Origin of the sequence: Butyricicoccus faecihominis, assembly GCF_014648015.1 — a bacterium.
Taxonomy (GTDB): domain Bacteria; phylum Bacillota; class Clostridia; order Oscillospirales; family Butyricicoccaceae; genus Agathobaculum; species Agathobaculum butyriciproducens.
The window spans coordinates 1-47,966 of sequence record NZ_BMQH01000015.1 but is presented as its reverse complement, the minus strand read 5'-3'; the positions used below and the strand labels follow the sequence as shown (position 1 = coordinate 47,966).

Genomic DNA, 47,966 nt, shown 5'->3' with positions numbered 1-47,966 from the left:
TTTCGGTGTCAGTTCGCCAGTTCTCCCCGGTGTCGTTCCTCCCCTGAATCTCACAGCGGCGTATCGCTCCCTTTGGTACGCTCGTTTCGGTCAGGGTTCCTCCACATCCCTGCCAAAAGTCATGGCACTACATCGCCGGGGAAGCATATCCCACACAGGCTGGTCATTCGATTGGAATAATCCATCGATGAACTACCTGTATCATAGAACATTTTTGTGCCCTGTGCCGTATGTCCACAAAGTAGGAATTAGGGGTAAAAATCAGAAATTTCCACGATTGCGGAAAGTGTGATATAATCCAGATAAGCGGCAGCAATGAAACCATTGGAAAGGAGCGTGCGCCCATGAAAGGAGCAACAAGCATACAGGAACGCCTTTGGGAACTCCGCAAGGACAAAGGCTTAAATCTGGAAGAACTATCAAAGCTGACAGGCATTTCCAAATCAGCTCTTGGAAGTTATGAAAAAGAGGATTTTAAGGAAATCAATCATGGCAACCTTATCACGCTGGCAGACTTCTATGGGGTCTCTGTTGATTATCTACTGTGCCGGACAGAGAACAGGGAGCAGATCAACACACCATTGACGGAGCTGCATTTGAATGATGAGATGGTGGCACTGCTGAAAAGCGGTCGGATTAACAACCGTCTGCTCTGTGAGCTTGCTACACATAAAGATTTCATCAAGTTTCTTGCAGACATTGAGATTTATGTGGACGGGATTGCTACCATGCAGATTCAAAACCTCAATGCACTTGTCGATACCGTCCGGCATGAAATCATTGAACGGTATCGCCCAGGCGAAGATGACCCGCATTTGAAAGTGCTGCAAGCCGCCCATATCAGTGATGATGAGTATTTCAGTCACATGGTTCTGGATGACCTCAACCTGATTATCCGGGATATTCGGGAAGCCCACAAAAAGGACAGTGAGAGTGCGCCCCAGACCACCGTTGCCGATGAATTGAAAGAAAATCTCGAAGCAGTCGAAAATTTCAAGGGCAGCCGGGATGAAAAGCTGGTTGTCCTTTACTGCAAGCAGCTCGGTATCAACTATAAAAATCTGTCAGACGAAGAATTTCGCTGGCTGATTCGGATTCTCAAAAAATCAAAGAAAATGGGAACGCCTATCAGCCAGAGGAAAAAACGGTAAAAAAAACCGCTGTTGCATGGTTGGGGTGCCTTCCATGTAGCAGCGGTTCTTGCTGTGGTTATTATTTCATTCGTTTTCTTAATATCCGGCGATAATTTGTTTCTCCCTTTGGTGCGTCCTGTATAATTTCCAACACACCATCTTCAAGCATTTTATCAATGCGATTAGAAATCCATACATCACTAATTCCAAGTTGATATTTTCCTAAAACATTACCTATAACAATAGCCATTTTGAATTGCTCTGGCTGTTCCGCAATTTCACGAAGAATGAAACTATCATATATATCTTCTGAAACACTTTGCAATTTACCATTTAGCATTGCACGCAAAGGTGCATTTTCATTTTGAAGTTGATTCCATTTCATAGCACAAGCTGAAAGAAATACAGGCTTAGCTTTTTCTTGTAGAGTTATATATTTTCCCCATTCGCCAGGAGAAACCTCACCCCATGCTATTTTGGATGTCATAGTATTTTCTTTTCCATATTCCCAGGCAGGTAACTTAACCAAATAAATTGTTGTCTGACAGTTTAATGGTCGAAGTTGTTTCATAAGCCAGTACATACCGCAAAATTCATCCGGATTATAGCTATACCAAATACGAACTTCTTCCCCAGCTACATATCGTTCAATAACCGAAGACAATGTAGTTTTAATTTTCTGTATTTTTTCTTCAACCTGATAGTCTAAATCCTCTACAAACCAGACAGACAGCATTTTCTTGAGAACATTTTTCCGCTGTTCGCCAATTCCATTATCAGAAATATCTCCCACACTAAGAGCCATATCAAAACAATAAACATCACTGCTCTTGCCTCCCAATGGAATAGCATTCTCCCAAGCAATATGTTCTTGTTCCTGTGCTTGAATTTGTGCTTCTTTCATTTCATCTGAAGATGGAACACTCCCATCTTCGTGCCTCATAAAGACCGAAACTGCACTTCCTCTATACTTTCCCTTACCGTAAGTTTGGGCAATTTTCAAACTTCCACAGGCACTTTCACCAAATACAATTTCAATCATCTTATATACCTCCGATTTAATTACTCCCGTATGAATAAATTATATCATGCAAAACAATTTCTTCTGCCCGGTTGTGAATGTTATTACAACGCTGCACCCATTCCATTTGTTGAGTTCGCTTCAATTCCTCTGTCACGCCCTCGGTGGCTTTCATCTGCTCCATGATAGTGTCTAACCGTTCCTGTGCCTGTTCGTTCAGGTCTGCAAGATATGTCCACAATTCTCCGGTCAGTATCAATGTATTCAATCTGGCTGGGTGGACTTCCCTTAAATATTCCCGGTGCATCCGTCCGTACTTTCCGATAGGGCGGTGTTCCTCCGGCAGTTTCAAGTCCGGGATGTAGTAATCTCCGACAAGGATATAATCAATTCCGTTTTCCGTTATTCTTGGTTTCAATTCTCTCATGTTCCTTACCTCCTGTGGAAGCAGGCTCGTCTGGTACTAACTCAATCACATCGGTAATCTCACAATTCAGCGTTTCACAGATACGGGCTAATGTGTCCATGCTGATGTGCTTTCCCTCTTTGCTCATGTTGGCAATCATATTCGTTGTCATACCAGCGGCAAGCCTTAAATCCTCTTTCCTCATATCACGCTCTAACAGTGTGTGCCAGAGTGGTTTATAGCTGATGTGCATATTGTTTTCCTGCCTTTCTATCCATACCACCGGGGCGGCTGCCCCGGCAGGAACTTTTCTCTTATTATAGCACCAATCTTGTGAAATCACAATTTATTCTTGTATCCTGCCGCTGATACCGTCTGGATTGGTTTTCCTTTCTTTTTTGTTCCCTTTAATTAGCCATGAACTGCTTCATGCCCTGGGACTTTGCGCCGGGGTTATCGTTGCCGTAGCCCTCAAGCAGATTGATTGCACCCCAGATGCCAAGACCTGCGCCCAGAGCGATAACGAGAGTCTGAAGAACGGTTACTGCGCTATTGAAAAATGCCATAATATTTTCCTCCTAAAATTTGAAATTGTTTTGAGAATAGAAAAAGCCCTCCGTACTACCGGCATCAAAACCGGACGGAAGGCTTAGTTTACGAGAATCTTTTCAAGGAACTCCTCGACGGTTATCACGCCAAGTTTCTGTTCCATTCTGCTTCTTGCATATTCAGTTTCACAATCATATATATCACCACCACCTTTCATAAGAAACAGCCAATACATTGACTGCAACAAATCTTCACGAGAAGCACAGATTGTCGGTGAAAAAACGACAGGTGAAACCTTCAGAACCTCTGCGAGTTTCGCTGTGGTTTCTGCATTAGGGGTTCGAGCGTTTTTCTCATACTGAGCAATACGGACATCCGCTGTTTTCTCGGAATACCCCATCAGGAGTCCAAGCTCTTTCTGGGTAAGGCGGCGAAATCGTCTAACGAACTTCAATCGCTGCCCAATAGAGGTATCCGTGATCCACCAAGTCATTTTTTTTACACCTCGCTTTCTGCAAATTCTCGATATACAACCTCATTTTTTGCTCTGCGCTTGCCTACGGCTTCACTGGGAGCAAGGTCAGGGTAGGTTGCCTGCACTTTCTGTCTGCTTCTGCGGACAGTTTCAAACCCCGGAAAGCTGCGTCTATCCAGTTCCTTCAAAAACACAGGAACCGTCATGGCATGAATGTCGATGCCACGCAGACCGGAATAGTGTTCCAGTACCATCAGGTACAAATGATTGTCGGTATTTCTTGCCTTGTGGTCGTGTTCCAAGATGTTCTTAACCAGGGCAGATACCGTTTTCAGATTTTCCAAACAGAAACCTCCTTAATCCGCATCGACTACCACAAACTCATCACCTGCCTTGAGCTTCAACCTTCGACTCAGAAACTGCTCAATGTTGAACTCATTTCTCTTATCAAAGTCTGATGTGTACTTATAATTGGGGTGCTGCGTCAGATCGTACTTGTCAGAAAGAAACGGTCTGACACCACGCAACTGCAAAATACACTTGCTGCCATCCAGAACCGCAAGCTCATCTACGCTCGCAAGGTCTTTGCCTAACTTCTGATAATTCAAGCCGTAAGACGGGCTGTTACCTCTGGTGTTGGAGGTGTTGTAGGTGTCGATAGTTTCTTTTCCCAATGCCTGATTCAGTTCTTTGAGCGTGGTTGGCTCAGAACCACCCAGGAAAATTCGGGAATCCATGTTGCCGATGATGGTATCGGCATTGTCTTTATAAATGGCTTTCAGCTGTGATTGTGCCTGGAGAACAAGGCAAGCCGATATTTCACGGCTTCGGATTGTCGCTACCAGTTTTTCCAGATTGGGAATCTGACCGATGTTTGCCATCTCATCAATCAAGCAGCGCACATGAACCGGCAGTCTGCCGCCGTACACATCATCTGCTTTCTCGCACAACAAGTTGAACAGCTGTGTGTAAATCATGGAGATCAAAAAATTAAACGTCGCATCCGTATCTGACATAATCAGAAAGAGCGCCGTTTTCTTATCTCCGAGAGTATCCAACTGCAACTCGTCATAGGCAGTCACATCTCTGACCTCCTGAATATCAAAAGGAGCCAGACGAGCGCCGCAGGAAATCAAAATCGACTTAGCGGTCTTGCCGGCAGCCAGCTTGTATTTTTTATACTGACGGACTGCAAAGTGATTCGGCTTTTTCTTTTCCAGGGCTTCAAACATCAGATCCACCGGGTTCTGGAACTCCTCATCATCTTCCCGCACCTCCATTGCGTTCAGGAACTCAATCAGGGTGGAGAAATTCTGTTCCTCAACCGGAGCTTCATAGTGGATATATCCGATCAAGGCACAGTAGAGCAGCGTTTCCGCCTTCGTCCAGAACTCATCACCGGCTTTTCCATCACCCTTTGTGTTGGCAATCAGCGTTGTCACCAGTTTCAGAATGTCTTTTTCTGAATGGATATAGGCAAATGGGTTATAGTGCATCGACTTCTGAAAGTTGATGGTGTTGAAAATCTTGATGGTGTAGCCATGCTTCAAAAGGGCGTTGCCGCACTCAATCACGATGCTGCCTTTCGGGTCAGTGACCACATAGGAACTGTGCATCTGGAGAAGGTTTGGCTTCAACCAAAAGCGAGTTTTACCGGAACCCGAACCGCCGATAATCAGAACATTCTTATTTCGGGCATTGGCAGGATTCTTCGGGCGATTGCTCATCATCAGCCGCTCCGTTTTCGTCAGGATCACATTGTCCTCGAACTTTGGTGCAATAAACGGCTCAATATCTTTTGCCGTTCCCCAACGAGCAGAACCGTACTCAACATTGTGTCGGTACTTCTTTGCGTTTTTGCCTTTTAGATAGACAGCCAGCCGAAGTCCTGCGCCGCAGAGAATACCAATCAGCAAATCCAACGGGTGAAAGCTGGGAAACGGATTGTTCAGGGCTATCGGAAGGGCATGAAAAAAGCTGAGGATTTTCGCAGATGAATCTGCCCCCTCAGCCAATCTCCATGCTTCTCCTAAATTCGTAGCGAACAACCCTACCAGAAAATACGGTAAATTCAGAATCAGGAGCTTTTTCATTTTTCTCTTATCCATCACAGATCACGCTCCTGTTTCTTCTCTCGAACCTTCTTCGGAATCGCTGCGACAATTTCCTTGAACTTCTTCAGCTGCGCCAGAACGCTCGGCTTTTCATTCTTGGTTAATGCCCTTGCCTGATGTTCCTTGCAGATTGCATCCAAAGCATCTGCATCTTTAGAACGGACAAAAACAAGAAACCGGGGAGGATCAACGGACTTATCTTTTCTTACGGCAAAGTCCACGCCATACTTCTTGGCGAGCTTTTCAAAATCACGGATACTCTCTTTGTCGATCTCAACATTCGTAGCACCCTGATTCTGTCCCAAAAGCTGTTTCACGGATTGCTTTCCATGAACGGCAGGGTCTCGTGCCTTTTTCATCTTCACTTTTTCCCGGTGCTGCAAATACTTGCGGATACCGGCAATGATAGTGCGCCCCGTCAGCTTGGTTGTGCTGATCGCCAGGTTTACTGTTCTGTTTTCAACTTCTTCCTGCATGATTCATCACCTCCTGCAAGCAGTAGAGTGAACAGATTATCGTGCCATATCTCTGTGGTCGTAATACAGATTGCCCTTGGCAACTGCGGCATGGCTGATAATCTTGATATTGCCAGCTTTCTGGTTATCCAGAGCCTTCTGATAACCCACATCGCTCAAATACAGGCGATTTCTTTCGCCTTTCCAACCGACAGGCGATTCATCGGTCAGCACATCGAAAATAATCATGTGCTTGGTGGCGTCATCAAATCGTGCCAAGTCCATATAGGTATGTCCCTGGTACTCCTTGGCACCATCCTGAATCCGCTTTCGCTCCATCAGCTCTCCAATCGTCGAATTTCTTTGCATAAGAACCTCCTTACAGAACATCTCGGTCAGGGTTACTTTTGTGGGGAACCGAATCAGCTTTGACAGGTGCATCTTCTTTCTTCACCATGTCATCCGGCAGGGGAAGCGCCATAATGCTGCGCCCCATGCGTACAAAAGTCTCAGGCTGATGAAAGTGTTCCTCAAACTGCTTCATCAGTTCCGGGGACAGAGAACAAAAATCATCCTCGCCCAATCCCACAACCAGAAAATCACCGGCGATAATGTCATAAATATCGCCGTCATCATCACGCAGCGCACGGTTCAGTTCTTTGCCTACGAGTTTACCTTCGTCGTGCATCACCAGTGCAACCGGCTCATTGAACGGATAAGTTGCCTCAATATCGCCACCTACGGCTTTCTGCAAATCCTCCAGCTCACAGCCGATCTGCACAGCCTGCGGATACATGAACGGCTTTACCAGCAACACATTCATGGTATCTGCCTGTTCTTTCTGAACCTCCCGTTCCTCGGTCGTGCCGAACGCAACACCGGTAAAGTTTTCGGAGTCCAGAATGTACTCCGAATTGTAATAAGCGGCTCTAACCTGTTCCTCTGCCGCATCGTGAGATTCTGCTTGCACCGTAACCGTTTTCTCCAAGGTTTCGGTGATCTTCACATCGTATTCTTTCAAGTTTCGATACCTCCGTTTCTTTGAAAATAAGAAAAGCGACCATCCATGAACCTGTTACAGTTCATAAATAGTCGCATCCACATCGGCTAAAAGCTCGAACAAGCAAATATCGTCCAGTTCGCAAATCAGGGAACCCATGTCGAAGAAAATATCGTCCTCGCATTCCACCGTAGTAACCACGCTGCGGTGTTCGTTAAGACAAATGGCTTCTTCCTTGTCCATCGTGATCGTAGACATACAGGACACCACATAGAATGTCATATCTTCTGCTAACCACAGCTCCTTGCTCTGAATCGTGCGAACTTTTTCATCGCCGCTCATATCTTCTACATAGGACAGAAGCCGCACGGCTCTGCTGTTCAGAAGTACCTTTCCCTGATAGTCGATACCCTCACCAGCAGAGGACAATACTCGATACTCGCTAATCATCTCGGCATTTTTCTGAAACGACTTTGCCAGAAGCGCAGGAGAAATATCATCGAACTCCTCACTGTAGTTTACGAGCATATCTACCATATAATCAGGATCGCAAAGGTCGTAGAGTTCTTCCAAAGCGCCCTGAATGTTTTTGGGTGTAAACATTTTTTACCTTACCTTTCCATTGATTTTTCTCTTTTTTTCTGCCATTGCTCCAAAAGCTGAATGATTTTATCCTCCATCTGCTTGTTGGTATAGGACTTCGGGAAGTATTTTCGCAACGAATCCGTTTTGAAGGTTACTCTGTCCAGCTCTCCCTTCTTGATTTCATTCATAATCTCGCACATCGCATCCAGCGTACACTCGCCCTCCTGTGCGAGCTTTTTAATTCGCTGTGCTTGCGAAAGGGAAGGAGCTGCTTGAGCATAATCCATTGCAGAAAGAAAATCCTTCTGTTCTTCACTTGCCAGATAGGAAAGCTCCACCGCAGGATTGAATTTGATCTGACCCGTATCTACCATATCCAGCAGTTCCGGAATCAGTTCGGTCAGACGGATATAACGGTGTACCTGATTTCTGCTTTCTCCTGCCTCCTGACCGACTATATCCATTGCCTGCAACTTCATCCCAACTTGGGATGAAGTTAAATCGGTGCGTTGACCTTGATGTTTAATCGCATCCAGCTTCATCTTATAAGCAAATGCTCTTTCACTCGGCAGGATACTCTCCCTCTGCAAATTCGCATCAACCATCAAAATAATGGCTGCATCATCGTCCAGGTCACGAACAATCGCAGGCATGGTTTCCTTACCCGCAAGCTCCGATGCCCGGTGCCGCCTGTGACCAGAAACGATTTCATAACCACCGTCGGGGTCAGGACGGACAATCGCAGGAGTGAGAACTCCGAAATCTCGGACGCTCTCTGCCGTTTTCATCATTTCTTCATCATCAACCACACGGAAGGGGTGTCCCTCAAAGGGGTGTAGCTCAGAAAGCGGAATTTCCTGCACACGCTCCTGCTGGGCTTCAGCTCTGGATTGATCGGTGGAGAAAATATCATCGTACCCCTTCAAGCTGATGTTTGCGCCTTTTTTCTGCATTGTTTAACACCTCCTTCGTCAGAATTTTATAGGCTTCGGCAACTTTGCCTTTGGGATCATGCTTGAAGATACTGGTTCCCTCTGCGCTGATTTCCTCTGCACGGACAGAGCGGGGAATGTCGGTCTTGTAAACCTTCAGCTTTCCGCCGTAGCTCTCCCGAATCAGATTGCTGATGTCTTTGGAGTAGTTGGTGCGGCTGTCCACCATCGTCAGAAGAATCCCTTCAATCCTCAGTTTCGGGTTGATTTGCCTCTTGACCTTGTTGATGGTTCCAAGCAGCTGTTCCAGACCCTTTGCAGGAAGGTATGCTGCCTGAACCGGTATCAGCACATTGTCGGCAGCTGCCAACGCATTGACGGTCAGCATACCCAAAGACGGCATACAGTCAAGAAGAATGTAATCATAATTCTGTTTGACTGTATCCAGGTATTGCCGGAGAATGGTTTCCCGGCTCATGGCATTGACCAGTGCTACCTCCATACCTGAGAGTTCGATGTTGGACGGCACCAAATCAACGCCCTCCGGATGATGAAGAATCCCTTCATCGGGAGTAATAGGGTTTTCCATCATAATCTTTCCCATCAGATCGGAAAGTGTCGGAGACAGATCATCCGGGCAGGGATTGCCCAAACTGACCGTCAGGGAAGCCTGGGGATCGGTGTCTACCAGAAGCACCTTTTTTCCTTCAAGAGCCAAGCCAACGCCCAGATTCTCGGTGGTGGTGGTCTTTCCAGTGCCTCCTTTCTGATTGACCACCGCAATGATGGTTGCTTTTTTCGACATTTATCGTCACTCTCCTTCCTCTCGCTTCATTTTCAATTTCTTAAATCCTCCTTCCAAATATCCGTGTGACATATCGTGCCGAACAAGAGCATCGTAGTAGGTGTCTATTGTCGTCGGCGCATTGTATATCGTAGTCAGCATATACTGACGGATATTTCTAATCTTTGTGGTGTTCTCCTTGAAGCAGTCCATAACATATCGAATGTGTTCGGCATTCAGTTTCATAAACCGACTGCGGACAATTTCTGCCGGACGCTCCTCTGCACCAATGCGAATCAACGGTCGCTTCGTGCAAACTGTTTCAACGATCAACTCCAGAATGTTATCCAGCATTTCGGAATCGTAAGGGTAATCCTTCTTCAACAAATCCATACTGAGCTGATCCGAGAAATAATCAAAGTATTCTTGATACCGGTCATTCTCGTCCATCATTCCACCATTTCCGGAAGGAAAGATAGAATCAGTATCACTAAATTCAGTATTTTTAATATCAGTATTATTACATTGTGATTTCGGAAGTTCTTGAGTTGTGATTTCCATTGTTCCAGAATTGTGATTTTCACAATTCAAGAGTTGTGAATCCACAGCAGAGATAAAGTTCTTCACATAGATCAGGTTGGGCTTTCCCAAACCCTGGCGCTTACGTTCAATCAATCCTGCTTTCTTCTCAAGTTCACTGAGCAGCTTGATAGCCTTTTGTTCAGCACAGTTCAGAGCCATCTTCGCTTCGTCGATTGTAAAAATGATATACACTCTACCGTTTTTATCTATCCAACCATTCTTGGCAGACAGGCTCATGCGGTCAAGCAAAATGCCATACAGCATCTTGGCATCGGCAGAAATATTCCAGAACCTCTCGTTCGTGAACAACACCTTCGGAACTCGATAGAATGTGAATAGATCGGATTGCTGACCGTAAAAATAATCAAAACTCACACGGCTTCACCACCTTCTTTCTGCGGAAAACTTTCTGTTGTCAGCGGAATGCTGCGGAAAGTCGTATCCGTCTTTTCGTAAGGACATCGGGCAAAATAGTAGAAGCGGTATTCCTGTTCATACACATCCATATCAACGAAGCCCCACTTCACGCATAACCTTCTTCGTACACCAACCAATGCACGGGTGATCTCGCCCATAGGGACAGCCATCACATTCCGACTTGGGTTTCGGCGGCAAAGAGATTAAGTAGTAGCAATTATTTCTACCCAGACGGCAGCCCTTTCTGCCATTCGTCCAGAAGTAGCAGTAATGACAGTCGCTCGGCTTGTCTGCGGTATAAACAGGCTTGCTCAAATAAAACACCTCCAATCTCTTGTATTTGCCCATGGGTTTGGGCATAAAAAAAGAGCGCCTATCCATCCCCAATGCGGGGCAAATAGACGCTCTATGTACATAACGATATTTAATTTTATCTGCTATAACTGCATGGTATTCAAAACATCCGCCTTTTTTGATTAGCTGGATTTTTGGCACGATTTTGGGGCTGATTAGCAGGAAGGGCATTTTCATTAGCAAGAACAGCCCGTTTTCTGCTAAAAATTAGCTGGCGATTTTGTCTTATAACAACCGTTCGATTCTGGAGGGGTTGTCAAAAATCAAATTTTGGAGTAGAATTTTATCTCATACAGTGAAAGAGCTTTTTCGTAGCTTTTTATATAAGAAAAGCCGAAAACCCTTGAAAACAAAGGCTTTCGGCGTTGTTCACTGGCGTCCATAAGAGGATTTGAACCTCCGACCCCACGCTTAGGAGGCGTGTGCTCTATCCAGCTGAGCTATATGGACGTGTCTGATATATGATTATAGCCCGATCAAAGTCGAACTGCAATCCCTTATTTAGTTTTTTTTGAGGTGGCCGTTGTAACGCAACCTTAGGAGGCGAACCCTCTATCCAACTGAGGTACTGAGACAAATGAAAAAATATGAAGTTTTCACAGGAAAAAGAACAAGAAGCATCCGATAATTAGGAGGCATGTGCTCTATCCAACTGAGCTACTGAGACATAAAAACAAAAGTTTTTGCGAGCGGCTCCTTCGCGCAAAGTCGCAGCATGCGATATATTTATATTACTGCATTGAGAGCAAAAAGTCAATTCCGAATGCGGTGAAAAAAGTAAAGTGCAGCTGTGCAAAATTAAAGAATCATATTCTTGCAAGCGGGTGCAGAAAGTGATATGATACAATTACATATATGGGATTAATGAGGGGAATCACGAAACCCATTTATTTCCCGAAGGAGGGGGCATACTTGTGAAACAAATGCACATCACCGAAACGGTGCTGCGTGACGCGCAGCAGTCGCTGATTGCGACGCGAATGCCGTTTGAGGATTTCGAGGGCATTCTCGATGAGATGGATCGGGCCGGCTATCACTCGATTGAGTGCTGGGGCGGTGCGACCTTCGATTCCTGCCTGCGCTATCTGCATGAGGACCCGTGGGAGCGTCTGCGCAAGATCAAATCTCACATGAAGAACACCAAGCTGCAGATGCTGCTGCGCGGTCAGAACCTGCTCGGCTATCACCATTATTCGGATGATACCGTGCGCCGTTTTGTCCGCAAGTGCATCGAGAACGGCATGGATATCATCCGTATTTTCGATGCGCTGAACGATCTGCGCAACATCGAGACCGCCGTAGACGAATGCCTCAAGGCAGGCGGCCATGCACAGGGCTGTATCTGTTACACACTGAGTCCGATCCACAATCTGGAGATGTTCGTTTCGCTCGGCAGGCAGATCGAAGCCATGGGCTGCAACTCGCTGTGCATTAAGGATATGGCGGGCATCATGTCTCCGCAGGAGTGCTATGACCTGGTTACCGCACTCAAGCAGAACATCAAAATCCCGGTTTATGTGCATACACACGCGACCACCGGTCTGGGTTATATGACTTATCTAAAGGCAGCGGAAGCCGGTGCGGACGGCATCGACTGTGCAACCTCGTGCATGTCGGGCGGCACCAGCCAGCCGGCAACCGAGTCCATGGTCTATGCGCTCCAGCAGATGGGCTATGACTGCGGCGTGGATTCCAAAACGCTGCATGAGATCAACGAATTTTTCGTGCCGGTCAAGGACAAGTTCGCGGCGAGCGGTATGTTCGACCCGTATGTCCTGTCCACCAAGACCGATGCGCTCATCTACCAGATCCCGGGCGGCATGCTGTCCAATCTGGTGGCACAGCTGAAGGCGCAGAACGCAATCGACCGTCTCGATGAGGTACTCGCCGAAACGCCGCGCGTGCGTGCCGATATGGGTTATCCGCCGCTGGTAACGCCGCTTTCGCAGATGGTCGGCGTACAGGCAACGGTCAACGTTCTCCTCGGCGGCCGCTATAAGTCGATCGGCAAGGAGATCAAGAGCTACATCCGCGGCGAATACGGCAAGGCACCGGGCGAAGTCAATCCCGAACTCGCCAAGCAGGTGCTCGGTGACGAGCAGCCGATGACCGGCCGCTTTGCCGATACGCTTGAGCCGGAATTTCCGGCTGCACGCGAGCATCTCGGCACGCATGCCCGCAGTGAAGAGGACGTCCTGTCCTATATCGCATTCCCGCAGCAGGCAGAGCAGTTCTTTGAGCGCCGGGAGCAGACCTTCACCGCAAGCTATTCGTTCAAGGAGGTTAAGTGAGCATGGTACACGATCCGATCAGCGTACTGGACGCGCTCATGATCGCCCTGTCCGGTATCGTTATTGTATTTTTGATGCTGGCACTTCTCTGGGGTGTCATCGCTGTTATTTCCCGTGTGATGGGCGCGCTCGAAAAGCACACTGCGCATCCGGCTTCGGTCAGTGCAGCGGCTCCGGCGGCGGCGGCTCCGGCAGCAGCACCGGCACCTGCTCCGGCTCCGCAGGTCAAGCTGGAAGGCGTCAGCGAGGTGGAGGCGGCCTGCGTTATGGCTATCGTCAGCCACGAAACGGGCATTCCGCTCGATCAGCTTGTATTTAAGTCCATCAAGGCGGTTTAAGGGGAGAAAGAAACATGAAATATCAGGTATCGCTTAACGGCAAGCAGTTTGAAGTAGAAGTAGAAAAGGGGTCGGTAAGCGCAGTTCCGACCGGCGCGGCTCCCGCACCGGCACCGGCTGCAGCAGCGCCGGCACCCGCGGCAGCGCCGGCTCCGGCAGCAGCACCCGCACCCGCAGCAGCGCCTGCAGGCGGCGAGACCGTTGCAGCGCCCATGCCGGGCACCATTCTGGATATCCGATGCACGGCCGGTCAGGCCGTTAAGGGCGGCGATGTGCTGTTTATGTGCACCGCATGACGGCACGGTCGGCTCTGTCTGCGTACAGAAGGGCGCTTCCGTACAGACCGGCGCAGCACTCTGCACGATGTAACGGGAGGCGCGTACTATGCAATTTTCGTTTTTCGGTGCATTAGGCAGCATTCTGGCAAGCTCGGGCTTCGCGTCCTTCGCGGAGGACCCGCGCAGCCTGATCATGATCATCATTGCATGCGTGCTGCTGTACATGGGTATCGGCAAGAAGTTTGAGCCGCTGCTGCTCGTTCCGATCGCATTCGGCATGCTGCTGGCCAATCTGCCGCTGACCGGCCTGCTCAATGCACCGGTTGACGGTTCCAGTCCCGGTATGCTGTGGGTGTTCTATCAGGGCGTCCAGCATGCGATTTATCCGTCCATCATCTTCCTCGGTATCGGTGCTATGACCGACTTCGGCCCGCTGATCGCGCGCCCGTCCTCGCTGCTGCTGGGTGCAGCGGCACAGCTCGGCATCTTTTCTGCATTCCTGCTGGCGCTGGTGCTCGGCTTCCCGGGCGCAGTAGCGGCAGCCATCGCCATCATCGGCGGTGCGGACGGTCCGACCTCCATTCTGGTCGCTTCCCGTCTGGCGCCGGATTACCTGCCCGCCATCGCTATTGCGGCGTACTCGTATATGGCGCTCATACCGCTTATCCAGCCGCCGATCATGCGCCTGCTGACCACCAAGAAGGAGCGCGAGGTCAAGATGGAGCAGCTGCGTCAGGTCTCCAAGACCGAGAAGATCGTATTCCCGATCGCAGTTGCCATCATTGTTATCCTGCTGATTCCGGATACCGCTCCGCTGATCGGCATGCTCATGCTGGGCAACCTGCTGCGTGAGTGCGGCGTAACCGACCGCCTGAGCGACACCGCGCAGAACGCGCTGTGCAACATCGTCACCATCTTCCTCGGTCTGTCGGTAGGCTGCAAGGCGATTGCGTCCACCTTCCTGACCTGGGAGACCATCAAGATCATCATCCTTGGCCTGATCGCGTTCACGTTCTCGACCGTCGGCGGCCTGCTGTTCGGCAAGGTTATGTATAAGCTGACCGGTGGTAAGGTAAACCCGCTGATCGGCTCGGCCGGTGTATCTGCCGTTCCTATGGCAGCCCGCGTTTCGCAGGTTGAGGGCCAGAAGGCCAATCCGGCAAACTTCCTGCTCATGCACGCGATGGGCCCGAACGTAGCCGGTGTCATCGGCTCCGCTGTTGCCGCAGGCTTTATCCTCAAGGTATTCGGCGCGTAAGTACAAAGCAAAAGAACCCGAATTATCGGGTTCTTTTTTGTGCTCTTTTGGTTGAGAAGAATTGAAAATCAATTTGTAACGGTATGCACACGATATCCCGTAGGGGGAGCACATTGTGCTCTCACGCAAAGGTAAAACATCACGCGAATTCTCCATCTTCCATTCTCAATTTTTTATGCTTTCTTGACAATTTATGTCGCCCTGTTTTATAATAAATGTAAGAAATGAACGGGTGGTCCTTATTGTGCAGGTACTAAAAGACGAACTTCGACACAAAATTCTGCTTGAATCCGAGCATTTATTCCTGCAGCGCGGCTATGACCGCACCTCGCTGCAGATGATCGCGGACAAGGTAAATATCAGCAAGAGCAATCTCTACCACTACTTCAAAAACAAGGAGGAGCTGTTCTACGAGTTGACCGACAGCGCTGCAGACGGCCTGAAGCGCATGATTCTGCGCTTCCGCAGCATGCGGTTTGACCTGAATATGGACGCGCAGGAATTCCGCATGCTGCTCACCGAGGAGGTACTCTCGCTGCTGCTGGCGGAGAAATACGGCCTTCTTCTTATCATGGAGCAGGCCAACGGCACCCGATATGAAAACCTGCGGCCGGTAATGATTGAGCTGATTGCGTCCAAGATCGTGCCCATGCTGGCCGACGAGGAGAACAGCCCGATGATGGCGCAGATCATGGCACGCAATCTGGTGGACGGGACGGTACATATCCTCAAGAACCGCGTTCGCCCGAGCGAGGTCCGTGCCGGACTGAATCAGCTGATCACCTATCACACACAGGGAATGCACGCGCTGCAGTAAGCAGCGCGTGAGGCTGTCGAAAAACTCCGTTTTTCGAGCAGCCTCTCGATTGAAACCACGCTTTCAATCGAATCTTGACGAAAAGCCGCGCCCTGCGGGCACAATTTTTCGTCCCTTGTATAATTCCCGAGGTACACGCCCCCGGGAATTATGAATTTGCTTCGCAAATTCTATTTTATGCGTGCTACCGCACGAAGCGTAAAAATTAAAATAATACTTTTTTGACAGACTGACGCGCTGCAGTAAGCAGCGCGTTTTCTTTTGCCCTCAAACGGATACAAATGCGTTCTAACTGTCCCCGAACCAACATACACTGTCACAGATGAAACCTCATCAGGCAGGAGGGAAACAGCGGTGAAGGGCTTACCGGAGGAGCGCACGATCCGTCTGGCGCAGTACATGATTGAGCAGAAGGCCACCGTGCGGCAGACTGCGGCACGGTTCGGAATATCCAAGTCAACCGTACATAAGGATATCACAACGCGCCTGCAAAAGCTGAATACCGAGCTGTATGAGCGCGTACAGACCGTTCTGCAGGTGAACAAGCAGGAGCGGCACATACGCGGCGGCAGAGCAACACAGGCGAAATACCGCGCCGAAGCGGCGCAGCGACGCGGTGAAAAATAAAAAAACCGACTTTCCAAGCGGAAAGTCGGCAAACAGAAGCAGCGTGACAGTGTTGCTATGTAAAGGTTTAAAGCAGACCGAGCTCATGTGCGCAATCGCTGCAGACATTCTTACCCTTGAAGTGGATAATGTCCTTTGCGTTACCGCAGAATACGCAGGACGGCTCGTACTTCTTGAGGACGATATGATCGCCGTCAACGTAGATTTCCAGAGCGTCCTTCACTTCGATGCCCATAGTGCGGCGCAGCTCAATCGGGAGCACGATGCGACCAAGTTCATCAACCTTACGAACAATACCGGTGGATTTCATTTTCAACACACTCCATTTCTTCATCATAAAAAATGTATTACCAAATCCCACTCACTTGGGATGTTGGACAGAAGGGGGGAACACGATATGCTGTCCGTTATCTGGACGGTGTTCCTTTGTATGGCGCTGCTATGCGGTGCGGTCACGGGCAGGCTGGCAGAGGTTACGGCAGCGGTACCCACAGGGGCTTCGGAAGCGATCACGCTGGCGATCAGTATCACCGGGCTGATGTGCTTCTGGAGCGGTGTGATGGAGCTGCTGCAGGCTTCCGGACTGGCAGAGCGGCTGTCCCGTCTGATGGCACCTGTTCTGCGTCCCTTGTTCGGAAGCGCATCGCAGGATAAACAGGCGATGGAAGCGGTAAGCGCCAATGTAACGGCAAATTTGCTGGGGTTATCCAACGCGGCAACGCCGTTGGGATTGCGTGCGTCAGAGCGGCTGTATGTTCTTGCAGGGCGACGCGGAGCGCCGGATACCGTGCTGACGCTGATCGTGCTGAACGCAACCTCAATTCAGCTGATTCCGTCTACGGTGGCGGCGGTTCGTGCGGCTTGCGGAGCACACGCGCCATTTGATATTATGCTGCCGGTGTGGGGAGCTTCTGCGGCTTCCGTTGCGGCGGTGCTGCTCAGCAGTAAACTGCTGCGTCCATTTTTTCCGGATGGGGAATAGCGGGACAGGTAAGTGCGCCTTACAAGTAGTATTATCACACATGAAAAGCAAGAAATTTGTCGAATAAGCAAACGATCAACAAAAAATTTCCAAGCGAGGGAAATAATACAAGGAGGGAGATGATTGCAGGTTTTGCAGAACGCGCTCATTCCGGCACTTTTGGCAGGAATCAGCCTGTATGCGCTGTGCAAAGGCGTGGACGTATTTCCAACTTTTCTGCGCGGTGCAGCCGTCGGTTTGAAAACCGCGGTGCAGATACTGCCTGTTATGGTCGGGATGCTGACAGTCGTGTTCATGCTGCGCGCCTCAGGTGCCGTTGATATTGCGGCAAGCGTGCTCGCGCCCGCACTGCGTATACTGGGCATACCGAAAGAATGCACAGTCCTGACCCTGCTGAAGCCGATCAGCGGAGGAGGGGGACTGGCAATGGGCAGTGAAATTATACGACGCTGCGGACCGGACAGCTATGCCGGACGCGTGGCCGCAGTGATGTTGGGAGCCTCGGAAACCAGTCTGTACACGATCAGCGTGTACAGCGGGCACCTTGGTTTGAACCGAACCAGATATGCTGTTCTTGCGGCATTGTGCGGTGATCTGGCAGCATTTACCGCCTCTGCGGTACTGGTTAGATTATATTTCCCATACAGTTAATATTATATCGTGTATGTTAAAAAATTACCATAGCTTATGACAAAAATTGGCGAATTAAATAAACATTACTTGCACTATTTGTGCAATGTGTGAAAAAATTTACAGACTGAGAATATAAAAAAGCATCTATGCCGAAGCACAGATGCTTTTCATATTGCAAAGCGATTACTTCTTCACGATCTCCTTGCCGAAAGGACCATCATAGTCGAAGAAGCCCTTGCCGGTCTTAACGCCCAGCCAGCCGGCACGAACCATCTGACGCATCAGCGGATGCGGACGGTACTTCGGGTCGCCGGTCTCGCGGTACAGCGTCTCCATGATTGCGAGGTTTACGTCGTGGCCAACAAGGTCAGCGGTGTGCAGCGGGCCGGACTTCATGCCTGCGCCAAGCTGCATGGCAATGTCGACATCAGCAGGGGAAGCGATGCCGTCAGCAACGATACCCATTGCCTCGTTCATCATCGGAATCAGGATGCGGTTTACAACGAAACCAGGACCTTCCTTAACGGCAACCGGGGTCTTGCCCAGGGATGCCATCAGGTCAAATGCGGTCTGGAAGGTTTCGTCCGAAGTCTGGATCGCGCGGGTAACCTCAACCAGCTTCATGATCTGAGCCGGGTTGAAGAAGTGGCAGCCGATGAACTTATCCGAACGGTGCGGGATGCAGGCAGCCATCTCGGTGATGGACAGACCGGAAGTGTTGGAAGCGAAGATGGTGTGAGCGGGGCAGATCTTGTCCAGATCCTCCAGCAGGTCCTTCTTCAGATCCATGCGCTCCAGAATAACTTCCATGATGAAGTCAGCATCGGCAGCGTCCTTGCGGTCAACCGAGGTCTTGAGGGAAGCGAGCAGCTCGTCCTTGCGCTCTGCGGTCATCTTGCCCTTGCTTACGAGGAACTCGTAATCGTGTGTGATAACGGTCTTGCCGCGCTCGGTGAACTCCGGCTTGATGTCGATCATGGTAACGTCATGACCTGCGTTCAGAAATACCTCAGTGATGCGTGCGCCCATGTTGCCAGCGCCGAATACACAAACTTTCATGCTAAATTAACCTCTCTCTCACTCTTTGCGGATGGATGAACAGGTATTGCGAATATTGATTAGTCAAGACCGCACAATCTGGTTTTGAATTGTGCGGTCCGACTGTCTCAATGCTTACTTATTCTTGAATTCCTTAGCCGGCTTGTCGCGGTTCTTGTCCAGGAAGTAAGCCATGCCGTACTTCTGATCCTCGGTAGCGAAGCACTGTGCGAAGCAGTTGCCCTCGAACTTCAGAGCGGAGTTCAGGTCGGTCTGCATGCCAACGTTTACAGCTTCCTTAACCAGAGAAACAGCGATCGGAGCCTGAGCAGCGATCTCCTCAGCCAGCTTTACAGCCTCATCGAGCAGGTTCTCCAGCGGATATACGTAGTTAACCAGGCCCATGTCCAGAGCGTCCTGAGCGGTGTAGTTAGCGCGAGCGGTGTACAGCATTTCCTTAGCCTTGCCTGCGCCTACGAAGCGAGCCAGACGCTGGGTGCCGCCGCAGCCCGGGGTGATGCCCAGACCAACTTCAGGCTGACCGAAGGAAGCGTTCTCGGAAGCGAGACGGATGTCGCAGGACATAGCCAGCTCGCAGCCGCCGCCGAGGCAGAAACCGTTGATGGCAGCAATAACCGGACGCTTGAAGTTCTCGATCTTCCAGCAAACGCGGTTGGACTCGTTGCCGAACAGCTTGCCTTCTGCACAGGTCTTGGTAGCCATCTCGGAGATGTCAGCGCCTGCAACGAAGGAGTTAACGGTCTTGCCCTTCTTGTTAACGGTGGAAGAACCGGTCAGAACTACTGCATAAACGTCGTCCAGATCCTTAGCCAGCTCGTCGAATGCCTCTTCCAGCTGTGCGTACATGTCGGTGGACAGAGCGTTCATAGCCTTCATGTGCTCGATCTTAACGATCGCAACATGACCCTTTTTTTCGATTACTACGTCAGTCATTTTTAAGACTTCCTTTCAGAATATGTGCTATGAGCGTAAAACGCTCAAAAGCAATCTCCGTTCGGAGATTACCAAACATCCAAAGGATGTTTGCAGTTAAAATAGAACAGAAGCGAGCTTCTGTTCGTAAAAACCGGGGGCGTGTACCTCGGTTTTTACACCCCGACTCAGCCGCCTTGGGCGGCGTCATTCGGGTATCACAAGGTAGTTTCGTCAGGAACTACCTTGTGTATCTAGGGGACTTGCGCTCATCAAATCGCCGCACGGCGGCGGAATAAGGATAGTGGCCTACGGGCTGAAGTCCCCTAGAGTGCAAGGCGCAAGTTACTTGCAGAGCTCGTCGCGCTCAACGATGATAGCTTCGCCCATACCGCCGCCGATGCACATGGTAGCCAGACCGATGGTCAGGTCGCGCTTGATCATTTCGTGGATCAGGGTGGTGGTGATGCGGCAGCCGGCTGCACCGATCGGGTGACCCAGAGCGATTGCGCCGCCGTTTACGTTAACCTTGTCCATATCAAAGCCAAGCTCACGGTTAACAGCAGCAGCCTGTGCAGCAAATGCCTCGTTGGACTCGATCAGGTCGAGGTCAGCAACGGTCAGACCTGCGCGGGACAGAGCCTGACGGGTGGACTCGATCGGACCTACGCCCATGATGGACGGATCGCAGCCTACAGAGCCCCAGGCACGAACCTTAGCCAGCGGCTTGAGGCCGTTTGCCTTAACGAACTCCTCGGAAGCGATGATCATTGCAGCGCCTGCATCGTTGATGCCGGAAGCGTTGCCTGCGGTTACGGTGCCGCCGTCCTTCTTGAATGCCGGGCGCAGCTTGCCGAGGATCTCCAGAGTGGTGTTCGGCTTTACATGCTCGTCGGTATCAAAGATAACGGTTTCCTTCTTCTTCTTAACTTCGATCGGAACGATCTCGTCCTTGAAGCGGCCGTTAGCGATGGCAGCAGCTGCCTTCTGCTGGGAAGCGAGAGCGATCTCGTCCTGCATTTCGCGGGTGATGCCGTACTTTTCAGCTACGTTTTCTGCAGTGATGCCCATGTGGTACTGGTTGAATACATCAAATACGCCGTCGTATACCATCATATCGACCAGCTTCTTGTCGCCCATGCGAGCACCCCAGCGGGTATCGCGGGAGATGTACGGAGCACCAGACATAGACTCGCAGCCGCCTACCAGCATCATCTTGTTCTCACCGGAACGGATGATCTGGGTGCCGAGGGAGATGGCACGCATGGAGGAAGCGCAAACCTTGTTCAGGGTCATAGCCGGGGTGGTGATCGGCAGACCAGACTTCAGGCAAACCTGACGTGCTACGTTCTGGCCTACGCCGCCCTGCAGTACCTGACCGAACAGAACCTCGTCGATTGCTTCCTTGTCAACGCCTGCACGCTCGATAGCTGCCTTTGCAGCAGCGGTGCCAAGCTCGGAGGAGTGTACATCGCGGAGGGTGCCGCCGTAAGTGCCGATTGCAGTACGGGCAGCGGAACAGATGTAAACGTTCATTTAGCTGTTTCTCCTTTTCTACTGATGCGGCGAAAAAACTATGCCGCCGCATGGTGATGGAAACTCGATTTTCTTGAGTTCGTTAATATTTTATCAAACCATTCGGCAGAATGCAAGGGAAACTGGTCGATTCTGTAAAATTATATGAAAAGGCCGGTTTCCGTTTGCATAATCTGCACAAATAGAATTGATTAGTCGTTAGCCAGACCCATCAGCTCGTCACGGAAGATGCGAGCGTCCATGGTCTTGATCTCGTCAGCCATCTTCGGAACGAATTCCATCTGGTCGAGGATCTGGGTCTGCAGGTCGATGCCCGGAGCGATCTCGGTCAGGGTAACGCCTTCCGGACGCAGCTCAAATACGCAGCGCTCGGTGATGTACAGAACCGGCTGATGTACCTCGTTAGCGTAATCGCCGGAGAAGGTGATGTGCTCAACCTGCTTAACGAACTTCTTCTTAGCGCCTTCCTGGGTGATAACGAGCTTGCCGTCCTTGCACTCAGTCTTGAGGCCCTTTGCAGTGAAGGTGCCGCAGTAAACAACCTTCTTGGCGTTCTGGGTGATGTCGATGAAGCCGCCTGCACCTGCCAGACGGGTGCCGAACTTGGATACGTTCAGATCGCCGTTCGGAGCAGTCTCAGCCAGGCCGAGGAATGCAACGTCAAGGCCGCCGCCCTGATAGAAGTCGAACTGTACGTTGTGCGGGATGATGCACTGTGCGTTAGCAGCAGCGCCGAACTGGGTGCCGCCGTACGGTACACCTGCGATGGAGCCTGCCTCAACGGTCAGGGTCATCTTGTCGGAGATGCCTTCTTCAGCAGCTACGTTAGCGATCTTCTCCGGTGCGCCGGTGCCGAGGTTTACGATAGCATCCTGCGGCAGCTCCATAGCAGCACGGCGGGCGATGATCTTCTTAGCGTCCATCGGGATCGGCGGGATAGCGTCAACCGGGATGCGGAATTCGCCGGTCAGCGCGCCGTCGTACGGCATGCCGAGGCACTGCATGTTCTCCTCATCGGTGCCGACTACAACAGAGTCAACATAGATGCCCGGGATAGCAACCAGCTTCGGGTCCAGAGAACCGCCCTGTACGATCTTCTCAACCTGAACGATTACCTTGCCGCCGGAGTTCTTGCAGGCCTGAGCCATAGCAGTTACGTCCAGAGGACCGATCTCACGATGTACGGTGCAGTTGCCGTACTCATCGCAGTAGGAAGCACGCAGGAATACAACGTTGATCGGGAAGCCCTTGTACAGCAGGCGCTCCTGACCCTCGATGTTAACGATCTTTACCAGATCTTCCTTGGTAACGTCGTTCAGCTTGCCGCCGCCGTTGCGCGGGTCAGCGAAGGTCTTCAGGCCAACGTGGGTGATGGTGCCGATGTTGTGAGCAGCGATATCGCGGTACATGTGCGAGATAACGCCCTGCGGCAGGTTGTAAGCCTCGATCTTGTTGTTCAGAGCCAGCTCGCCGAGCTTCGGAGCACGGTCCCAGTGGCCGCCGATAACGCGCTTAACCATGCCTTCATGGCCGTAATGGTCACCGCCGGTGCCATCGCGGTGGCCCTGACCGGCTGCAAAGAACAGGGTCAGGTTCTGCGGGTGGCCGGTCTCAAGAAAACGCTTCTCGAGAGCCTTGGAAAGGGTCTCCGGGCAAGCACAGGATACGAAACCGCCGGTAGCAATGGTATCGCCGTCCTGAACCTTCAGAGCAGCTTCCTCCGCGGTGATGATGCTTACTTTCTTCATGTTTATCAATCCTCCTGATAATAGTGCGACCGGTTTTACAGTGGTCACGCCTGCGACGTGAAAGACCTGATTCTATCTATCGCCTGCGGAATCTCATCCGCTGCGGCAACAACAACACGGTGCGTGGCTTCGATCTCCTCATAGAGATACGGACAGCCGGTGCAGCCGCGCAGGATCAGCAGTACGTCATATGGAACACCGTCCTCCGGATAGGAGAATGAGGCGGTATCCAGAAGGGCAGCGCAAATCGCCTTGTAGGCATCGCCGCGCTCATAGCGCGGATTGCAGCCGCCGCAGAATTTTACTGTGCAGCGAAGCAAGGCGCACAACCCCTTTCTATGTAGCATTTCCGAATGTTACCATAGGGAAACAATGGGTAATAACACAAACACAGGCACTCACGGGTGCTCCATGAGTGCCTATAGTTTGCTCAGAGATTACTTGATGCGAGCAATCTTCTTTGCCAGTTCCTTCTTCATTTCAAGGTTGGACTGACGGGCAATCATGATGCGCTGAGCCTGCGGCGAGCCTGCACCGTGCATGGACTCCGGCAGATAGCCGACAGCTGCAGTACCCATGGTCATGTTCTCGATCAGGCGCAGCAGACGCATACGGTCCTCAGTCGGAACGGAAGCAACGCCCTTGAGGTACTTCTCGATGTACGGCTTGAGCTCCGGGTTGCGGTAATCAGCCTCGGACGGCTGGGTTACCATCAGGCCACCTGCCAGATCCTGTGCCAGACGAGCGATCTCGTACGGGAAGCGGGTAACGTTCTGCTTGCAGACGTTAGCCAGCAGCAGGTCGATCAGATAGTTGCCTGCCTTGGTCTTGGTGCCCTGAGAGGAGCAAGCGATACCGCAGCAGTACAGGGTCTCGTTCAGGTGGGTCATCTCGATCAGCTTGTCCTTAACGTGGGAAGCCTTGGAGGAGCCAGCCATATCGCCAGCCAGAGCGGTAGCGCCGATCAGAACGTCGCCTACGCCGACCTTGCAGCCGCCGTAAGACTGACGGTGATAGCCTGCGAAACGCTCTACGATCATGCCGGCAAACTTAACTTCGCCGTTGAGGAAGATGCGGTCGTTCGGAACGAATACGCGGTCGAAGATAACGAGAACTTCGTGGCCGCCGTATACCTTGTTGCCAACGTCGATGTCGTTGTACTCTTCCATCTTGCGGGTGTCGCAGGACTGACGGCCGTAGATCAGGGTGATGCCCTTGGAATCGGTCGGAACTGCGAAGGAGATCGCGTAGTCCTCGTCGCCCTCACGCATGGAGATGGTCGGCATTACCAGAACCTCGTGAGAGTTTACGAAGCCGGTCTGGTGAGCCTTAGCGCCGGTAACGTAAACGCCGTCAGCGGTGCGCTCTACAACGTGCAGGAACAGATCCGGGTCAGCCTGCTTGGACGGAGCGAGGGAACGGTCGCCCTTAACGTCGGTCATAGCGCCGTCAACTGCGAGATCCTCGTCCTGTACGCGGGTCAGGAACTTGAGGAAGTTCTCGTGGTACTTGGTGCCGCAAGCCTCGTCGATCTCGTAGGTGGAGGAGAATACAGCGTTCATAGCGTCCATGCCTACGCAGCGCTGGAAGCAGGCTGCGGTCTTCTGACCGAGCAGACGCTGCATCTTAACCTTCTTGATCAGGTCGTCGGTGGACTGATGCATGTGGGTGAAGCGGTTGATCTTCTTGCCGGAGATGTGGGAGGTAGCAGTCATCAGATCCTGATACTGCGGGTCCTCGGCCAGCTCGTAGGTAGCGGCGAAGGAGTTCAGGGAAGGACGGATAACCGGGTCGTCAACCGGGTTCTCTACCTTCTTGCCGAACATATACAGGTTGAGGTTCAGCTTGCGCAGGGACTCAATGTACTGGTCTTTGGTCATCATAAGTGATCAAGTATCCTTTCTCATTACAATTTGGTACACATAACATGAATAAAGAAAATAGGGCGGGGAGACGGGACTCCCCGCCCTATTCAGGCGTTACATGCGGAAATTAGAAGCACTCTTTGTATACGCGCTCGCTGAGCTCGATGCTCCACGGACGGTAAGAGTTGGTGATCAGACGCTGCTGGTTTGCATCAACAGACAGTGCAAATGCCTTAACGTCCTCTTCCTTGAAGCCGTACTCATGCAGCGGCTTCAGGTGCAGAACCTTCTCCAGGGTTACGTTCAGGGTGCGCAGAGCGTCTTCCTTGGTGCAGCCCAGGCAGCGAGCAACGATTTCCTTGAACTTGCCCAGCTCGCCAGCCGGCTCGTACTCGTCGTACATCTCGAGGATCTTGCCGAACAGAGCGTAGTTGGACTCGCCGTGCGGAACATGGTAGGTGCCGCCGAGCGGGAAGGACATGCCGTGTACGGTTGCACAGCCGGCCTTCAGGAATGCGATGCCTGCGAACAGGGAAGCATGAACGAACTCGCCGAGGTAATCCATACGAGCGTCCGGGCCTTCCAGAGCGATGCGGCGGAAGCCCTCGAGGATCATCTCCATAGCCTTAACGGAGAACATCTCGGAGGTAACGGTCTTGCGGTGCGGGGACAGGAAAGACTCGGTAGCGTGGATCAGAGCATCGATAGCGGATGCTGCGAACGGCTTGTACGGCAGGGTCTTAAGCAGATCCGGAACCAGGCAAACCTTGTTCGGGATGATGTCGTCGGAAACCAGGCCGAGCTTGGTATCGCCGCCGGTCAGCTTGCCGTCCTTCTCGTCCTTAACGATAGCAACAGAAATGTTGGTAACCTCAGAACCGGTACCGCAGGTGGTCGGGATAGCGATAACTTCCTTCTCATGTACAACAGGCTCGCGCTTGAAGTACAGCTCATGTACGGAGGTCGGGCGCTTGCAGCCGAGCAGCTTGCAAAGGTCCATGATAGCACCGCCGCCTACTGCGATTACGCGGTCGTAGGAATCGTACGGAATAGCCTCGTACATGGTCTCGATCATAGCCTCGGAAGGCTCGCCTGCACCGAACTTCTCCTGGAATACGAACTTGCTCTTGAGGCCAAGCTCTTCCATGAAGGGCTTGTAGATGAATTCGTTGGTCAGAACGACGTCGCGCTCGCCCAGCTTGAACTCCTCAGCGAAAGCACCAAAGGTGTCAAACTTGTAAATAGTCGGGGCAATGACGATCTCTCTCTTGTCCTTCATCAGGGAGGCGCTGAAAGCATCCATAGCCATAGTAGAAACATCTCCAATCAAAAATTTTATAAAAGGCCGTGCGGCTTTTTATTACATGATTTTACAGGGTGGTTTTTTCCTGTGTTCTTATTGTAGCAAATTTGCGCCAAAACTTCAACATAAACAAACAATAATTTCATCAAAAATTGACCAACTAAACCTGTACAAAAAGACAATAAAAAGTCCCGCAATCTTATTACGGGACTATTTTAACGTATTTATTGTGATTTGTAAATGGGGTAATGGTGAAAAGTACCGAAAAGTTTTTGCATAAATTTCCGTTCTTTAGCTGTTTTGCGAAAAACGGCTCAAAAATGCGCGTGTTCGCTCGTTATGCGCATTTTCAAATACCTCTGTCGGCGTGCCCTCCTCAACGATGGTGCCGCTGTCCATGAACACGACATGATCGGCCACATCGCGGGCAAACGCCATCTCGTGGGTGACGATGATCATGGTGGTGTGCTGGTCCGCCAGTGAGCGGATAACGCGCAGCACCTCGCCGGTCAGCTCGGGGTCGAGCGCCGAGGTCGGCTCATCGAAGCACAGGATATCCGGCTTGAGCGCGAGCGCACGCGCAATGGCGACACGCTGCTGCTGACCGCCGGACAGCTGGTGCGGATAGTGGCTCATGCGGCCCTCGAGGCTCATCATCTCGAGCAGCTCGATGGCGCGGTGCTCGATCTGCTCGTGAATCTCGCGCTTGTTCTGCTTGTAGTCCGGGCGTTCCTTGGCTTGCAGCAGGGGAGCGAGCATGACGTTCTCCAGTGCAGTGTACTGCGGGAACAGGTTGAACGACTGGAACACCATGCCGAAGTGCAGACGGTTCTTGCGGATCTGCGCATCGCTCTTGGCGGCATGGTCGGCAGCGTCGAGCAGTGTCTCGCCGTTTACAATGATCTTACCCTCATTCGGGGTTTCGAGAAAATTCAGGCAGCGCAGCAGCGTGGTCTTGCCCGAACCGGACGAGCCGATGATGGCAAGCGCCTTGCCGCGCTCCAATGTAAAGCTGATGTCTTTCAGCACCTTGGTAGAGCCGAAGCTCTTATAAAGGTGCTGTACCTCCAGAATAGGCATAACGGCTCCTCCTTATTTAAAGTAATCCATTTTCTTTTCGATCCAGCCGAACAGCAGGGTCAGAATACCGTTGAACAGCAGGTAGAATACGGCAGTGTAGAACAGCGGCCAGATGATACCGGCGCTCTTGATGAACTTTTCGCCCATCCACAGCACCTCGTATACCGCGATGGTACGCGCCAGTGCGGTATCTTTAACAAGGTTGATAAACTCGTTGCCCATCGGCGGGATAACGCGCTTGATGACCTGCAGCAGCGTTACCTTGAAGAAAATCTGGCTTTTGGTCATGCCGAGCACCTGACCGGCTTCATACTGACCGCTCGGAATGCCCTGAATGCCGCCGCGGAAGATCTCCGAGAAGTAGCAGGCGTAGTTGATGACAAACGCAACCAGCGCAGCGGTGAAGCGCGGCAGGGAAATATCCCACAGCAGGGCAGGACCGTAGAAAATGATGATGATCTGGAGCATAAGCGGCGTGCCGCGGACGATCCAGACGATGATTTTGATGAGTGCGCGCAGCGGTGTAATGCGGCTCATCGAGCCGAAGCTGATAAGCAGACCGAGCGGCAGAGCGAATACCAGCGTCAGGCAGAAAAGCTGTACGGTGGTAACAAAGCCGCCCATCAGGCTAAGTGTTACATTGGCAAACATGTCGTTTCCTCTTTACCTCTTTTTTACTTTATTTCCTGTGACACATAAGGCAGAAGACGGTAGTCCGCCTTCTGCCTTATATTAACTGGGGGAATGGGAGTTAAGCCTCCGGATCTACGATTGCTTCCTGTACGCCGTACTTCTGAGCCAAAGCCAGAACCACGCCGTCATCGGAGGCAGCCTTATAGAACTCGTTGAATGCTTCGGTCAGGTCAGAATCCTTGCGGAAGCCTACAACGTAGTTCTCGTCCTCCTCGCCGTTGGCCTCGTTGAGGTTTACGGTGTAGGTCAGGTTCGGGTAGCTGGTACCCTCGCCGATCATAGCGCCTGCCATCAGCAGGTCGATCACGCAGGCATCAGAGGTGCCTGCGGCAACCTCCATCAGTGCGTCAGCCTGAGACTGAACTGCGGTTGCATTCAGACCGGCAGCCTGTGCAGCAGCCTCACCGGCGGAGCCGGACTCAACCGCGAAGGTCATATCCTTGATAGAGTCGATGTCCTTGGCAGCGTCGGCCTTGTCGGACGGAACAACGACTACCTGTGCGTTGGTTGCATACGGGTCGGAGCAGTTCATGGAGGTCTTGACCTCATCGGTCAGGGTCATGCCGTTCCAAACGGCGTCAACGCCCTTGGAATCCAGCTCCATGATCTTGTTGTCCCAGTTGATCTCGATGAACTCAGCTTCTACGCCCAGGCTCTCAGCGAAAGCCTTTGCCATGTCCGCGTCAAAGCCGACCCACTCGTCCGAGCCGTCTTCCTTATAATCCATCGGTGCGAAATCCGTGATGCCGATGACCAGCTTGCCGTTGCTCTTTACATAATCCATATCGCTCTCAGCGGAAGCTGAGGTGTCAGCCGCATCGGCGCTCGAGTCGTCGGTCTTGGCAGCAGAGCCACCGCAGCCGGACAGCATGGATACACTCATTGCGCCTGCCATCAGCAGTGCGAGAAGTTTCTTCGTCTTCATTTTTAGAAAACCTCCTGTAATTCGGTTCATATCTTGTTTACTATTATAACACTTTAGCGCAGAAAATCAACCCCTGATTTTCATGCGGATTTTCAGTATTTTTGAAGGGTAACCGGGCGGTATTTTGTGCAAAATCTAAAATAACCGGGTGAAATATAAGGGAAAGAGGGCGGGAAGCGGTTTGAATGGATTCTCACTCTTTTTTGCGAACCTGTGTTGACCTGTACCCCAAAAGAGATTATAATCATAAGTAAGCATGATTGTTAAAGAATAAACAATGAAGAACAAGTAAGACGGAGGGAATCAGCGTGGATTATACTGCACTGTATCAGCAGAAGCTGACAACGGCGGATGAAGCCGTTAAAGTTGTTAAATCGGGTGACTGGGTAGACTACGGCTGGTGTACGGGTACGCCTGTTGCACTGGACAAGGCACTTGCGGCCCGCATGGGCGAGCTGGAGGACGTAAACTTCCGCGGCGGCGTACTCATGCGCCGACCGGCGGTATTCGATATTCCGGATGCAGCCGATAAGATCACCTGGAACTCGTGGCACATGTCCGGCATTGAGCGCAAGGCCTGCATGGAGGGCTTCGGCTTTTACAGCGCACTGCGCTACTCCGAGATGCCGCGCTGGTACCGCGAGAACGTCCGTCATGTCAATGTAGCCATGATTCAGGTGGCGCCGATGGACGCACATGGCTGGTTCAGCTTCGGTCCGCAGGCTTCGCACCTGAAAGCCGTCTGCGATGTATCCGATGTTATTATCGTTGAGGTCAACAAGTATATGCCGCGCTGCCTTGGCGGCTTTGAGGACGGCATTCACATTTCGCAGGTGGATATGATCGTTGAGAGCGACACCGAAATGCCGCAGATGGGCGCAGGCGGCGAGCCGACCGAGGTTGATAAGGCGGTTGCAAAGCTGATCGTGGAGGAAATCCCGAACGGCGCGTGCCTGCAGCTGGGCATCGGCGGCATGCCGAATACCGTAGGCTCGATGATCGCGGAGTCCGACCTGAAGGACCTCGGCGTTCATACCGAGATGTACGTTGACGCTTTCGTTGACATTTCCCGTGCAGGCAAGATCAACGGCTCGAAGAAGGCCATCGACCGCGGCCGTCAGGTGTTCGCGTTCGGCGCAGGCACCCAGAAGCTGTACGATTTTGTAAATGATAATCCGGAGTGCATGTCTGCACCGGTATCCTATACCAACGATGCGCGCACCATTGCACAGATCGACAATTTCATTTCCATCAACAATATCGTGGATGTGGATCTGTTCGGTCAGATGAACGCAGAAAGTGCCGGTGTCAAGCAGATTTCCGGTGCAGGCGGCCAGCTGGACTTCGTTCTGGGCGCGTATCTGTCCAAGGGCGGCAAGAGCTTCATCTGCTGCTCGTCCACCTTTAAGAAGAAGGACGGCACGCTCGAGAGCCGCATTCGTCCGACGCTTGAGAACGGCTCGGTCGTTACCGATGCCCGTCCGTGCGCGCACTGGTTTGTCACCGAGTACGGCAAGGTGAACCTCAAGGGTCTGACTGCATGGCAGCGTGCGGAGGCTCTGATCTCGGTTGCGCATCCGGATTTCCGCGAGCAGCTGATTCAGGAAGCGGAGAAGATGCGTATCTGGAAGCGCTCTAATAAGAGATAAAATGCTGTCAGCGGAACGACAGTTCCGCACGGTGTTTGCTACTGTTTATAAGAAAACGCTCTGTGAAAACAGAGCGTTTTTTTCTTATATGATTAAAGAGAGATACGCAGAATAAACTGCTGATTCTTAACCGAAAAGCTGTACACGCCGCCGTATCGCTCGACAATGCTGCAAATACTGTGCACGCCGATGCCGTGTCCGGCGCGGTCGGAGACCGGCACGCCGTGGCTGAACTGCACCGGCTGCGTGCAGTCGTTGACAATCTGCAGGAAGAACTTTCCGGATTTTTCGTAGGCCTGCACCTCAATATGTCCGCGAATGCCGTCTGCGCGCTCGCTGCATGCGTGAATCGCATTCTCAAGCGCGTTGGAGAGCAGCACGCACAGGTCGCTCTCGGCAAGCGGCAGTTGATTGGGCAGCACGGCATGCACCGCAAGCGAGATGCTCTGTGCCTTGGCACGGTCGGCAAACGATGAGAGAATCAGGTTTGCCGCCTCGTTTTCGCAGTAAACGGTCACGCGGCTGGCTTCGATTTCCTCGCTGATGGAGTGAATGTACTGCAGTGCCTGCTCATACTGCTCATTCTCGATGCAGGCGGTGATGTACTGCAGATGATGCCGCAGATCATGCCGGTAGGCGCGGGTTTTCTGCTGAGAGATACGCAGTGCTTCAATCTCACGGACGGCCTGATGCACCTGCAGGTCAAGATTGCTTTTCAGCTCCTCCAAATGCAGCCGTGCGTGCTGCTCTCTGGAAATGTGAATCAGGAACAGCAGGTACGCCGCACTGCACACGAACGGCATGAACTCCACGACTACGGCCGAACCGGAGAACAGCAGGTCGGTGTAAACGCGGGTGGCATAGTCAAACGCATAGTACACCGCGGGCACAATGCCGAACTGACACTGCACCGCCAGCGAATACTGCGACACCGACCGGATGGCAGGTGCGGTCTTGAGCAGCAGAATGAGCAGCGGCACGGTGACGATCATTTCCACAGCGTACTGCATGGTGTCTCCGCCGGAGAAGACGGCAACCGCGATCAGCGCCAGCCAGCGCCGCAGCTGACAGCACAGGTACGCCGTCAGCACAGAAATCACCGGCCACAGGCGTTCATGACTGAGCGAGCACAGCGCGAGCACAAGCGGCAGGTGGGTGTGCAGCGGATACAGATAGCGTCCGAAGCCCGGGTCCACACCGAGGTAGGCGATGCCAGACAGGCAGAAGATCATCAGCGTGTACAGCAGCATGCGCTTTTTCGCCTTGGGCGTCCAGTGGATATTGCAGAATGCCGCAGAGAGCGCGATGCCGAACAGCGTAACGGCAACGGAGTTGCAAAGGTCAACAGCGAGTGCGATCATGTCAGGAACACCTGCTCTTTCTGAAAGGCGTGTTCAAGGTAAGCATCCTTGATGTCGTTGTAGCGTCCGCGCGGAATGGGCAGCTCGGCGCGGCTGGACATGACAAGCGTTTTCGGCGTGATCGTCTGGATATGCTCTAAATTTACAAGGTAGGAGCGGTGAATACGCAGAAAATTCCTGTGTTCGGCAAGGCTTTCGCACAGGCTGTCCATGCTGCCGGCGGCTTCGAGCACAGTGCCGTCAGTCTTGTGCAGCAGCAGGGAACGGCGGATGACCTCGCAGTATTCCAGCTTGTCCAGTTCAACGCGTGTGATGCCGGTTCTGCAGCGCAGAATCAGGCTGGCGCTGCTCTCACGCGAGCAGGCGGCAATGACCGAATCCATCAGCCGGAAGAAGCTCTCCGGCCAGATTGGCTTGAGCTGATAGAAATACGCGCCCACCGTATACGACTGCACGGCAAACTCTGCGGACGAGGTGAGAAAGATGATCTTCACGTTGGAGTCGTACTGACGGATCTCACGGGCGGCTTCGATGCCGTTTTCACCGGGCATGAGCACATCGAGCAGCAGAATATCAAAGCGTGCGCCCTTTTCGATGGACGCCAGCAGCTCGAACGGGCTTTGGAAGGCCGTCGGGGCGATATCGGCGTTGTGTTCCGCACGGTAGCTGCCGAGCAGCTCGTGCAGTTCATCGAGCATGCTGAGATCGTCGTCGCAGAAGCCAATCTGGATCATGGTTCTCATCTCCTTTCTTTTTATATAGGGAACAGATCATTTGTAATCGCGGCGGGTCTTGTCCGGTTCCCAGCCGTCGAGCGGGTAGCGCTGCATGGCGCCGAAAATGCGCTCGCGCACACCGGGCATGGTCTTTTCGAGACTTTTCAGCAAATCCTTGATCTCCTGCCGCTTGGTGTTGCCGTCCGCCGGACACGGATTGTGCACGATCGGCAGCTCATGCCGTTTGGCGAACGAGCGCACATAATACTCCGGCACATACAGCAGCGGACGAATGAGCGTGATGTCGGCACGGTCGAGGTACGTTACCGGCGAAAAGCACGAAATGCGGCCTTCATAAAATAAGGAAAGCATGTAGGTCTCGACTACATCGTCAAAGTGATGGCCGAGCGCAACTTTGCTGCAGCCTGCCTTGCGGGCGGCATCGTGCAGAGCACCGCGGCGCAGCTTGGCACAGAGCGAGCAGGGGTTTTCCTCATGGCGGATATCAAACACGATAGGGCCGATCTGGGTGGGGACGCGGATGTACTCGACGCCCAGCTTGTCGCACAGCGTCTGTACAGGGGAGAAGTCCATCTCATCATAGCCCATCTCCAATGTAATAGCCACGACTGTAAAATGGTGCGGATAAAAGCGACTCAGCTGGCTGAGCGCCACGAGCAGCGCGAGCGAGTCCTTGCCGCCGGAAACGCCGACCGCAATCCTGTCGCCCTCATCTATCATATGGTAATGGTCCACCGCACGGCGGACATAGGAAAGCATTTTCTGCATAACAGTCTCCTTTTAGATCGTACATATTAAAATTTATCAGAAAACGCCAAAAATCGCAAATGCAAAAAATGAAATGCAAAGTGAGTATTCAGGAGTATGAGAGAGATTAAAAGAGAAAATAAGAGAATGTATTGGATTGCAGATATTTTTTCAAAATTTCGCTTGACTTGCGCAAAATGATGTGTTTTAATAAATATGCTCGTTTCGAGCGATCAATCAGTTGTCAAAGTATTTTTGATATATATAAACGGAGGAAAAAACCATGTCTACTTTTATGGCTAAGGCAGAAAATGTCGAGCGTAAGTGGTATGTACTGGACGCAGCTGGCAAGCCGCTGGGCCGTACTGCTGCAACCGCTGCAATGCTGCTTCGCGGCAAGCACAAGACCACGTTCACTCCCCATGTTGACTGCGGCGATTTCGTAATCATCGTCAACGCTGACAAGGCGGTTCTGACCGGTAAGAAGCTCACCCAGAAGTACTATCGTCATCACACCGGCTGGGTCGGCGGTCTGAAGGAAGTTCAGTACAAGACCCTGATGGCTGAGAAGCCGGAGTTCGCTATGCAGCTCGCAGTTAAGGGCATGCTGCCGAAGAATTCCATCGGCCGTCAGTCCGCTACCCGTCTGAAGGTATTTGCTGGCGAGAACCACAATCATCAGGCTCAGAAGCCCGAGAACTGGGAAAAGTAAGGGAGGATTAACTGATGTATACACCTAAGAAGGCATATTTCTATGGCACCGGCAGAAGAAAGTCCTCTGTTGCCCGCGTTCGTCTTTTCCCGGGCGGCACCGGTGAGATCAAGATCAACAACCGCACCATCGACAACTACTTCGGTCTTGAGACCCTGAAGATGGTTTGCCGTCAGCCGTTCGAAGTAACCGGCACCGAGGGCAAGTTCGACGTAGAGTGCACCGTAACCGGCGGCGGCTTCACCGGCCAGGCTGGCGCAATCCGTCACGGCATCGCTCGTGCTCTGCTGCAGGCTGATTCCGACCAGTACCGCGCAGCTCTGAAGGCTGCTGGCTTCCTGACCCGCGATCCGCGTATGAAGGAACGTAAGAAGTATGGTCTCAAAGCAGCTCGTCGCGCTCCGCAGTTCAGCAAGAGATAATCGACTGCTCAGACTATATCAAAATGGTTCAAAAACCCCGGAAAATCAAGGTTTTCCGGGGTTTTCTTATACCTAAATGGGCTGATATGGTTTGACCAAATTTGGCAAAACGAGAGCCGTTTTCACCCAATTTTTAGTGGTCCGCAAGTGGTTAACCGGCCAAAAAGGGGGCAAAAAGAGGGTCAAGTGGTTCCCAAAGTGGTTAACCGAGAGCCGATTTTGGGGGTGTTTTGGGGGCGCTTTTCAGCCCTCCTTCCCCTCGTTTTTTGGCCGTGGCAGTTTGGCATAGTTTGAGCTAATTTGAATAATTGAATATGAATTTAATGTAGCACACAGTATAAATGCTGGGTGCTTTTTTCATTTCAGGAACTCGTATTCCGGCGATAGAAAGAGCCGTCACTTCACTGTTAATTTTGAAGTGGCGGCTTTTTCTATTTCCAGAAACAACAGCAACAATCAGAAATGAGGTGAAGTCATGAACACACAAATCATCGCCATCGCCAACCAGAAAGGCGGCGTTGGCAAGACAACGACCTGTGCCAACTTGGGAATTGGGCTGGCGCAGGCCGGAAAGAAAGTCCTGCTGATCGACGGGGACCCGCAAGGGAGCCTGACAATCAGCCTGGGAAATCCACAACCGGACAAGTTGCCATTTACATTGTCCGATGCAATGGGCAAAATTCTGATGGATCAGCCTATACGACCTGGAGAAGGTATTCTGCATCATGCGGAAGGCGTTGACCTGATGCCTGCGGACATCCAGTTATCCGGTATGGAAGTATCCCTGGTAAATGCTATGAGCCGTGAGACTATCTTGCGGCAATATCTGGACACGCTGAAGGGGCAATATTCCCATATCCTCATCGACTGCCAGCCCTCCCTTGGGATGCTCACAGTCAATGCGCTGGCCGCTGCAAACAGGATTATCATTCCCGTTCAGGCGGAGTATCTGCCCGCCAAAGGGTTGGAACAGCTGCTCTCCACGGTAAACAAGGTAAAGCGGCAGATCAACCCCAAGCTCCAGATAGACGGTATCCTGCTGACGATGGTGGACAGCCGGACCAACTTTGCAAAAGAGATTTCCACTCTCCTGCGGGAGACCTATGGAAGTAAAATCAAAGTCTTTGGAACGGAAATTCCCCATTCTGTCCGGGCAAAGGAAATCAGTGCAGAGGGAAAAAGCATTTTCGCCCATGACCCTGGCGGCAAAGTGGCAGAGGGGTATCGAAATCTGACGAAGGAGGTGTTGAAACTTGAAAAGCAGCGCGAAAAAAATAGAGCTGGCCTCGGTAGATGATTTGTTCTCCACCGAAGAAGGCCGTCAGGATGCAAAGCTGGAAAAGATTCAGGAGATTCCGCTGTCTGAACTGCATCCCTTTAAGAACCACCCATTCAAAGTCAAGGATGACGAAGCCATGATGGAGACCGCTGACAGTATCAAGCAGTATGGTGTTCTGGTTCCAGCGATTGCTCGACCGGACCCGGAGGGTGGTTATGAGCTGGTAGCCGGACACAGGCGGCACAGAGCCAGTGAACTGGCAGACAAGGAGACCATGCCAGTCATTGTTCGGGATTTGGATGATGATGCCGCCACGATCATTATGGTTGACAGCAATTTGCAACGAGAAAGCTTGCTCCCAAGTGAAAGAGCCTTTGCCTACAAGATGAAGCTGGACGCCATGAAACATCAGGGAGAGCGAGTTGATTTAACTTCGTCCCAAGTTGGGACGAAGTTGAGAGCCGATGAAATATTGGCTCAGCAGGCTGGTTCAAGCAGAAATCAAATTCAGCGCTATATCCGTCTGACAGAGTTGATTCCCGAACTGCTGGACATGGTGGATGAAAAGAAGATTGCCCTGAACCCTGCCTATGAGCTGTCCTTTCTCAAAAAGGAGGAACAGGTAGACCTGTTGGACGCAATGGACAGCGAACAGGCTACCCCTTCTCTTTCTCAAGCCCAGCGGCTCAAGAAATACAGTCAGGAGGGGCATCTGACCCTCGATATGATGCGTGTCATCATGGGTGAGGAAAAGAAAAGCGATCTGGACCGAGTGACATTTACCTCTGATACCTTGCGGAAGTATTTCCCTAAAAGCTATACGCCCCAGCGGATGCAGGAAACCATCATCAAGCTGCTGGAGGCATGGCAGAAAAAGCGTCAGAGAGACCAGGAACGATGAAAGGAGCCGCCTATGAGGGATATTTCAGCCCGTGAGCTGAAAGGACACAACATTCTCGCCGTAGAGAGGTTTTGGGATGACACACGCTGGATGATTGAGTTTTCCGTCCTGCGTCCCAGCGCAGCTTACGGCAGTCCCGGAGAGGAAATGCGGCTGTTTTTGACCGAGGACGGGTATCAGGCCGCTCTGCAAAGCCAGCAGCGCCGGGAGATCAAGATCAAGCGTTACGCTCGTGTGATTGAGGGACATATCCTCGATTTCAAACCAAGAAAACGCCGCCGCTCATAAACCTATACAACGAAAGGAAAGGAATGACTATGTGTACGGTAAAGGAAATTCAAGAAGCAATCCGGGAAGATTGCAAATCTCAGCATGACATGGATACAACGGATATTGACCGCGTGATGCAAACACTTCCTTTCACCCAGGAGGAGCCATTTACAGAGGCGCGTCCTCAAAAGCCGCTGTTTTGGCTCTATGCAAGAAAATTTGAAAAGTGTTGAACACCGCAATTCTTTGGAATGAGGATTGCGGTTTTTTTGTACCCCAAATTCGGAAGGAGTGAGGTCGATGGCCGTTTTTCGCATTGAACGGACCCGTGATTATACCGTGATGAGCAATCATCATTTACGAAATGCAAATCTGTCGTTAAAAGCCAAGGGGCTGCTTTCCATGATGCTGTCTTTGCCAGAGGACTGGAATTACACCACCCGTGGTCTTGCAAAGATTTGTAAGGAGGGCGTGGATGCCATAGGCGCTGCGTTGCGGGAATTGGAGGCTGCCGGTTACATTGTGCGGCACAAACTGCGTGACCGCCAGGGACGCATCAGTGATACGGAGTATGTCATATATGAGCAGCCACAGCCGAAGAACCCGGATACGCCCCAGCCGGATATGGCTTCACCAGATACGGAAAACCCGTATCTGGATAAACCGGATACGGAAAAGCCCGCAGAATTAAATATAGAGAAATCAAATACTCAAAAATCAATTACTCAGGGAGCAAGTACCGATTCCATTCCCTTCCGGGAGCCAGCGGCAGCACAGCTGCCGGAACGGAAAGGAAGGGATGCGATGTCTGTCTCAGAGATGGAAAGTTATCGGGATTTGATTCTGGAGAACATCGAGTATGACCACCTGTGCCGGGAGTTTACCACCTATCGGGAGGACCTGGACGAGATTGTGGAGCTGATGGTGGAGACCGTCTGCGCCAAGCGGAAAACCACCCGGATCGCTGGCAGCGACTTCCCCCATGAGGTGGTCCGCTCCCGTTTTTTGAAGCTGGATTGCTCCCACATCGAGTTTGTCATGGAATGCCTGCGGAACAATACCACCGAAATCCGCAACATGAAGCAGTATCTGCTTGCGGTGCTGTTTAATGCGCCGACCACGATCAGCAACCACTACACCGCACAAGTCAACCACGATATGTACGCAGGCGGCTGGTAAACAGCCGCTTTTCTGCTACCCGAAAACACCGGGAGAAAGGATTTTGCTATGAAACGACCTCTTGCCTACATTACGGCTCCCTGGAGCAACAGCCAGTATGAGAACGCCGAGAACGCTGCGGCCTACTGTCGTCAGGTGTACGACGCCGGGTATTCGCCCATCTGCCCGGTGCTGTTCCTGCCTACCTTCCTCAAGGACGAGATTCCCCAGGAACACAAGGACGGGCTGGATATGGCGCGGGACTACCTGCGCCGGTCACATGTGCTGGTGGTCTGCGGCCACGGCATCGACGAGATCGTGAAGAATGACATTGCCACCGCCGAGCGCCTGCGGATCACCGCCACCACCCTGGACGGTATCCTGACCGTGAAGGGCCAGGGACGCGGGAAAGGAGGCGCACGCCATGCCTGAGCGTAAGACCGTGGGCCAGCTGATGGAGGAAATGCGCCTCAAAGCCGGGGCGCAGAACTACCACGGCCATGAGTACATGGATTTGGAGCGGTTTGCCGAGGACACCCGGCACATGATTATCTTCGATGTGCTGACCGACGATTCCCCGGTGGGCTGGAAAGGTGAACGGACCCGCCTGTTTCTGACGGAGGCCGGATACCAGAAAAGCCTGGAGAACCAGGAAAAGGGCCACATCAAGATTTTCAGCCATGCCAAAGTGCGCCAGGGCCATCTGTACTATGACCGCTCCGACCAGCTGCGCTGAAAGGAGCCTGCCATGCTGAAATACCTGCTGCGGCGGCTGGTGGTCCCGCCTTAGTATCAAGTGCCACCCCTGCAAAATCCGTGGAAAGGAGGCGATGACCTATGCAGGAGGAAGTGGAAAACAGGACTTTGACGCTGGTAGTCAGCGGAACAAAGTTTACCGGGCGGTTGATGAAAGCCGCCATCACCAAATACCTTGCCCACCGCAAGGAAAAGAAGCTGCAAAAGCAGAAAAGCCGGGATACCCCCGTGATTCCCCACGGCAAGCAGACGGTGAAACAGCTGATCGGCCAGAATCAGGGCGTTTCCAACATCGAGATCACCGACCCCTCCATCAAGGAGTTTGAGAAGATCGCCCGGAAATATGGTGTGGATTATGCGGTGAAGAAGGACCGCAGCAGCTCCCAACCCAAGTACCTGATCTTTTTCAAGGGTCGGGACGCGGATGCCCTGACCGCTGCTTTTACCGAGTACACCGGGAAAAAGGTCAAGAAGGCGGAGAAATCCGAGCGCCCGTCCGTGCTGGCAAAGCTGAGCCAGTTCAAAGAACTGGTAAAACACGCCGTCGTGGACCGGAACAAGCGGAAGGAGCTGGAACGATGAAAAAGCAGCTGAACATCAAAAAGCTCATTTTGCTGAATCTGCCGTATATCCTGATGGGGCTTTTCTCCACCAACTTCGGTGAAGCGTGGCGGATGGCCGTGGGTGCGGACGCTTCGGCAAAAATGCTCTCGTTCTTCTCCACGCTGCCGGTGGCGCTGGCCAGCTGGTGGCCCAGCCTGCACCCGCTGGACCTGCTGGTGGGCCTGTGCTGCGGCGGCGGCCTGCGGCTGGCTGTGTACCTGAAAAGCAAGAACGCCAAGAAGTACAGGCACGGCATGGAATACGGTTCCGCCCGTTGGGGAACCCATGAGGACATTGCACCCTACATCGACCCGGTATTCCAGAACAATGTGATTCTGACGAAAACGGAGAGCCTGACAATGAACAGCCGCCCCAAGGACCCAAAGACCGCCAGAAACAAAAATGTGCTGGTGATTGGCGGCTCCGGTTCCGGTAAGACCCGCTTCTGGCTCAAACCGAATCTGATGCAGATGCACAGTTCCTATGTGGTCACAGACCCGAAGGGAACCATTTTGGTGGAGTGCGGAAAAATGCTCCAAAGGGGTGCGCCCAAGCTGGGGAAGGACGGAAAGCCCATGAAGGACAAGCACGGAAAGGTAATCTATGAGCCATACCGGATTAAGGTGTTGAATACCATCAACTTCAAAAAAAGTATGCACTACAATCGTGCGACTTGTTCGCCGCTGAAAAGGCGGCGCACAGCGCTGTTTCAATCAGTCCTGTGAACTGATAATTCGAGAGGTGGAATGAAGGGGTAACGCCCTGAAACGCCTCCCCTGATACTTCGGCATGCAGAGGCCAAACTCTGTGTGAAGCCCGGTAAAGTCGGCAGAGAGATGCCGTAACAGGTTAAGCTGACGAAAGCTGTCCAGAGATGGACGGTGCATCCTATATGCCGGGGGTCTATAAGATACCCATGGTGAGAATGACAGAGATGTCTGACGAAGCTCCCGAATGTAAAGGTCTAAAAGCGCCACACTCAGAAATGGGTGTGTGGGTTAAAGCCCAGGCAGTACGGTTTAGTAGAAATGGTTGTTACGAAACGCCGTGGCACGTTACAGGCGTGTCCAAGCTGTCAGGCCCAGAGGGAACACCTAAAGGTATGTATGTACAGATAGGATTATCGGAACAAGGAAAGGCAGGAAGTCTACTGGATAATCCGGCGAAGAATAATAAGCGGATGAATTCCTGCTGAAAAGCAGTGGTCGAACCGATGATATCGTCTGCGAAAAAGAGGACGGTTAGGAATGGCCACAAGTCAGGCAAAACGTCAGCAGTACACAACCACTATTCATGCAGTCGAGTAAGAAAAAGAAATTGTCGCTCGGTTTCATAGAAATGGGGTGATGTACATGGCACAAAAAGCTAAGAAGAAAAGCAAGTTGCGCCATGCGGAATACTATGACATGCAGAAAACCTTTGACAGTCTGTATGCCGACAGCAAAAGCGGTGAAGTCTTTGGGCATCTGATGGATATCATCAGTTCCACAAGCAACATCAAGCTGGCATTCAGAAATATTAAAGGCAATGATGGCAGTCATACCGCAGGCACGGATGGGCGGACAATAGAATCATTGGCAGTCATGCCAGAGGATAAGTTTGTAAAGCTCATCCAGAAACAGTTCAGGAGGTATGAACCAAAAGCAGTAAAAAGAGTAGAAATACCAAAGCCAAACGGAAAGATGAGGCCTCTGGGAATACCGTGTATTATTGACCGAATAGTACAGCAATGTATTTTGCAGGTCATGGAGCCAATCTGCGAAGCAAAGTTCTATGAGCACTCTTATGGGTTCAGACCGTGTCGGAGCGCAGAAAATGCGATTTCCTATGCGTATGGACTCGCCCAAAGGAACAAGCTTCACTATGTAGTAGATGTGGACGTTAAAGGATTCTTCGATAACGTCGACCACAGAAAGCTGCTGAAACAGATCTGGACTTTAGGTATACGGGACACCAAGTTGATTCAGATCATCAAGGCCATGCTGAAAGCGCCAATCGAAATGCCTGATGGAGAAACCGTCCTCCCATCTAAGGGAACGCCGCAAGGTGGTATCCTTTCACCATTGCTGGCAAACATTGTCCTCAATGAACTGGACTGGTGGATTGCCTCTCAGTGGGATGAAATGGTGGGGCACATGAAACATCCGTGTAAAGTGACCTACTATCCCAACGGCGCAGAGAAAAAGTGCAACAGCTATACAGCCTTGAAGAAAAGCAACCTCAAGGAGATGCGGATTGTCCGTTATGCGGATGATTTCAAGATATTTTGCAGAACCAAAGAGGATGCAGAGAAAACCTATTATGCAGTCAAAGACTGGCTATGGAAACGGCTAAAACTGGAAGTGTCTGATGAAAAGTCAAAAGTGACTAATCTCAGGAAACGTGACAGTGAGTTTTTGGGTTTTCGCATAAAACTGCGGCGCAAAAGTAACTCGTGGGTGATAACTTCAAATGTCTGCGATAAAGCCATACACAGAATCAGCAAGGAAATGGCTGACAGTGTCAAGGCAATACAAAGTAGTAAGACGACTGAAGAAATAAGCCTGAATGTGGGGGACTATAATGCCAAGGTTATCGGAGTGCAGGACTATTACTGCATTGCGACAAGGGTCAACTTGAATTTCAGCGACATCGCCCGTCCAATCAATGGACAGCTTCTCCATCGTATTGACGGAATCAAGAAGCAGGGCGAAATCAAAAACAGATATCTAAGGAAACGGTATGGAAAATCGAAGCAAATGCGATGGATTGGAGAAACGCCACTGGTTCCATTAGCCTACGTGCAATTCAAGATTCCAATGCGGAAAAGCCGAAAAATCAATCCGTATACGTCCGAAGGTAGAGCAGAGATACACGACAATCTCAGGGTTGACGTAAATTCAATGCTCTGGCTGATGAGGCATCCGATACCGACCGAATCAGTGAGATACAACGACAACCGGGTCTCCCTCTATGCAGGGCAAGACGGTAAATGTGCAATCACCGGGAAGAAACTGGATGTTCAAACCTGTATCTGTTACAGGAAAACAAACGTTTGTAAGAAGGGCAATGACAACTACCAGAACCTGTTGCTTCTTTCTTTGCAGGGATTGGCAATAGTCAGCTCGGAAGACATGATGTCTGTAGTGGCGTTGGTAAAGGAATACTCTCTGAATGCCAAAGTTATTACCAAAGTGAACAAACTGCGTGCTACCGCAGGACTGCCGCTACTGGCGGCAAAGTAGCAAACTTAGCCAATGTGAAAGAGTGATTGTGTATCACTGCTGAAACTATGCTTGATGGAACGCCGGATGCGGTGAAAGTCGCATGTCCGGTGTGAAGTGGGGGAAAACCCGGAGATAATTTCAAAGGGTTACCTATCACTATCTTTCTCGTACATTCACAGCGAAAAGGACATCTTGAAGCTGGTTACGACGCTGATTGCCAACACCAAAGGCGAAGGCAAGGCCGGAGACGATTTCTGGGTCAGTGCGACTCGTTCGCAGACGGTAAAAAGTCTGCGTACGAGCAACGGTTTTCCGTTGTTCGGAGAACTGGTAGTTTGATAGGTGGAATGACGGGGTAACGCCCTGAAACGCCTACCCTTGATGGGCGTGCATTAGCTGTAATGGCTGGTGTACGAAGCCCCATGACAAAGGCTGAGAGTAACCGTAACCACTGCCTAAAGTGGTCGAAAGCGGTCTGGAGGCAGACTGTGTTACCTATAAGCCGAGGGTCTATAAGATACCTATGGTTAGAATGTTCGCTTTGGCGGGCGGACTGACGAACCTGCGAATGTACAGGTCTAAAAGAAGACCACGCAGAAATGTGTGGGTGCGTTAATGCGCAGTCGGTGTGGTTTAGTAGAAATTGATCCTACGAACGACCATGCTGTGTTACAGGCACAGGCAAGCCGACAGGTCTATAGCAGGAACCTACGGGTATGTATGAACAGATAGAACTATCGGAACGAGGAAAGGCAGCAGATTCCGCAAGGAATAGTCTGACGAAAAACAATAAGCAGACGAACTGCTGCTGAAAAGTAGTGGTCGAACCTATGATGTGCTTGCGTTATGTGAGCTACGGAGGAATGGCCACAAGTCGGTTGAGATAAGCAGGCATTATTCAATCCAACATAAGGATTCGAGTAAGACCAAAAGGGTCACTTTCGCAAAAAGGAGGTGATGCCTTATGCCAAAGAAAAACAAAACTCTATGTGTAGATGACTTACGTCATGCCGAGTATTACGGTATGCAGCCAGTCTTTGATGAACTCTATCATCGAAGTTTGGAGGGAGAAAATTTTACCGACCTTATGGGTTTAATCCTGAGCCGGGACAACATTCTTCTGGCATATCGGAACATCAAAGCAAACGGAGGAAGCTACACAGCAGGAACAGACAACAAAAACATCAGTGACATCGGGTGTTTACCGCCCGAAACAGTTGCAGAGAAAGTGAGGTTTATTGTCACAGGAAGTCAGCACGGATACCGCCCAAAGCCGGTAAGACGCAAAGACATTCCGAAACCAAATGGAAAAACCAGACCGTTAGGTATTCCCTGTATCTGGGACAGGCTGGTACAGCAATGTATCAAACAGGTCATAGAGCCAATCTGCGAAGCGAAATTCAGCGACAACAGTTACGGCTTTCGCCCGAACCGTTCCGTGGAACACGCCGTGCAGAAAACTTACACCATGCTTCAACGCATGAACCTGCATTATGTGATTGAGTTTGATATAAAAGGATTTTTCGACAACGTAAATCACAGCAAGCTAATGCGGCAAATATGGGCAATGGGAATACACGACAAGCAGTTGATTTTCATTATCAAGCGGATTCTGAAAGCACCGATTAGAATGCCAGACGGCACTACACTCATTCCAGACAAAGGCACTCCGCAAGGCGGTATCATTTCACCGTTGCTTGCCAATATCGTGCTGAATGAACTGGACAAATGGGTTGAGAGCCAATGGCAGAACCACCCTCTTGTAAAGGAATACGGGTATGAGAGGAGAATCAGAAACTCGATTACTTTTGACCGGAGCAAGGCATTCCTCAAAATGAGGAAAACAGGGTTGAAAGAAATGTATATCGTGAGATATGCAGATGATTTCAGAATTTTCTGCCGGAATAAAGAGGACGCTTTGAGAACGAAAGAGGCTGTAACGGCATGGATAACCGAGAGGCTGAGGTTGGAGGTATCGCCAGAGAAAACAAGGATAGTCAATGTCAGAAAACGCTATTCAGAGTTTCTTGGGTTTAAGATACGCGTCAGACCGAAAAGCAGGAAGTACATCGTGCAATCTCATATCTGTGACAAAAAGTTGGAACTGGAAAGGCAAAAACTGGTGGAACAGGCGAAACGAATTGCCCGACCTTCAGAGGGAAAAAGACCTTTGGACGAAATACGGCTGTACAATTCAATGGTTCTGGGAATACAGAATTATTTTCAACTTGCCACCTGCATCAGCATTGATTGCAGGAAAATCCACAGACAGGTCATGACAGTTTTAACAAATCGGCTCAATACAGAAACCGGGTGCAGACTTGTTCGAGAGGGCGGCGCAATGACCGAGAGCGAAAAAGAACGGTTTGGAAAGTCGGCAATGATACGGTATGTATCTGGAATCGACCAACCTATCTACCCTATCGCATACATCAAGAACAAGATACCGATGGCAAAGAAAGCGGCGGTTTGCAGTTACACGGTAGAGGGACGGGCATTGATACACACGAACCTAAGTATGGACTCATCTGTTCTATCAGGTTTGAGGAATCAACCGTCTATGGGGCGAAGCACAGAACTTACTGACAGCAGGATTTCACTATTCTCGGCTCAACGTGGAAAATGTGCGCTAAGTGGGGAACTCTTTGAAAATGCGGCTGACATAGTATGCTGGCTGAAAACACCGGCAGAATTGGGCGGCAAGGAACGCTATCGAAACATGATTTTGTTCCATAATAGATTTCTTCCACTCCTGCAAGAGTGTCCTAAGAATGAGCTAAAAGAGATAGCCGACACGCTCAAGGCAACAAAGGAACTGATGTTAAAAGTGAACAGTCTGCGCCAGCAGGCTGGTTTGTCCGCAATAGAAAACTAACATTTCATTTGGTGATTGATTAAATGCTTGTGAAAACAACCGATGGAACGCCGGATGCGGTGAAAGTCGCACGTCCGGTGTGGAGTGGGGGAAAATCCGGCGATAACTTCAAAGGATTACCTATCACTATAGGCGGAAACATTGCTGTATTGCGCGTTGATTGGATATATCCACTATGAAGCTCCGGTGGAGGAGCAAAACTTCTCCACCCTCATCGAGTTCATCAACGCCATGGAAGTCCGTGAGGATGACGAGGAGTTCAAAAACCCAGTAGACCTGATGTTTGATGCACTGGAATCGGAAAAGCCAAACCACTTCGCAGTGCGGCAGTATAAGAAATATAAGCTGGCAGCCGGTGATATATGCTCTAAGTGACTTCATAATCATGATTTTGTCATGGTTAGTGAAGCAATCACTTAGAGCATTTTTGTTTCAGGAGGTACAGCCATGAGAAATGAAAAAATTACCCCACTGTACGAGCGCCTGAGCCGGGACGATGAGTTACAGGGCGAGAGCAATTCCATATCCAACCAAAAGCAGATGTTAGAGGATTTTGCCCGCCGGAATGGGCTGCCCAACCCTACGCACTTTACCGATGATGGTATCTCAGGCACCCGTTTTGACCGCCCAGGATTTTTGGCGATGATGGAGGAAGTGGAGGCAGGGCGTGTAGAGGCAATCGTCATCAAGGACATGAGCCGGTTAGGGCGTGACTATCTGAAAGTCGGCCAGGTCATGGAGATTTTGCGGCAGCGCGGCGTCCGGTTAATTGCCATCAATGACGGTGTGGACAGTCTGAAAGGCGACGATGATTTTACGCCCTTCCGCAATATCATGAATGAGTTTTACGCCCGCGACACCAGCCGGAAAATCCGCTCTGTGTTTAAGTCAAAAGGCATGAGTGGCAAGCACCTGACCGGCACGGTGATTTACGGCTACTTGTGGGATGAAAAGCGGGAGCATTGGTTGGTAGATGAGGAAGCTTCCGAAGTGGTACGCCGTATCTTCTCCCTCACGCTGGAGGGATATGGGCCTTATCAGATCGCCTGCAAATTATCCATAGACCGGATTGAAATTCCTGTCGTACACCTTGCCCGCTTCAACGAGGGTGTGAACCGTTCAAAGCCGGTCAAAGACCCCTATGGATGGGGATCATCTACCATCGTGAACATTTTGAAAAAACGAGAGTATTTAGGGCATACCATCAATTTCAAGACCCGCAAGCACTTTAAGGACAAGAAAAGCCACTATGTTTCTGAGGACGAATGGACGATCTTTGAGAATACCCATGAAGCCATTATCGACCAGCAGACCTTTGATTTGGCGCAGAAAATCCGCAGCAATGTACGGCGTTATCCAAACGGCTGGGGCGAAGCGGCTCCCCTCACAGGCTTGCTCTATTGTGCCGATTGCGGCGGCAAGATGTATGTCCACCGCACCAACAATGGCAGGCGGATTTCTCAATATACCTGTTCCAATTATACCAAAGTTCCGTGTGGGACACTATGCCCTACACAACACCGTATCAATGAGAGTGCTGTCCTGACATTGGTTTCCGACACGCTCCGGGCTATCGCTGAATATTCGAGAAATGACCGGACGGAATTTATTCACACTGTTCAGGAGACGCAGGTTGCTCAACAGAGTGCCGATATAGCGAAAAAGCGCAGGCGTCTGGCTGCTGCCCAAAAGAGAGCCGGAGAACTGGAAAAACTGATTTGCAAAATCTATGAGGACAATGCCCTCGGCAAGCTGCCGGATGCACGATATAGGGCGCTTGATGCACAGTATGCCAAAGAGCAGGACGCACTTGAGATTGAAATTGCGGAGCTGGAAAAGGCTGTTACCGGCTATGAGCAGAGCCAGAAATCCGCAGAGAAATTTATAGCCCTAATTGATAAGTACGAGAATTTTGACACTCTGACAAACACCATGCTCAACGAGTTTGTAGAGAAAATCCTTGTCCACGAACGCGCCCGAAAAGGCAGTCAGGACACCACGCAGGAAATTGAAATCTACTTCAATTTTTTAGGACGCTATATCCCACCATCCTTACAGCCGGTTCCTTTAACCCCGGAGGAACAGGAAGAACTGCGGAAAAAAGAAGAACGCAAGGACAGGCTTCATCAGAATTATTT

52 protein-coding genes, 1 tRNA gene and 3 pseudogenes are annotated in these 47,966 nt (G+C 51.2%); 26 read left to right on the top strand and 30 right to left on the bottom strand.

What is annotated here, in order from left to right:
* Positions 1–344: 344 nt before the first annotated feature.
* On the top strand, positions 345–1,151 hold the full coding sequence (locus IEY11_RS13145) for a helix-turn-helix domain-containing protein (RefSeq protein WP_009296084.1): 807 nt from the start codon (positions 345–347) through the stop codon (positions 1,149–1,151).
* A 61-nt stretch (positions 1,152–1,212) separates the two neighbouring features.
* Here IEY11_RS13145 and IEY11_RS13140 read toward each other — a convergent pair whose 3' ends face one another.
* The 16 genes and pseudogenes from IEY11_RS13140 to IEY11_RS13065 form a co-directional block, all read right to left on the bottom strand.
* Positions 1,213–2,175: a DUF3658 domain-containing protein gene (locus IEY11_RS13140; protein ID WP_118524769.1), complete on the bottom strand. Its 963-nt coding sequence runs from the start codon at positions 2,173–2,175 to the stop codon at positions 1,213–1,215.
* A 16-nt stretch (positions 2,176–2,191) separates the two neighbouring features.
* A complete protein-coding gene (locus IEY11_RS13135; protein ID WP_009296082.1) occupies positions 2,192–2,581 on the bottom strand; it encodes a TnpV protein in 390 nt (129 codons plus the stop codon).
* Entirely contained in the window at positions 2,541–2,903 is a 363-nt protein-coding gene (locus tag IEY11_RS13130) for a helix-turn-helix domain-containing protein (RefSeq protein ID WP_022742028.1), read from the bottom strand. Before IEY11_RS13130 ends, IEY11_RS13135 begins: the two co-directional genes overlap by 41 nt.
* Positions 2,904–2,973: 70 nt before the next feature.
* A pseudogene (locus tag IEY11_RS13125) lies at positions 2,974–3,126 on the bottom strand (Maff2 family mobile element protein); the annotation flags it as partial.
* 83 nt (positions 3,127–3,209) lie between these two features.
* Positions 3,210–3,602 (bottom strand): helix-turn-helix domain-containing protein, encoded by a 393-nt coding sequence (locus tag IEY11_RS13120; RefSeq protein WP_002304334.1) that lies wholly within the window; start codon positions 3,600–3,602, stop codon positions 3,210–3,212.
* Between the two features lie 5 nt (positions 3,603–3,607).
* Positions 3,608–3,928 carry a hypothetical protein gene (locus IEY11_RS13115; RefSeq protein WP_002304332.1) on the bottom strand — a complete coding sequence of 107 codons (321 nt, stop codon included), beginning with the start codon at positions 3,926–3,928 and terminating at the stop codon, positions 3,608–3,610.
* Between the two features lie 12 nt (positions 3,929–3,940).
* On the bottom strand, positions 3,941–5,692 hold the full coding sequence (locus IEY11_RS13110; RefSeq protein WP_002588968.1) for a VirD4-like conjugal transfer protein, CD1115 family: 1,752 nt from the start codon (positions 5,690–5,692) through the stop codon (positions 3,941–3,943).
* Positions 5,692–6,174, bottom strand: a complete 483-nt coding sequence (locus tag IEY11_RS13105) for a PcfB family protein (protein WP_002304320.1) — start codon at positions 6,172–6,174, stop codon at positions 5,692–5,694. The genes IEY11_RS13110 and IEY11_RS13105 overlap by 1 nt, the downstream gene beginning before the upstream one ends.
* A gap of 36 nt (positions 6,175–6,210) precedes the next feature.
* On the bottom strand, positions 6,211–6,522 hold the full coding sequence (locus IEY11_RS13100) for a DUF5720 family protein (protein WP_002304317.1): 312 nt from the start codon (positions 6,520–6,522) through the stop codon (positions 6,211–6,213).
* 10 nt (positions 6,523–6,532) lie between these two features.
* On the bottom strand, positions 6,533–7,174 hold the full coding sequence (locus IEY11_RS13095; protein ID WP_002588969.1) for a DUF3846 domain-containing protein: 642 nt from the start codon (positions 7,172–7,174) through the stop codon (positions 6,533–6,535).
* Positions 7,175–7,228: 54 nt separating this feature from the next.
* Entirely contained in the window at positions 7,229–7,756 is a 528-nt protein-coding gene (locus IEY11_RS13090; RefSeq protein ID WP_002304315.1) for a hypothetical protein, read from the bottom strand.
* A gap of 8 nt (positions 7,757–7,764) precedes the next feature.
* Positions 7,765–8,691, bottom strand: coding sequence for a ParB/RepB/Spo0J family partition protein (locus IEY11_RS13085; protein ID WP_002304314.1), 927 nt, complete (start codon positions 8,689–8,691; stop codon positions 7,765–7,767).
* Positions 8,648–9,475 (bottom strand): ParA family protein, encoded by an 828-nt coding sequence (locus tag IEY11_RS13080; protein ID WP_002304313.1) that lies wholly within the window; start codon positions 9,473–9,475, stop codon positions 8,648–8,650. The genes IEY11_RS13085 and IEY11_RS13080 overlap by 44 nt, the downstream gene beginning before the upstream one ends.
* A gap of 6 nt (positions 9,476–9,481) precedes the next feature.
* A complete protein-coding gene (locus IEY11_RS13075) occupies positions 9,482–10,411 on the bottom strand; it encodes a DUF6017 domain-containing protein (RefSeq protein ID WP_002304312.1) in 930 nt (309 codons plus the stop codon).
* Positions 10,408–10,611: a hypothetical protein gene (locus IEY11_RS13070; protein ID WP_223385014.1), complete on the bottom strand. Its 204-nt coding sequence runs from the start codon at positions 10,609–10,611 to the stop codon at positions 10,408–10,410. The genes IEY11_RS13075 and IEY11_RS13070 overlap by 4 nt, the downstream gene beginning before the upstream one ends.
* Positions 10,612–11,180: 569 nt before the next feature.
* Positions 11,181–11,257 (bottom strand) — tRNA-Arg (locus IEY11_RS13065).
* A 473-nt stretch (positions 11,258–11,730) separates the two neighbouring features.
* Here IEY11_RS13065 and IEY11_RS13060 point away from each other — a divergent pair.
* From IEY11_RS13060 to spoIIID, 6 genes are all read left to right on the top strand, one after another.
* Complete coding sequence (locus tag IEY11_RS13060) at positions 11,731–13,098, top strand: pyruvate carboxylase subunit B (protein ID WP_243184017.1); 1,368 nt, start codon at positions 11,731–11,733, stop codon at positions 13,096–13,098.
* Positions 13,099–13,100: 2 nt separating this feature from the next.
* Positions 13,101–13,436 carry an OadG family protein gene (locus IEY11_RS13055; RefSeq protein ID WP_188886771.1) on the top strand — a complete coding sequence of 112 codons (336 nt, stop codon included), beginning with the start codon at positions 13,101–13,103 and terminating at the stop codon, positions 13,434–13,436.
* A gap of 14 nt (positions 13,437–13,450) precedes the next feature.
* Positions 13,451–13,732: an acetyl-CoA carboxylase biotin carboxyl carrier protein subunit gene (locus IEY11_RS13050; RefSeq protein ID WP_308744403.1), complete on the top strand. Its 282-nt coding sequence runs from the start codon at positions 13,451–13,453 to the stop codon at positions 13,730–13,732.
* Positions 13,733–13,820: 88 nt separating this feature from the next.
* On the top strand, positions 13,821–14,972 hold the full coding sequence (locus tag IEY11_RS13045) for a sodium ion-translocating decarboxylase subunit beta (protein ID WP_118667889.1): 1,152 nt from the start codon (positions 13,821–13,823) through the stop codon (positions 14,970–14,972).
* Positions 14,973–15,216: 244 nt separating this feature from the next.
* Positions 15,217–15,789 carry a TetR/AcrR family transcriptional regulator gene (locus tag IEY11_RS13040; protein ID WP_158557297.1) on the top strand — a complete coding sequence of 191 codons (573 nt, stop codon included), beginning with the start codon at positions 15,217–15,219 and terminating at the stop codon, positions 15,787–15,789.
* A gap of 354 nt (positions 15,790–16,143) precedes the next feature.
* Positions 16,144–16,416: a sporulation transcriptional regulator SpoIIID gene (gene spoIIID / locus IEY11_RS13035; protein WP_117492171.1), complete on the top strand. Its 273-nt coding sequence runs from the start codon at positions 16,144–16,146 to the stop codon at positions 16,414–16,416.
* 67 nt (positions 16,417–16,483) lie between these two features.
* Here spoIIID and IEY11_RS13030 read toward each other — a convergent pair whose 3' ends face one another.
* Positions 16,484–16,726: an AbrB/MazE/SpoVT family DNA-binding domain-containing protein gene (locus tag IEY11_RS13030; protein WP_110437393.1), complete on the bottom strand. Its 243-nt coding sequence runs from the start codon at positions 16,724–16,726 to the stop codon at positions 16,484–16,486.
* Positions 16,727–16,813: 87 nt separating this feature from the next.
* Between IEY11_RS13030 and IEY11_RS13025 the strand changes: the two genes are divergently transcribed.
* The gene (locus IEY11_RS13025) at positions 16,814–17,398 is read left to right on the top strand and encodes a nucleoside recognition domain-containing protein (protein ID WP_110437394.1); all 585 of its coding nucleotides are present in this window, start codon (positions 16,814–16,816) and stop codon (positions 17,396–17,398) included.
* Positions 17,399–17,521: 123 nt separating this feature from the next.
* Complete coding sequence (locus tag IEY11_RS13020; RefSeq protein WP_308744399.1) at positions 17,522–18,049, top strand: spore maturation protein; 528 nt, start codon at positions 17,522–17,524, stop codon at positions 18,047–18,049.
* Positions 18,050–18,214: 165 nt separating this feature from the next.
* Here the strand turns inward: IEY11_RS13020 and IEY11_RS13015 are convergent, their stop codons facing one another.
* From IEY11_RS13015 to IEY11_RS12970, 10 genes are all read right to left on the bottom strand, one after another.
* The gene (locus IEY11_RS13015) at positions 18,215–19,090 is read right to left on the bottom strand and encodes a 3-hydroxyacyl-CoA dehydrogenase family protein (protein ID WP_188886770.1); all 876 of its coding nucleotides are present in this window, start codon (positions 19,088–19,090) and stop codon (positions 18,215–18,217) included.
* Between the two features lie 114 nt (positions 19,091–19,204).
* Positions 19,205–20,023 (bottom strand): enoyl-CoA hydratase-related protein, encoded by an 819-nt coding sequence (locus IEY11_RS13010; RefSeq protein WP_118286159.1) that lies wholly within the window; start codon positions 20,021–20,023, stop codon positions 19,205–19,207.
* A gap of 324 nt (positions 20,024–20,347) precedes the next feature.
* Positions 20,348–21,538 carry an acetyl-CoA C-acetyltransferase gene (locus IEY11_RS13005; protein ID WP_118481064.1) on the bottom strand — a complete coding sequence of 397 codons (1,191 nt, stop codon included), beginning with the start codon at positions 21,536–21,538 and terminating at the stop codon, positions 20,348–20,350.
* A gap of 191 nt (positions 21,539–21,729) precedes the next feature.
* Positions 21,730–23,286 carry an acyl CoA:acetate/3-ketoacid CoA transferase gene (locus IEY11_RS13000; RefSeq protein ID WP_119194587.1) on the bottom strand — a complete coding sequence of 519 codons (1,557 nt, stop codon included), beginning with the start codon at positions 23,284–23,286 and terminating at the stop codon, positions 21,730–21,732.
* Between the two features lie 44 nt (positions 23,287–23,330).
* A complete protein-coding gene (locus IEY11_RS12995; RefSeq protein WP_188886769.1) occupies positions 23,331–23,606 on the bottom strand; it encodes a hypothetical protein in 276 nt (91 codons plus the stop codon).
* Between the two features lie 117 nt (positions 23,607–23,723).
* Positions 23,724–25,169: a 4-hydroxyphenylacetate 3-hydroxylase family protein gene (locus tag IEY11_RS12990; protein WP_118481065.1), complete on the bottom strand. Its 1,446-nt coding sequence runs from the start codon at positions 25,167–25,169 to the stop codon at positions 23,724–23,726.
* 109 nt (positions 25,170–25,278) lie between these two features.
* Positions 25,279–26,460, bottom strand: a complete 1,182-nt coding sequence (locus tag IEY11_RS12985) for a 4-hydroxybutyrate dehydrogenase (protein WP_227600691.1) — start codon at positions 26,458–26,460, stop codon at positions 25,279–25,281.
* 285 nt (positions 26,461–26,745) lie between these two features.
* Positions 26,746–27,534: an amino acid ABC transporter ATP-binding protein gene (locus IEY11_RS12980; RefSeq protein ID WP_279289191.1), complete on the bottom strand. Its 789-nt coding sequence runs from the start codon at positions 27,532–27,534 to the stop codon at positions 26,746–26,748.
* Between the two features lie 12 nt (positions 27,535–27,546).
* A complete protein-coding gene (locus IEY11_RS12975; protein ID WP_117492066.1) occupies positions 27,547–28,185 on the bottom strand; it encodes an amino acid ABC transporter permease in 639 nt (212 codons plus the stop codon).
* Positions 28,186–28,285: 100 nt separating this feature from the next.
* Positions 28,286–29,152, bottom strand: a complete 867-nt coding sequence (locus IEY11_RS12970; RefSeq protein WP_188886768.1) for a transporter substrate-binding domain-containing protein — start codon at positions 29,150–29,152, stop codon at positions 28,286–28,288.
* 308 nt (positions 29,153–29,460) lie between these two features.
* Here IEY11_RS12970 and IEY11_RS12965 point away from each other — a divergent pair, with 308 nt between their 5' ends.
* Positions 29,461–30,801, top strand: a complete 1,341-nt coding sequence (locus tag IEY11_RS12965; RefSeq protein WP_188886767.1) for a butyryl-CoA:acetate CoA-transferase — start codon at positions 29,461–29,463, stop codon at positions 30,799–30,801.
* Between the two features lie 92 nt (positions 30,802–30,893).
* Here the strand turns inward: IEY11_RS12965 and IEY11_RS12960 are convergent, their stop codons facing one another.
* From IEY11_RS12960 to IEY11_RS12950, 3 genes are read right to left on the bottom strand one after another with little or no spacing between them, the layout of a single operon-like run.
* Positions 30,894–32,162 (bottom strand): sensor histidine kinase, encoded by a 1,269-nt coding sequence (locus IEY11_RS12960; RefSeq protein ID WP_188886766.1) that lies wholly within the window; start codon positions 32,160–32,162, stop codon positions 30,894–30,896.
* Positions 32,159–32,896, bottom strand: a complete 738-nt coding sequence (locus tag IEY11_RS12955; RefSeq protein ID WP_188886765.1) for a LytR/AlgR family response regulator transcription factor — start codon at positions 32,894–32,896, stop codon at positions 32,159–32,161. The genes IEY11_RS12960 and IEY11_RS12955 overlap by 4 nt, the downstream gene beginning before the upstream one ends.
* Positions 32,897–32,932: 36 nt before the next feature.
* A complete protein-coding gene (locus tag IEY11_RS12950) occupies positions 32,933–33,667 on the bottom strand; it encodes a tRNA lysidine(34) synthetase (protein WP_119189452.1) in 735 nt (244 codons plus the stop codon).
* 262 nt (positions 33,668–33,929) lie between these two features.
* Here IEY11_RS12950 and rplM point away from each other — a divergent pair, with 262 nt between their 5' ends.
* From rplM to IEY11_RS12870, 16 genes and pseudogenes are all read left to right on the top strand, one after another.
* Positions 33,930–34,358, top strand: coding sequence for a 50S ribosomal protein L13 (gene rplM, locus IEY11_RS12945; protein WP_116704844.1), 429 nt, complete (start codon positions 33,930–33,932; stop codon positions 34,356–34,358).
* A gap of 14 nt (positions 34,359–34,372) precedes the next feature.
* Positions 34,373–34,780, top strand: a complete 408-nt coding sequence (gene rpsI, locus IEY11_RS12940) for a 30S ribosomal protein S9 (RefSeq protein WP_110437409.1) — start codon at positions 34,373–34,375, stop codon at positions 34,778–34,780.
* A 475-nt stretch (positions 34,781–35,255) separates the two neighbouring features.
* Entirely contained in the window at positions 35,256–36,077 is an 822-nt protein-coding gene (locus IEY11_RS12935) for a ParA family protein (protein ID WP_188886764.1), read from the top strand.
* Positions 36,034–36,960 carry a ParB/RepB/Spo0J family partition protein gene (locus IEY11_RS12930; RefSeq protein WP_002592135.1) on the top strand — a complete coding sequence of 309 codons (927 nt, stop codon included), beginning with the start codon at positions 36,034–36,036 and terminating at the stop codon, positions 36,958–36,960. The genes IEY11_RS12935 and IEY11_RS12930 overlap by 44 nt, the downstream gene beginning before the upstream one ends.
* A gap of 12 nt (positions 36,961–36,972) precedes the next feature.
* Positions 36,973–37,248: a DUF5720 family protein gene (locus tag IEY11_RS12925; protein ID WP_188886763.1), complete on the top strand. Its 276-nt coding sequence runs from the start codon at positions 36,973–36,975 to the stop codon at positions 37,246–37,248.
* Positions 37,249–37,277: 29 nt separating this feature from the next.
* On the top strand, positions 37,278–37,463 hold the full coding sequence (locus IEY11_RS12920) for a hypothetical protein (RefSeq protein ID WP_118582688.1): 186 nt from the start codon (positions 37,278–37,280) through the stop codon (positions 37,461–37,463).
* Between the two features lie 67 nt (positions 37,464–37,530).
* Complete coding sequence (locus IEY11_RS12915; RefSeq protein ID WP_002592132.1) at positions 37,531–38,409, top strand: DUF6017 domain-containing protein; 879 nt, start codon at positions 37,531–37,533, stop codon at positions 38,407–38,409.
* 48 nt (positions 38,410–38,457) lie between these two features.
* On the top strand, positions 38,458–38,820 hold the full coding sequence (locus tag IEY11_RS12910) for a DUF7768 domain-containing protein (RefSeq protein WP_002592131.1): 363 nt from the start codon (positions 38,458–38,460) through the stop codon (positions 38,818–38,820).
* Positions 38,813–39,124: a DUF5720 family protein gene (locus IEY11_RS12905; protein WP_188886762.1), complete on the top strand. Its 312-nt coding sequence runs from the start codon at positions 38,813–38,815 to the stop codon at positions 39,122–39,124. Before IEY11_RS12910 ends, IEY11_RS12905 begins: the two co-directional genes overlap by 8 nt.
* 101 nt (positions 39,125–39,225) lie before the next feature.
* A complete protein-coding gene (locus IEY11_RS12900) occupies positions 39,226–39,726 on the top strand; it encodes a PcfB family protein (protein WP_188886761.1) in 501 nt (166 codons plus the stop codon).
* Positions 39,723–40,412: pseudogene (locus tag IEY11_RS12895) on the top strand (type IV secretory system conjugative DNA transfer family protein); the annotation flags it as partial. The gene IEY11_RS12900 and the pseudogene IEY11_RS12895, both read left to right, overlap by 4 nt.
* A 687-nt stretch (positions 40,413–41,099) precedes the next feature.
* The gene (gene ltrA, locus IEY11_RS12890) at positions 41,100–42,971 is read left to right on the top strand and encodes a group II intron reverse transcriptase/maturase (RefSeq protein ID WP_243184013.1); all 1,872 of its coding nucleotides are present in this window, start codon (positions 41,100–41,102) and stop codon (positions 42,969–42,971) included.
* Between the two features lie 174 nt (positions 42,972–43,145).
* The gene (locus IEY11_RS12885) at positions 43,146–43,292 is read left to right on the top strand and encodes a hypothetical protein (protein ID WP_407926655.1); all 147 of its coding nucleotides are present in this window, start codon (positions 43,146–43,148) and stop codon (positions 43,290–43,292) included.
* Positions 43,293–43,917: 625 nt separating this feature from the next.
* The gene (ltrA, locus tag IEY11_RS12880; RefSeq protein WP_188886758.1) at positions 43,918–45,828 is read left to right on the top strand and encodes a group II intron reverse transcriptase/maturase; all 1,911 of its coding nucleotides are present in this window, start codon (positions 43,918–43,920) and stop codon (positions 45,826–45,828) included.
* Between the two features lie 132 nt (positions 45,829–45,960).
* Positions 45,961–46,185, top strand: a pseudogene (locus tag IEY11_RS12875) (VirD4-like conjugal transfer protein, CD1115 family); the annotation flags it as partial.
* A gap of 90 nt (positions 46,186–46,275) precedes the next feature.
* Positions 46,276–47,966: recombinase family protein (locus IEY11_RS12870; protein ID WP_188886757.1), on the top strand; the 1,691-nt coding region annotated here is incomplete at its 3' end.

Coding starts and splice junctions, on each gene's coding strand:
- IEY11_RS13145 (WP_009296084.1), top strand. CDS start 345: ATGAAAGGAGCAACAAGCATACAGGAACGCCTTTGGGAACTCCGCAAG.
- IEY11_RS13140 (WP_118524769.1), bottom strand. CDS start 2,175: ATGATTGAAATTGTATTTGGTGAAAGTGCCTGTGGAAGTTTGAAAATT.
- IEY11_RS13135 (WP_009296082.1), bottom strand. CDS start 2,581: ATGAGAGAATTGAAACCAAGAATAACGGAAAACGGAATTGATTATATC.
- IEY11_RS13120 (WP_002304334.1), bottom strand. CDS start 3,602: ATGACTTGGTGGATCACGGATACCTCTATTGGGCAGCGATTGAAGTTC.
- IEY11_RS13110 (WP_002588968.1), bottom strand. CDS start 5,692: ATGGATAAGAGAAAAATGAAAAAGCTCCTGATTCTGAATTTACCGTAT.
- IEY11_RS13105 (WP_002304320.1), bottom strand. CDS start 6,174: ATGCAGGAAGAAGTTGAAAACAGAACAGTAAACCTGGCGATCAGCACA.
- IEY11_RS13100 (WP_002304317.1), bottom strand. CDS start 6,522: ATGCAAAGAAATTCGACGATTGGAGAGCTGATGGAGCGAAAGCGGATT.
- IEY11_RS13090 (WP_002304315.1), bottom strand. CDS start 7,756: ATGTTTACACCCAAAAACATTCAGGGCGCTTTGGAAGAACTCTACGAC.
- IEY11_RS13085 (WP_002304314.1), bottom strand. CDS start 8,691: ATGCAGAAAAAAGGCGCAAACATCAGCTTGAAGGGGTACGATGATATT.
- IEY11_RS13080 (WP_002304313.1), bottom strand. CDS start 9,475: ATGTCGAAAAAAGCAACCATCATTGCGGTGGTCAATCAGAAAGGAGGC.
- IEY11_RS13070 (WP_223385014.1), bottom strand. CDS start 10,611: ATGGGCGAGATCACCCGTGCATTGGTTGGTGTACGAAGAAGGTTATGC.
- IEY11_RS13060 (WP_243184017.1), top strand. CDS start 11,731: ATGCACATCACCGAAACGGTGCTGCGTGACGCGCAGCAGTCGCTGATT.
- IEY11_RS13055 (WP_188886771.1), top strand. CDS start 13,101: ATGGTACACGATCCGATCAGCGTACTGGACGCGCTCATGATCGCCCTG.
- IEY11_RS13050 (WP_308744403.1), top strand. CDS start 13,451: ATGAAATATCAGGTATCGCTTAACGGCAAGCAGTTTGAAGTAGAAGTA.
- IEY11_RS13045 (WP_118667889.1), top strand. CDS start 13,821: ATGCAATTTTCGTTTTTCGGTGCATTAGGCAGCATTCTGGCAAGCTCG.
- IEY11_RS13030 (WP_110437393.1), bottom strand. CDS start 16,726: ATGAAATCCACCGGTATTGTTCGTAAGGTTGATGAACTTGGTCGCATC.
- IEY11_RS13025 (WP_110437394.1), top strand. CDS start 16,814: ATGCTGTCCGTTATCTGGACGGTGTTCCTTTGTATGGCGCTGCTATGC.
- IEY11_RS13015 (WP_188886770.1), bottom strand. CDS start 19,090: ATGAAAGTTTGTGTATTCGGCGCTGGCAACATGGGCGCACGCATCACT.
- IEY11_RS13010 (WP_118286159.1), bottom strand. CDS start 20,023: ATGACTGACGTAGTAATCGAAAAAAAGGGTCATGTTGCGATCGTTAAG.
- IEY11_RS13005 (WP_118481064.1), bottom strand. CDS start 21,538: ATGAACGTTTACATCTGTTCCGCTGCCCGTACTGCAATCGGCACTTAC.
- IEY11_RS13000 (WP_119194587.1), bottom strand. CDS start 23,286: ATGAAGAAAGTAAGCATCATCACCGCGGAGGAAGCTGCTCTGAAGGTT.
- IEY11_RS12990 (WP_118481065.1), bottom strand. CDS start 25,169: ATGATGACCAAAGACCAGTACATTGAGTCCCTGCGCAAGCTGAACCTC.
- IEY11_RS12985 (WP_227600691.1), bottom strand. CDS start 26,460: ATGGCTATGGATGCTTTCAGCGCCTCCCTGATGAAGGACAAGAGAGAG.
- IEY11_RS12980 (WP_279289191.1), bottom strand. CDS start 27,534: ATGCCTATTCTGGAGGTACAGCACCTTTATAAGAGCTTCGGCTCTACC.
- IEY11_RS12975 (WP_117492066.1), bottom strand. CDS start 28,185: ATGTTTGCCAATGTAACACTTAGCCTGATGGGCGGCTTTGTTACCACC.
- IEY11_RS12970 (WP_188886768.1), bottom strand. CDS start 29,152: ATGAAGACGAAGAAACTTCTCGCACTGCTGATGGCAGGCGCAATGAGT.
- IEY11_RS12960 (WP_188886766.1), bottom strand. CDS start 32,162: ATGATCGCACTCGCTGTTGACCTTTGCAACTCCGTTGCCGTTACGCTG.
- IEY11_RS12955 (WP_188886765.1), bottom strand. CDS start 32,896: ATGATCCAGATTGGCTTCTGCGACGACGATCTCAGCATGCTCGATGAA.
- IEY11_RS12950 (WP_119189452.1), bottom strand. CDS start 33,667: ATGCAGAAAATGCTTTCCTATGTCCGCCGTGCGGTGGACCATTACCAT.
- rplM (WP_116704844.1), top strand. CDS start 33,930: ATGTCTACTTTTATGGCTAAGGCAGAAAATGTCGAGCGTAAGTGGTAT.
- rpsI (WP_110437409.1), top strand. CDS start 34,373: ATGTATACACCTAAGAAGGCATATTTCTATGGCACCGGCAGAAGAAAG.
- IEY11_RS12935 (WP_188886764.1), top strand. CDS start 35,256: ATGAACACACAAATCATCGCCATCGCCAACCAGAAAGGCGGCGTTGGC.
- IEY11_RS12925 (WP_188886763.1), top strand. CDS start 36,973: ATGAGGGATATTTCAGCCCGTGAGCTGAAAGGACACAACATTCTCGCC.
- IEY11_RS12920 (WP_118582688.1), top strand. CDS start 37,278: ATGTGTACGGTAAAGGAAATTCAAGAAGCAATCCGGGAAGATTGCAAA.
- IEY11_RS12915 (WP_002592132.1), top strand. CDS start 37,531: ATGGCCGTTTTTCGCATTGAACGGACCCGTGATTATACCGTGATGAGC.
- IEY11_RS12910 (WP_002592131.1), top strand. CDS start 38,458: ATGAAACGACCTCTTGCCTACATTACGGCTCCCTGGAGCAACAGCCAG.
- IEY11_RS12905 (WP_188886762.1), top strand. CDS start 38,813: ATGCCTGAGCGTAAGACCGTGGGCCAGCTGATGGAGGAAATGCGCCTC.
- IEY11_RS12900 (WP_188886761.1), top strand. CDS start 39,226: ATGCAGGAGGAAGTGGAAAACAGGACTTTGACGCTGGTAGTCAGCGGA.
- ltrA (WP_243184013.1), top strand. CDS start 41,100: ATGGCACAAAAAGCTAAGAAGAAAAGCAAGTTGCGCCATGCGGAATAC.
- ltrA (WP_188886758.1), top strand. CDS start 43,918: ATGCCAAAGAAAAACAAAACTCTATGTGTAGATGACTTACGTCATGCC.